This window comes from Psychrobacter sp. FME6 (assembly GCF_014861365.1).
GTDB lineage: Bacteria > Pseudomonadota > Gammaproteobacteria > Pseudomonadales > Moraxellaceae > Psychrobacter.
The window spans coordinates 1-52,159 of the sequence record NZ_RRYW01000012.1; the positions used below are offsets into that span (position 1 = coordinate 1).

General features: G+C 42.7%; 48 protein-coding genes and 1 tRNA gene. 30 read left to right on the top strand and 19 right to left on the bottom strand.

The window, feature by feature from the left end:
- The first annotated feature begins 43 nt into the window (after nucleotides 1-43).
- From EI162_RS03015 to EI162_RS03035, 5 genes are all read left to right on the top strand, one after another.
- Nucleotides 44-547, top strand: coding sequence for a restriction endonuclease subunit S (locus EI162_RS03015; RefSeq protein WP_192522955.1), 504 nt, complete (start codon nucleotides 44-46; stop codon nucleotides 545-547).
- A 17-nt stretch (nucleotides 548-564) separates the two neighbouring features.
- Nucleotides 565-3,672 (top strand): type I restriction endonuclease subunit R, encoded by a 3,108-nt coding sequence (locus EI162_RS03020; protein ID WP_192522956.1) that lies wholly within the window; start codon nucleotides 565-567, stop codon nucleotides 3,670-3,672.
- 78 nt (nucleotides 3,673-3,750) lie between these two features.
- A complete protein-coding gene (locus EI162_RS03025) occupies nucleotides 3,751-4,611 on the top strand; it encodes a hypothetical protein (protein ID WP_192522957.1) in 861 nt (286 codons plus the stop codon).
- Nucleotides 4,612-4,643: 32 nt separating this feature from the next.
- Nucleotides 4,644-5,513: a hypothetical protein gene (locus EI162_RS03030; protein WP_192522958.1), complete on the top strand. Its 870-nt coding sequence runs from the start codon at nucleotides 4,644-4,646 to the stop codon at nucleotides 5,511-5,513.
- 145 nt (nucleotides 5,514-5,658) lie between these two features.
- Nucleotides 5,659-7,305, top strand: coding sequence for an RNA-binding domain-containing protein (locus EI162_RS03035; RefSeq protein WP_192522959.1), 1,647 nt, complete (start codon nucleotides 5,659-5,661; stop codon nucleotides 7,303-7,305).
- A 144-nt stretch (nucleotides 7,306-7,449) separates the two neighbouring features.
- Here EI162_RS03035 and EI162_RS03040 read toward each other — a convergent pair whose 3' ends face one another.
- The 6 genes from EI162_RS03040 to EI162_RS03065 all read right to left on the bottom strand — a co-directional run bounded on the left by EI162_RS03040 (nucleotide 7,450) and on the right by EI162_RS03065 (nucleotide 12,470).
- Complete coding sequence (locus tag EI162_RS03040) at nucleotides 7,450-7,710, bottom strand: helix-turn-helix transcriptional regulator (RefSeq protein ID WP_225736897.1); 261 nt, start codon at nucleotides 7,708-7,710, stop codon at nucleotides 7,450-7,452.
- A 168-nt stretch (nucleotides 7,711-7,878) separates the two neighbouring features.
- Nucleotides 7,879-8,778 (bottom strand): hydrolase or metal-binding protein, encoded by a 900-nt coding sequence (locus EI162_RS03045; protein WP_075101653.1) that lies wholly within the window; start codon nucleotides 8,776-8,778, stop codon nucleotides 7,879-7,881.
- A 106-nt stretch (nucleotides 8,779-8,884) separates the two neighbouring features.
- The gene (locus tag EI162_RS03050; protein WP_413038368.1) at nucleotides 8,885-9,922 is read right to left on the bottom strand and encodes a YqaJ viral recombinase family protein; all 1,038 of its coding nucleotides are present in this window, start codon (nucleotides 9,920-9,922) and stop codon (nucleotides 8,885-8,887) included.
- Nucleotides 9,923-10,113: 191 nt separating this feature from the next.
- Nucleotides 10,114-11,106 carry a DUF932 domain-containing protein gene (locus EI162_RS03055; RefSeq protein ID WP_192522962.1) on the bottom strand — a complete coding sequence of 331 codons (993 nt, stop codon included), beginning with the start codon at nucleotides 11,104-11,106 and terminating at the stop codon, nucleotides 10,114-10,116.
- A gap of 35 nt (nucleotides 11,107-11,141) precedes the next feature.
- Nucleotides 11,142-11,432, bottom strand: a complete 291-nt coding sequence (locus EI162_RS03060; protein WP_192518649.1) for a hypothetical protein — start codon at nucleotides 11,430-11,432, stop codon at nucleotides 11,142-11,144.
- 117 nt (nucleotides 11,433-11,549) lie between these two features.
- The gene (locus EI162_RS03065) at nucleotides 11,550-12,470 is read right to left on the bottom strand and encodes an inovirus-type Gp2 protein (RefSeq protein ID WP_192518648.1); all 921 of its coding nucleotides are present in this window, start codon (nucleotides 12,468-12,470) and stop codon (nucleotides 11,550-11,552) included.
- Between the two features lie 747 nt (nucleotides 12,471-13,217).
- On the opposite strand from EI162_RS03065, the gene EI162_RS03070 reads away from it, so the two are divergent.
- Complete coding sequence (locus EI162_RS03070; protein ID WP_192522963.1) at nucleotides 13,218-14,315, top strand: hypothetical protein; 1,098 nt, start codon at nucleotides 13,218-13,220, stop codon at nucleotides 14,313-14,315.
- Nucleotides 14,316-14,357: 42 nt separating this feature from the next.
- On the opposite strand, the gene EI162_RS03075 is transcribed toward EI162_RS03070, so the two are convergent.
- Together EI162_RS03075 and EI162_RS03080 are read right to left on the bottom strand one after the other, a co-directional pair.
- Nucleotides 14,358-15,719 carry a tyrosine-type recombinase/integrase gene (locus EI162_RS03075; RefSeq protein ID WP_192522964.1) on the bottom strand — a complete coding sequence of 454 codons (1,362 nt, stop codon included), beginning with the start codon at nucleotides 15,717-15,719 and terminating at the stop codon, nucleotides 14,358-14,360.
- 283 nt (nucleotides 15,720-16,002) lie between these two features.
- Nucleotides 16,003-16,093: transfer RNA gene (locus tag EI162_RS03080), tRNA-Ser, on the bottom strand.
- Between the two features lie 233 nt (nucleotides 16,094-16,326).
- Between EI162_RS03080 and EI162_RS03085 the strand changes: the two genes are divergently transcribed.
- From EI162_RS03085 to EI162_RS03095, 3 genes are all read left to right on the top strand, one after another.
- A complete protein-coding gene (locus EI162_RS03085) occupies nucleotides 16,327-17,145 on the top strand; it encodes a DNA/RNA non-specific endonuclease (RefSeq protein ID WP_225735178.1) in 819 nt (272 codons plus the stop codon).
- Nucleotides 17,146-17,220: 75 nt separating this feature from the next.
- Complete coding sequence (locus EI162_RS03090) at nucleotides 17,221-17,484, top strand: hypothetical protein (RefSeq protein ID WP_192522966.1); 264 nt, start codon at nucleotides 17,221-17,223, stop codon at nucleotides 17,482-17,484.
- Nucleotides 17,485-17,735: 251 nt separating this feature from the next.
- A complete protein-coding gene (locus tag EI162_RS03095) occupies nucleotides 17,736-18,119 on the top strand; it encodes a DUF2147 domain-containing protein (RefSeq protein WP_192522967.1) in 384 nt (127 codons plus the stop codon).
- 246 nt (nucleotides 18,120-18,365) lie between these two features.
- Here EI162_RS03095 and EI162_RS03100 read toward each other — a convergent pair whose 3' ends face one another.
- The 3 genes from EI162_RS03100 to EI162_RS03110 form a co-directional block, all read right to left on the bottom strand.
- Entirely contained in the window at nucleotides 18,366-18,704 is a 339-nt protein-coding gene (locus EI162_RS03100; protein ID WP_192522968.1) for a P-II family nitrogen regulator, read from the bottom strand.
- A 451-nt stretch (nucleotides 18,705-19,155) separates the two neighbouring features.
- On the bottom strand, nucleotides 19,156-20,010 hold the full coding sequence (locus tag EI162_RS03105) for a universal stress protein (protein ID WP_192522969.1): 855 nt from the start codon (nucleotides 20,008-20,010) through the stop codon (nucleotides 19,156-19,158).
- 183 nt (nucleotides 20,011-20,193) lie between these two features.
- Nucleotides 20,194-21,693, bottom strand: a complete 1,500-nt coding sequence (locus EI162_RS03110; RefSeq protein ID WP_192522970.1) for a SulP family inorganic anion transporter — start codon at nucleotides 21,691-21,693, stop codon at nucleotides 20,194-20,196.
- A 736-nt stretch (nucleotides 21,694-22,429) separates the two neighbouring features.
- Here EI162_RS03110 and murD point away from each other — a divergent pair.
- Together murD and EI162_RS03120 are read left to right on the top strand one after the other, a co-directional pair.
- Complete coding sequence (gene murD, locus EI162_RS03115; RefSeq protein WP_192522971.1) at nucleotides 22,430-23,866, top strand: UDP-N-acetylmuramoyl-L-alanine--D-glutamate ligase; 1,437 nt, start codon at nucleotides 22,430-22,432, stop codon at nucleotides 23,864-23,866.
- 228 nt (nucleotides 23,867-24,094) lie between these two features.
- The gene (locus EI162_RS03120) at nucleotides 24,095-25,291 is read left to right on the top strand and encodes an FtsW/RodA/SpoVE family cell cycle protein (RefSeq protein WP_192522972.1); all 1,197 of its coding nucleotides are present in this window, start codon (nucleotides 24,095-24,097) and stop codon (nucleotides 25,289-25,291) included.
- Nucleotides 25,292-25,356: 65 nt separating this feature from the next.
- Here EI162_RS03120 and gluQRS read toward each other — a convergent pair whose 3' ends face one another.
- The 6 genes from gluQRS to EI162_RS03150 form a co-directional block, all read right to left on the bottom strand.
- Nucleotides 25,357-26,301 (bottom strand): tRNA glutamyl-Q(34) synthetase GluQRS, encoded by a 945-nt coding sequence (gene gluQRS, locus EI162_RS03125; protein WP_192522973.1) that lies wholly within the window; start codon nucleotides 26,299-26,301, stop codon nucleotides 25,357-25,359.
- Between the two features lie 307 nt (nucleotides 26,302-26,608).
- The gene (gene dksA, locus EI162_RS03130; protein WP_192522974.1) at nucleotides 26,609-27,046 is read right to left on the bottom strand and encodes an RNA polymerase-binding protein DksA; all 438 of its coding nucleotides are present in this window, start codon (nucleotides 27,044-27,046) and stop codon (nucleotides 26,609-26,611) included.
- Between the two features lie 508 nt (nucleotides 27,047-27,554).
- Nucleotides 27,555-28,412 (bottom strand): metallophosphoesterase, encoded by an 858-nt coding sequence (locus EI162_RS03135; protein ID WP_192522975.1) that lies wholly within the window; start codon nucleotides 28,410-28,412, stop codon nucleotides 27,555-27,557.
- 232 nt (nucleotides 28,413-28,644) lie between these two features.
- Complete coding sequence (locus EI162_RS03140; protein WP_192522976.1) at nucleotides 28,645-29,463, bottom strand: metal ABC transporter permease; 819 nt, start codon at nucleotides 29,461-29,463, stop codon at nucleotides 28,645-28,647.
- A 42-nt stretch (nucleotides 29,464-29,505) separates the two neighbouring features.
- A complete protein-coding gene (locus EI162_RS03145; protein ID WP_225735179.1) occupies nucleotides 29,506-30,309 on the bottom strand; it encodes a metal ABC transporter ATP-binding protein in 804 nt (267 codons plus the stop codon).
- A gap of 76 nt (nucleotides 30,310-30,385) precedes the next feature.
- Nucleotides 30,386-30,907 (bottom strand): transcriptional repressor, encoded by a 522-nt coding sequence (locus EI162_RS03150; RefSeq protein WP_192522977.1) that lies wholly within the window; start codon nucleotides 30,905-30,907, stop codon nucleotides 30,386-30,388.
- A 142-nt stretch (nucleotides 30,908-31,049) separates the two neighbouring features.
- Here EI162_RS03150 and EI162_RS03155 point away from each other — a divergent pair, with 142 nt between their 5' ends.
- From EI162_RS03155 to EI162_RS03215, 13 genes are all read left to right on the top strand, one after another.
- Entirely contained in the window at nucleotides 31,050-31,934 is an 885-nt protein-coding gene (locus tag EI162_RS03155; RefSeq protein WP_192522978.1) for a metal ABC transporter solute-binding protein, Zn/Mn family, read from the top strand.
- 246 nt (nucleotides 31,935-32,180) lie between these two features.
- Nucleotides 32,181-32,579, top strand: coding sequence for an ATP synthase subunit I (locus tag EI162_RS03160; RefSeq protein WP_192522979.1), 399 nt, complete (start codon nucleotides 32,181-32,183; stop codon nucleotides 32,577-32,579).
- A 690-nt stretch (nucleotides 32,580-33,269) separates the two neighbouring features.
- On the top strand, nucleotides 33,270-34,145 hold the full coding sequence (gene atpB / locus EI162_RS03165; RefSeq protein WP_192522980.1) for a F0F1 ATP synthase subunit A: 876 nt from the start codon (nucleotides 33,270-33,272) through the stop codon (nucleotides 34,143-34,145).
- 33 nt (nucleotides 34,146-34,178) lie between these two features.
- A complete protein-coding gene (gene atpE / locus EI162_RS03170; RefSeq protein WP_010197960.1) occupies nucleotides 34,179-34,427 on the top strand; it encodes a F0F1 ATP synthase subunit C in 249 nt (82 codons plus the stop codon).
- A gap of 117 nt (nucleotides 34,428-34,544) precedes the next feature.
- Nucleotides 34,545-35,015 (top strand): F0F1 ATP synthase subunit B, encoded by a 471-nt coding sequence (locus tag EI162_RS03175; protein ID WP_192522981.1) that lies wholly within the window; start codon nucleotides 34,545-34,547, stop codon nucleotides 35,013-35,015.
- 13 nt (nucleotides 35,016-35,028) lie between these two features.
- Nucleotides 35,029-35,652 (top strand): F0F1 ATP synthase subunit delta, encoded by a 624-nt coding sequence (locus EI162_RS03180; RefSeq protein ID WP_192522982.1) that lies wholly within the window; start codon nucleotides 35,029-35,031, stop codon nucleotides 35,650-35,652.
- Nucleotides 35,653-35,744: 92 nt separating this feature from the next.
- Nucleotides 35,745-37,289 carry a F0F1 ATP synthase subunit alpha gene (atpA, locus tag EI162_RS03185; RefSeq protein ID WP_192522983.1) on the top strand — a complete coding sequence of 515 codons (1,545 nt, stop codon included), beginning with the start codon at nucleotides 35,745-35,747 and terminating at the stop codon, nucleotides 37,287-37,289.
- Nucleotides 37,290-37,545: 256 nt separating this feature from the next.
- Entirely contained in the window at nucleotides 37,546-38,427 is an 882-nt protein-coding gene (gene atpG, locus EI162_RS03190) for a F0F1 ATP synthase subunit gamma (protein ID WP_192522984.1), read from the top strand.
- 50 nt (nucleotides 38,428-38,477) lie between these two features.
- Complete coding sequence (gene atpD / locus EI162_RS03195) at nucleotides 38,478-39,911, top strand: F0F1 ATP synthase subunit beta (RefSeq protein WP_192522985.1); 1,434 nt, start codon at nucleotides 38,478-38,480, stop codon at nucleotides 39,909-39,911.
- Between the two features lie 115 nt (nucleotides 39,912-40,026).
- Entirely contained in the window at nucleotides 40,027-40,443 is a 417-nt protein-coding gene (locus tag EI162_RS03200) for a F0F1 ATP synthase subunit epsilon (protein ID WP_192522986.1), read from the top strand.
- Between the two features lie 688 nt (nucleotides 40,444-41,131).
- The gene (locus EI162_RS03205) at nucleotides 41,132-41,848 is read left to right on the top strand and encodes a response regulator (RefSeq protein ID WP_192522987.1); all 717 of its coding nucleotides are present in this window, start codon (nucleotides 41,132-41,134) and stop codon (nucleotides 41,846-41,848) included.
- Between the two features lie 310 nt (nucleotides 41,849-42,158).
- Complete coding sequence (locus tag EI162_RS03210; RefSeq protein ID WP_192522988.1) at nucleotides 42,159-43,847, top strand: ATP-binding protein; 1,689 nt, start codon at nucleotides 42,159-42,161, stop codon at nucleotides 43,845-43,847.
- Nucleotides 43,848-43,956: 109 nt separating this feature from the next.
- Entirely contained in the window at nucleotides 43,957-44,136 is a 180-nt protein-coding gene (locus EI162_RS03215) for a hypothetical protein (protein ID WP_192522989.1), read from the top strand.
- 85 nt (nucleotides 44,137-44,221) lie between these two features.
- Here the strand turns inward: EI162_RS03215 and EI162_RS03220 are convergent, their stop codons facing one another.
- Nucleotides 44,222-45,706: an ATP-binding protein gene (locus EI162_RS03220; RefSeq protein WP_192522990.1), complete on the bottom strand. Its 1,485-nt coding sequence runs from the start codon at nucleotides 45,704-45,706 to the stop codon at nucleotides 44,222-44,224.
- A gap of 380 nt (nucleotides 45,707-46,086) precedes the next feature.
- Between EI162_RS03220 and rpsP the strand changes: the two genes are divergently transcribed.
- From rpsP to rplS, 4 genes are all read left to right on the top strand, one after another.
- Nucleotides 46,087-46,356 (top strand): 30S ribosomal protein S16, encoded by a 270-nt coding sequence (gene rpsP, locus EI162_RS03225; RefSeq protein WP_192522991.1) that lies wholly within the window; start codon nucleotides 46,087-46,089, stop codon nucleotides 46,354-46,356.
- Between the two features lie 179 nt (nucleotides 46,357-46,535).
- Nucleotides 46,536-47,069: a ribosome maturation factor RimM gene (gene rimM, locus EI162_RS03230; RefSeq protein WP_192522992.1), complete on the top strand. Its 534-nt coding sequence runs from the start codon at nucleotides 46,536-46,538 to the stop codon at nucleotides 47,067-47,069.
- Nucleotides 47,070-47,176: 107 nt separating this feature from the next.
- Entirely contained in the window at nucleotides 47,177-47,941 is a 765-nt protein-coding gene (gene trmD / locus EI162_RS03235) for a tRNA (guanosine(37)-N1)-methyltransferase TrmD (protein ID WP_192522993.1), read from the top strand.
- Nucleotides 47,942-48,146: 205 nt separating this feature from the next.
- The gene (gene rplS / locus EI162_RS03240; RefSeq protein ID WP_192522994.1) at nucleotides 48,147-48,539 is read left to right on the top strand and encodes a 50S ribosomal protein L19; all 393 of its coding nucleotides are present in this window, start codon (nucleotides 48,147-48,149) and stop codon (nucleotides 48,537-48,539) included.
- Between the two features lie 262 nt (nucleotides 48,540-48,801).
- On the opposite strand, the gene EI162_RS03245 is transcribed toward rplS, so the two are convergent.
- A complete protein-coding gene (locus EI162_RS03245; protein ID WP_192522995.1) occupies nucleotides 48,802-49,359 on the bottom strand; it encodes a DUF4442 domain-containing protein in 558 nt (185 codons plus the stop codon).
- 465 nt (nucleotides 49,360-49,824) lie between these two features.
- Between EI162_RS03245 and EI162_RS03250 the strand changes: the two genes are divergently transcribed.
- Nucleotides 49,825-51,351 carry a DUF3360 family protein gene (locus EI162_RS03250; RefSeq protein ID WP_192522996.1) on the top strand — a complete coding sequence of 509 codons (1,527 nt, stop codon included), beginning with the start codon at nucleotides 49,825-49,827 and terminating at the stop codon, nucleotides 51,349-51,351.
- A gap of 351 nt (nucleotides 51,352-51,702) precedes the next feature.
- The coding region (locus EI162_RS03255; RefSeq protein ID WP_192522997.1) for an IS30 family transposase at nucleotides 51,703-52,159 on the top strand (457 nt) is incomplete at its 3' end.

The following is a 52,159-nucleotide window of genomic DNA, read 5'->3' on the forward strand; positions in this document are numbered from 1 at the left end:
ACGTTACTTTAATCAAAACCTCTTATCAGGTGTCCTAAATTAGTTGACCACTACAGTTGGACACTCTGAATACTACGGAGGGAAAATTCCATTTATTCGTTCAGGAGAAGTTAGTAGTCATAAAACTGAGCTATTTATCACGGAAGAGGGATTGTTAAACTCTTCTGCTAAGCTAGTATCTAAAGGTGATGTTTTATATGCGTTGTATGGTGCTACGAGTGGCGAGGTTTCTATTAGCAAAATAAATGGGGCGATCAACCAAGCTATTCTAGCAATAATACCTTCTAAGGGCTACAACTCTGAGTTTATTGCTTACTGGTTAAGAATGAATAAGGGTAATATTGTAAACACTTATTTGCAAGGTGGACAAGGTAATTTGTCAGGAGGAATTATTAAAAGTTTATTGATAAAATTACCATCATTTAAAGAACAAACCGCCATCGGTCAATTCTTTAAACAACTTGACAACACGCTAAGCCTACAAGCCAAGCAGCTCAAAACCTTAGAGAATATTAAAAAAGCCTTATTGGCAAAAATGTTTGTATAACCCATTAAGGCTCGCCCATGACCTTTGCATCCGAAGCTAAATTTGAAGACGCGCTTATCCATATCTTGCAGCAAAAAGGCTGGGAAGATCAAGTTATCAACCGACCCACTGAGCAAGAGCTTATCGATAACTGGGCGCGTATCTTATTTGAAAACAATCGTGGTATCGACCGCCTCAATAACGTACCGCTGACGGATGGTGAGATGCAGCAGCTTATTGAGCAAATTAATACCTTAAAGACGCCTTTGAAGCTAAACGGCTTTATCAATGGTAAGACCGTGTCAATCACTCGTGATAACCCAGACGATACCTTGCACCTTGGCAAAGAGATCAGTCTAAAGATATATGATCGCCATGAGATTGCCGCAGGGCAGAGCCGCTATCAGATTGTTAAGCAGCCACAATTCCCAACCAAGTCACCTGTGCTTCGTGACCGCCGTGGTGATCTCATGCTACTGATTAATGGCATGCCTGTCTTTCACATTGAGTTGAAGCGTAGCGGTGTGCCCGTCAGTCAAGCGTGCATCCAAGTCGAAAAATATAGCGAGGCAGGTATCTTTACAGGGCTGTTTGCATTGGTGCAAATATTTGTCGCTATGAACCCTGAGCAGTCGGTTTATTTTGCCAATCCCGATGGCAACTTTAACGATGATTATTACTTTAGTTGGGCGAACTTCTACAATGAGCCGTACACCAGCTATAAAGAGATTGCCGCGTCCTTGCTGTCTATCCCTATGGCGCATCAGATGATCGGCTTTTATACCGTAGCGGACAAAGCCGATGGCGTGCTAAAGGTCATGCGCAGCTACCAGTATTATGCCGCCAATGCCATATCTGACAAGGTATCTACTACCAAATGGCAAGATGCCAATAGCCAGCTTGGCGGCTATATCTGGCATACCACAGGCTCAGGCAAGACCATGACCAGCTTTAAGTCCGCGCAATTGATAGCCAGCTCACAAGACGCCGATAAAGTGATTTTTTTGATGGATCGCATTGAGCTGGGTACGCAGTCATTCATACAGTATCAAAACTTCGCTGATAGCAAGGACGGCGTACAAGACACCGATGACACCCATGCTTTGATCGGTAAAATTAAAAGTAGCGACCCAAAAGATACCCTGATTGTCACCTCCATTCAAAAGATGAGTAATATCGAAGCCGACAGCAGCGGTATGAACGCTCATGATCTGAGTGTCATGCAAGACAAGCGTTTAGTATTTATCATCGATGAGGCGCATCGCTCAACCTTTGGCGATATGCTTAAAATCATTAAGCAAACTTTCCCAAATGCGATATTTTTTGGCTTTACGGGCACGCCCATTCACGATGAAAACCAGCGAAAAATGAACACTACCGCTGATATCTTTGGCGATGAGCTGCATCGTTATAGCATCGCTGATGGTATTCGTGACAAGAACGTCTTGGGCTTTGATTTGTACCGCGTAGCCACCTTTAAGGATAAAGAAGTGCGCCGCGCGGTAGCACTACAACAAGCCAAAGCCGATACTGAATCAGAAGCCTTAGCGGATGACGCTAAGAAAAAGAAGTATTATGAGTTTATCAATGATGTCGCCATGGCAGGGCATAAACAAGCTGATGGCACGTATGTAAAAGGCATTGAGGATTACCTGCCAAAAGAGCAGTATTTGACAGACGAGCACCAAAATATGGTGGTCGAAGATATCTTAGACAACTTCCCAACGCTGAGCCGAGGCGGTAAGTTTCATGCCATATTTGCTACCAGTAGTATCATTGAAGCCATCACTTACTATCGTTTGCTAAAAGCACAAATCAAGGCGCAAGACCTCAATCTAAAAATAAGCGCTTTATTTGATGCCAATGAAGGCAACGAGAAGACATCCGTTTTTAAAGAGCGCGGCATGGCTGAGATCATCACCGATTACAACAGCCAATATGACAAAGACTTTAAAATAGCCAGCCATAGCAAGTTTAAAAAAGATCTTGCCAATCGTCTGTCACATAAAGAGCCGTATCAGTTTATTGAGCGCACGCCAGATCAGCAGCTAGATATACTTATTGTTGTTGAGCAGATGCTAACAGGGTTCGATTCTAAGTGGGTTAATACCTTATATATCGATAAGCTCATACGTTACGAGAATATCATTCAAGCGTTCTCGCGTACCAACCGCTTATTTGGTCACGAAAAGCCCTTTGGTACGATTCGCTACTATCGTAAGCCCTATACCATGGAGCGCAATATCGCAGCAGCCATTAAGCTGTATTCTGGCGACAAGCCCATTGGACTGTTTGTTGATAAGCTTGAGAGTAACTTGGCTAAGATGAATCATGTTTTCGCTGAGATACAAGCAGTATTTAGCGCAGATGGGATAGCAAACTTTGAAGCGCTGCCTAGTGCTGAGGCAAGCCAAGCTAAATTTGCCAAGCTATTCAAACAGCTGAACGATCATTTAGAAGCAGCAGATATTCAAGGCTTCACGTGGGATAAGCTAAGCTATGATTTTGACGATACTAGCGTTACGCTGAGCTTTGATGAACAAACCTATCTGGTGCTAGCTATACGTTATAAAGAGCTGTTTCAAGGTGGCTCATCGGGCGGCTCAGGTGATGTGCCCTTTGATATCTCAGGGCATTTGACCCAGATCAATACTGACAGAATCGATACGGCGTATCTAAACGAGCGCTTTAATAAATATATCGAATCACTCGAATTAGGCGATGCCGAGCAAGCGCTAAATGAATTACACAAAGCCTTTCCGACGCTAAGTGTTGATGAGCAAAAATACGCTAATATATTCTTGAATGATGTACAGCGAGGTAAGGTCAAAGTCGAAGTAAATAGTACCTTTAAAGACTATATCGTTGACTATCAAGTAAAAGATCAGAACGATACTATTCAGCAATTTGCAGATAGCTTAGGGCTGGATGAGGCACAGCTGCGGACGCTTTTAGACAGCGCTGTGACTGAGGCGAATATCAATGAGTTTGGACGCTTTGATGAGCTAAAAAATACCGTGGATAAAGATAAGGCTAAAGCGTACTTTGAATCTGTAGAGGGCAGCAGTATCCCTATGTTTAAGGTTAATATAAAGATTGACGCCGTATTGAGAGCATTTGTTTTGAGTGAGGGCAGGCTAGAGTAGAAGATTTCTTGGTATGTAAAGAATGACAAATAAGTAAAATTAATTTCTAGATTAACAGTTTCATAGGCATAACTTAACATGAACAACATTGTCATCAAAACGATTCAGCCCTCCGATATACTAAGAGTTGACACCGCTGAAAAAAACGACATTGTAAGTGATGTTTTCACTGGCAATGTATTTCATGAGGATAAAGACATACCCGTTTATTTTAAAGCGTATGCTTATGATCATCCGCATGTCACTACAGGTGATCGAGGGATGCTTAATGAAATTATTGGCTACTTGATTTGTGATTTATATAAAGTACCGCAACCTGAACAAGCGTTTTTAGTATTGATGCCTAAAGACAGTCTTACGCATTTGTGGAGTCATCTTAGCGATCGCCTCAAAAAAAGCTATGAGACTAACGACGTGATTCCTATGTTTGCTACGCAGCGTATGTATGCCAAAGCATTATCGCTTAGATACAATCATAGCAGACAAGCTGTAGAGCGTGAGCTTATTAAATGGACACATTTCAAAGAAGCACTAATTTGTGATGAGGTCATGGCAAATACAGATCGCCTACCTCGTAACATTCTAACCGCCAACGCAAAAGATTTTTGGTTAATTGACAATGGCAAACTTGCTATAGAAGACGGCACTAACTGGCAGTCAACAGATCTCATTGAGAATAATAATTATAGTAATTATTTGGCTGATCTAGTGATTAGGGACATACAGGCTGATAGCAAAAAAGGCAATCTCATTATACAAACAGCATTAAAGAAATTTAAAGCCATTAGGCAGATCACAGCTGAATGTGAGTTTTGGATAGAGGTATTAGCAAGTAATCAAGATCGTGAAATATGGCAGAAATTCTTAGCATTTTTGCAAAGTAGAGATCATAATATCACTCATATTTTAAGTGAACGCTATGGGATGCTGTCATTATGAATTGGACAAGCTTACTACAACCTAAAGATGCGATGGCTTCTTTTATCAAAGGTCATTTTTTTGTCATCAAATTCACACCTGATATTGTAGCCAAAGAAGTATTTAACCTAGGTGTTGGTTTTATAGAAGATGGTAATGAAAAAATTCGGTTTAAGCTGGCTCACTCAAGCTTGAAAGGCTTTGCTTGTATCTACGGTAAAAATGCCGTTCAAGGTCTAAGACTGTTATTACAGTCTATCTCAACAGCATTAAATACAGTAGGATATTCTTATCCACCCTCTTCACAGCTGACCTATACGACATTAATGCCTACTAAGGGCTTATCTATAGAAGCGATTCTAGACTCGTTATATCGTGATTATGTGCATATGGATCACTTTCAAGAAAAGAAAAAACCGACAGTGCCTGTTCTTAACACAGTAGAGCTACGTAAGGGATTAAAGCAAAGCTTAAAGAGTATTAATAAAACTGAGTATTATCAGGAAGAAGAAATCCTACTAGAAAGTAACATTGACAATAGTGAGATTGCTTTAGACCTACCTATTTGGCGACCACAGCAAAAAAACAGTCTTTTTGAAAACGATTGTCTATTTGCAACTGTAGTGTCAGCTGATTATCTAGAAAAAAACGCCCTAAGTTTTAATTTAGATTATTTGGGTTGTAGTAATATACAAAAAGCATGTCTGTTAACAGGCCAAGAAGCTAAAGCTGGGCTATTTATATATCGTCCAGCGCCCAATGAGCGTATTACGCAAGATGTTATAGATGACATCGATAGCCATATAGAAAAATCGTTATACGCTTTAAAGCATCTAAGACAAAAAGAAGGCTATAACATTGAAATGGATGTTTTATATAGCGAAGAAGAAGTTTACAACAAGGTAGCTGATTTTGTAACTTAGCTATAATTTATATAAATAAGCATTATCAAAGCGATACAATAAAGGGCAGATCATTTAAATGGGTGATCTGTTTTTTTTGCTAATAAGTTCGCTTTACCTCTATACTAGCCCTAATGATCAATTCAAAATTGAAACTTATACTGTTATGCTGAACCACTACCAAAGCCTTGTCCTAAGCCTCACTCAGCAGCCAACCGAGCAAGAATGGCTTGAGTTTAAGCATAACTTTCATAGCCCTGATGAGATTGGCAAGCGAATATCTGCGCTTGCTAATGGTGCGTGTTTGGCTGGCAAGAAGTTTGGTTATTTGGTGTTTGGCGTAGAGGACGGCACGCACAACATCGTTGGCACAAGCTTTAGCCCGAGGACAAAAAAAGCCAAAGGCAACGAAGATTTAGAGCATTGGCTGATAAGCCGTATAAGCCCTAAGATTCACTTTACCATTCATGAGCTACAGATCGATGGTAAAGCGGTGATACTTTTTGAGATTCCAGCAGCCATCGATACACCAATTAGCTTTTTGCATGAGCCTTATATTCGCATTGGTAGCGTCACAAAACCGCTAAAGCACTATCCAGATCAAAGCCGTAAGCTATGGCAGAATCAAGCCGATGACTGGAGTGCTGAGATTTGCCACGAGGCAGCGCTTGAAGATCTTGACCCTCAAGCAATCGCCGTTGCCAGACAAGTCTTTGCTGATAAAAACAAGCGTTTGGCTGAAGACGTCAAAGAGTGGGACGACATCACTTTTTTAAATAAAGCCAAAATTACTATTCACGGTCAAATCACCCACACGGCGATTATCTTATTAGGTCGTTATGAATCCACAAGTTTTTTAAGCCCAGCCCAAGCGCATATCACATGGATTTTAAAGGGGATTGATGGCATTGAAAAAGATTATGAGCATTTTGAACCACCGTTTTTGTTAGTCTTAGATGAGGTGTATAACAAGATCCGTAATCTCAATTATCGCTACATGGCGTCAGGTACGCTGTTTCCTGAAGAGGTGCAGCAGTACGATCCTTATATCATTCGTGAAGCGTTAAGCAACGCCATTGGTCATCAAGACTATCGCTTAGGCGGACGTATCATAGTAGTTGAAAAAGAAGACTCAACACTATTGTTCCAAAACAGCGGCGCATTTATCCCTAAGACTATTGAGAATGTCTTGCTACAAGATGCGCCTGAAGCGAGTTATCGCAATCCGTTTTTGGTCAATGCAATGGTCAGTCTAAATATGATGGACACCATCGGTAGCGGCATCAAAAAAATGTATCAGATTCAGTCCAAGCGCTTTTTTCCTCTGCCAGATTATGACTTAACCCGTGAAAGGGTAGGCGTGAAGTTTACAGGTAAAGTGCTTGATCAAGAGTACGCCAAGCAGTTAGCAACCGTCGATAATCTCACACTGCATGACATTATAGCGCTTGATAAAGTGCAAAAAGGGCAAGTGATCACTGAAAATGAAGCAGATGCGTTACGTAAAAAATCCTTAATAGAAGGGCGCAAAAACAGCTATATTATCGCCGCTGATGTCGCTAAGCATACTGAGCAGCAAGCGGAGTATATGTTACTCAAAGGGCTTAATGAAAAGTATTATGAAGCAGCTGTCCTAGATTTGTTGCAGCAATTTGGAGAGGCGAGTCGTTCAGACTTTGATAAGCTTTTGTATAATAAACTGCCTGAAGTTTTAACAGATGAGCAAAAGTTTCATAAAATAAAAAATTTACTCCAAAAAATGAAGAAAAAAAAGCTCATTTATTTTGAAGATAAGGTTTGGAAGTTGGTCTAAGATTAGACGAACTTAGACGAACTTAGACGAACTTAGACGAACTTAGACGAACTTAGACGAACTTAGACGAACTTAGACGAACTTAGACGAACTTAGACGAACAAAAAAATAAGCCGCATTAAGCGACTTATTTTTGGGTAGTGCTCAATGGAAACGAGCAGCTATCTTACCTTCAATCCACTGAGCTATTTCACTTTCAACCCATGCCACACGCCCTTTAGATAGCTTAACCTGAATAGGGAAGGTGGGGTCATAACGGTTCGATCTTTTATCGAGCATATCGTAAATCGTTGTGCTGCTAAGTCCTGTGTAGTGTACGACCTGTTTTAGCGGCAGCATTCGCGGTATCTGTGGCATGCTTAGTATTGATGTGTTTTGCTGAGTATTTGCGTTTAAATTTTCCATGATTATCTCCTTGTAAGTGAACGAGAGCATCACCTCTCATATACTTACCGAGTCCCATATTTTTTTATGGCCTCCCATGCAGTCCGAGCGTTAGCCTTTGATGCAGGTAATAAAAAAAGGAGCTGATCTGATCAACTCCTTTCTATGCCATTATTTATCTGTCACGAGTTAGCTCACCGCTGTCACGCTTTGACGTAAGCCTTGCGCGATACTGCGGGTGTTTGGCTGCATAGTTTTCTCTACCTTGCTAGGCATTTGATTGCTATCATCTTGCGGATAAAACTCTTCCACCACATCAGACATCTCATCGCCATCAACTTCAAAGCACGAATTGGCATAACCAAGCGTGGCAGCTTGCTCTAACGCTGTTTGATCAAAGCCGTTTTCGCTAAGCTCACTATCAATTGCCTTAGCTTGCTGTACCGCGTCTTTGAGTGTTACCCCATCTCTTAGCGTTAAATCCACAAAGTAAATGGGTGTGCGATAGCTTTGGGTGGTGCTTTTACCTCGTAAGGTTAATTGCAGGGGCAAGCAGGACAGCTTATTACCTGATACTGCGGCGAAGTAGCTTAAGCGTGCCGCAAGGGTGCGAATACTATTAAAGCCTGTAGTACGAAAGATAAACGTACCCAGCTCATCGTCCTCAGACAGATTGACGTACAGACGACCGTAAGGTTTACAAGCACCACCTTGTGCTAATGGGCAACGATCAGGTGATGGGCAAGGCAGTTGCTCCATGCCGTTATTGGTACGCCGCTGACAGTGTTCGCCATCTCCCACGCATAACGGACGACCCGTTTGCCGATCGAATAGCGTGTACTGAGCGCGCAAATTAAGATCAGGATCATTGAACAGCATGCGTACGGGTATTTGTCTGAGCTTACCTTCACTACGTGCGCGGAGCTTTTCATCAAGCGGATGATTGACCCAGCCGTCTTTATTTTGCACTTGGCTGGTAATGGTGAATTGATCGTCTTTGGCAGGTAGGCGTTTGCCATCCTTTTGGATAACGCGTCCAATGCTGATACGACCGAGTACGGGCGGGGTAATCGTTAGACCTTTAATCATGATGATATTCCTTATTTGTTTAATAATTTGAATAAATCGACATAAAAAAGCCCACCTGTGATAGGTGGGCTTTATGCGTTTGGTTAATGAGACTAGCTGTCTTGGTTTAATTATCGTTTAAGATGACGAAGCGACGACTGTCTTGACGGGTTTTACTAAATTTATCCATCAGCTCAGGATGGGCTTTAGTGACGGCTTTACTGTCTAAGCTCACACTATCCTTAGAGCGCTTCCATGAGATTGCGCCTTTGTCAAAGACCGCTACTTCATTGTCTTTGATTAAGCTTTGCAGTTGATGTTTGATCTGGTCATGCTGCTTTTGTAGCTCACTCAGTGAGTCACGGTGACTCAGTAACTTAGTGAATAGCTTATTAGCCCCAGCGTCTTCGCTGAAATCGATTTTACTGGCAGGCTCAGGCTTAGGGTAAAGCTGCTTTAAGGCGCGCGCCGCTGACTCAGAATGATCGGGCGTTGGCGGTGTATCCGTTTCTACGTATTGCCAGAACAGACGCTCATGCCACAGAATGCTATTGATCAGTTGCTCATCGCGCTCAACCTTGTAGATCTTCGCTTCGTGTCCGCAGAGTAGGACACAAATATGCGCGGCTTGTTTGCCTGTGACTGCCAGTTGATGCTGTACTTGGCAAGTGACGTATAACGGTACGCCATGCTTCCACAGCTTAGCCCCATGTTCCCCAGCGGTTTTGCATTCCAGTATCTGTACCTCATCGCTACCAGTGATGGCGTAATCCAAGTTCGCTAACATAAAATGCTGCTCAGGATCAGGGTGCTGCAAGATGGCGTTGACGCGACGAACCTTATTGCCAGTCTGTTCTTGATAGTATTTCGCCACCATAGGCTCTAAGGTGTTGCCCCAATACAGCGGTGAGTACCCTTCGATGCTCTCATCAATGTTTGAGGTCATACGCCCTGTTTTAATCATCCACAGCTCCAGCATTGATAAATACGGATGAATACCACACGCAGCAGCAGCGTCACTACTACCAATGCCTTGCTTGCGAATCTCAAGCCATTTGTCATGGCTGAGATTTTTGGTGCTGACCAGACGTTTTGCTGTGGCTTTGACAGTTTTGTCTTTCTGAACGATGTTTTTCTCGGTTGGCTGAATTGTCTTAGCATTAATTTTAGCAGTCGGTTTTGTGTGTCTAGCTTGCAATGCTTTACGCTTACGACGTCTCGTTGGAGCGGTGTTGTTTAAAGCGATGGTTTCCATGATAGATTCCTTATAAATAGATTAGTGAATGTGATCGGTTGAATAATCGGCATAAAAAAACCACGCTCTAGGGCGTGGTTATTGCTGGTGTCATAAAACAACTAAGCGATTAAGGCTCGCGCATCCTGTAGACCTTTTTCCTTCAGCTTAGCCCCAGCACCGAACCATGCTGAGTTAAGCCGATTGTCGGTGTTCATCGCTCGGCGCTCATGATCGACGTATTCAGTGATACTACAGAGCAAGCCATAAGCAGTGTCTTTAGCCGCATCGAGATCAGCACCGCGTCCTTGACCATTAAACATCTGCATCACCTTATTCATTGCGCGAGCATTGGGAACCGCATCTTTTTCTTTCTTCGCGCTGTTAAATAAAATGATGTCATTGTCCTGATCGTTAAACACACGGCTAAGATAGTTAGCCGCTTCCGCTTGGGTAACACGGCGCTCAGACAATTGTTTCATCTCGTAGATGTGCTCATCCCACTGTTTAACCGATACGCCCAATTGCTGTTTGACCTTGTCAGCATCAAAGGAGGTGGAGTGCGGGACTTTCACCACGCCACCACTACCATCAGCAAGGCTTACCGCAAGCGTGTTATTACACACCACACGGATATTGGTAAACTGCGCTGTAGTCGCAAGCGTGCCATCACAAGCAGTTGCCAGCAGTAAGTAGCCATTACTGACATCACCGCCCCTAAGACTGGCTGACTGGCCTGTACGTGCCAATGCCCATAGCTTACGACCACCCTTTAACACACCTGCGGTTTCAAGCTCAAAGTGTGAGTGTTCCGTGAGCTCACGATAAAACTCAAGTATCTCCTCAGGCTGTACTTCCTGATAGCGCTGACTGACCACTGATAACGGATCAAGCGTGTCGGAGCGGTACAAGACCTTTTGATCAGCGAATGGCAAGATAAGGTTATGCCCTCGATCGTTCTCAGCCATGTAGCTGACGTCCGACGATTCGATACGCCAATCCATTCCTGCCTCACGTGCCCAAACCTCTAACGGCTGCTTGGGAGATAGCTCATTCCCTAAGCCGTGCCAAGGGGTTTCGCCAACGTATGCCATGCTTTCTACTAAATGTGCCATGATAATTTTCCTTTTGTATTATGATTAAATTGAGTTTAAGTGAATGAGTGAAAGGTGGTGAAGACATGCGAGCAGTCATCACAGCGATATTGTTTATTGACCAGTATTGGCAGCGCTTGATGAGACTGAGTGATCTCAATAAGCGCTGCTACCGTTGTTCCTGCAACCACACCTATAGCAGGATGTACTTTAAGTGCTTTGCAAAGACTAACACCAAGGCTGACTAATACCGCAGGGGATAACAGCTGATCAATAAGATTGATTTGACTACCATCAGTCATCTCGTAGACCAAAGATGACTCACAGCTAGGACACAGGGTTTTCATATATACTCCTAAATTTTGCGCATAAAAAAGGCCTGCTAAAAAGCAGACCTTGATGAAGGAATAAGGTACACACAAACAGGCTGTACTCAATCTCATGGTAATAGTATATATTTGAGATTATTTTGATATGGGCGGTAGTCCTCGACGTCTGGATGTGCGGTATCGACCGTGTGCAAAGGTGTTCATGTTTGGGAGCCATACTTTTAATTTTTGGTCATACTTGCTTGGTTGCGTCAGGTAACACGACGTTCTAAGAGCGTTGTTAACTTCCTGTTCGTTATCCTGATGAATCATGCCGATACCTAATTTACCGTTTCGCTCATACCCCTGCTTAGTCTTTTTATTGTGGTAGTTATAGCACTCGCCTAGACCACCAGTAATGACCTTCCACTTTTCACCAACCTCTTTTGCGATATACCAATCATTTTGTCTCTTATTACCGTCATATATCAGCAACAAATGACAATGTAATCCGCCCTCGATGCCACCATGCTCTAAAGCCCAAGCGTAGCCCTGCAAATCTTCAAAGCACGTTTCCTCATTACCGATAAGATCTCGGAATTTGCTCATGTGATGATAAAAATCTTCAATGCTAACAAGGTGGCTTGTTTCTTTGGCGTACTTTAGGTCGATACGTACAAAGAGCAGTCTTTTGTAATGATGAATCAGATGGCGTACATATTTTTCGAGTGTCCTCTTATTTTTAGACTCCTGATAACTAAACACACTACGTTCACGCTTAATATCTTTTTTATAGTATGACAGTGTTTTAATAAGACGCTGTGTTTTATCGTAATCCCAAATGACATCTTCTGGATATTGATCACCAACGATATATTGCGTACTGCGAAAGAAAGCTTCAATGGGCACCGAGTAAATCAATCCATTGTCACCCTCATAGTAATACATGAACGGATGATACAAATCGTTCAGCTCATCTATTATCAGGTCAAATCTCAATTCATTAGAAATGATATCGATTACCAGTTGGTGAACTTTAGTTAATAAGTTACTTTGATTGAGGTTAATGTTTTGCATGGTATTTCTCCTATGTGGTTTGTCTTGCACATAGTAGAGCTACATCATATTTTTTTATTCTGTCTACTGGTGGTTTAGTGAGGAGATAGTCAGTGTGGTAACGCTGCGCTATATAATAATATCAATAACCGGTTAGTGGCACTTACCAATACTGCGGAGATATCGGTAATACATTATCCTCAATTGTAGGGATCTTGGTTCATATTGATGTTTTTTGAGTAAATGGAGTTAGCTGATAGAGAAAAGTTAATACACTGTTTGGTGAATAGCAGCATTAATTTGATGCGAGGGTCTAGGTGAGTTGATCATGATTTATGTCTCCAGTATAGGTTCATATACATGAGGAGAGTCATAATATTTTAGGGCGCTATTATTAAGGGTTAATTCATAGTCGTTTATCAATAAACATGATTGTTATTCGTATCACATACTCATAGTGGTCAGCTGATAAAAAACAATAATATATAATAAGCTGTTAAGGAGGCTCATTTTAATGTCCATAACCTAGGGGGTATGAAAACTAAAAATACCGCTAGACTTGGTTATACTAAGAGGATAGAGTTACGGTTTTGGGTAATAGAACTATATTAATAAGCTTACATTGCATAAATTAGCTCTATGGGCTTATTTATCAACTGCTGACGTAATCTGTTGCTATAAAAATACTAGAAAATAGCCAGTGATAAACTACAAATTTTTGTTAAATTTACTAAGATATATCTATAAGTTTATAAGGAAAAAACTATAATGAATCGACGCATAGATACCTTTTATGAAGTGCTAGATGTTTCTTTACCAGTGTTCGATGACTATGATCGAAGCAATTTTGATGACGCCTCGATTCGCTACGCAAACTCTAAGACTTTAAGGTTTGTAACAGATGAGTTTATTCAAGCATGTAGAAGAGATCGCACAAATATAGAAAGGTTTTTTGAAGCTTTAAGACAGATGAATACTGAAGATGCTAGAGCATTGTTGTACAGCAAAAACCTGATGGATGGCCGTGGTGTCGATAATATAGGTCTTGACGATGATGACTATAAAAATAGTTTAGTGTCATACTTCCAAGATCATCCTGAACCCTTAATTGAATTTAACCATATAATCGAATACAAGATAAATAACCTTTTGCCCGAGTCATATTTAGACTGGTTCAAGGACAATTTGCGTCATTCACTGTTTTTAGCTTATCTGCTGAGAGATTATATTCAGTATAATGCTTACAAAGGTAGAGACGAGCTGATTAATGCAGTAGCAGATATCTTACGCTATGACACTCATGAATTTATAAGTTTATGGAGAAACAACATACCGAAATATGAGCGCCGAATTTCACCATTTGGTGATTTTCAAGCGAAACATATAGTCTGTGTGAAGGCTAGATACTTTAAAAACTGCTTAGATATCACGAAAGATGCTAAATGGATAGACGCTACCAATACGGAGCAGATAGAGTGGATATACGAATATCTACGTGCCAAAAACCCTCAACAAATTATTCTGGATAGGGTCTTTATTCCAAAGAATATTGAAGAGAAATACGAGCTTATTCTTGCAAGTCTGGATGTTTTGTCCAATGTTGAAAATGCTGATATAGGGACTAAAAAGAACAAAGGCTTCTCTGAACGAAGCTACACGCTATATAGCATGAAAAAAGCATGGGACGGACAAAAGCATTATAGTAAAAAGAAGCAGGTAGAGAATGGTAGCATTAAGATATATAAGAAAAATCAAGATAAGTTAAAAGCGATAATGAAGCAGAAGGGTTCTACTGCAAATCAGGTTATCAATGATTCGATAGAGCAGATGTATGAGCGTCTCATTGTAGAAAAGACAGATGCTTAGAGGGTTACTCTAAGGCAACCCTCAATTTAAGTTAGCGCTAGCTTATCTATCGGATAGCAAGGATTGTAAGTCTTTGCTAGTAACTCCCTTATCTTTCAAAGCCTGTATCAGAGTTTCGCTATCTACTTCTAACAGTGATGCTTGTTTATTCTCGCTTATTGACTGCTCAATCTGCTGCCGCGCTGTTTGAAAGTCTACAACTTCGCCTTTGTCTCTTAGTAAGTCTAAAAAGTCAGCCCAAACCTGCATGATCTTACGGCGCTCTTCTAAATGCTGAGCATGGTTATAAACCGCGCGTATGTTACTTTTTTTGTCATGTGCCATCTGTTTTTCAATCGCGTCGCCCATGTAGCCAAGCTCGTTAAGATTGGTTGAGGCGATGTGACGAAAGCCGTGACCTGTCTGCTTACCAGCATAGCCTAGAATATCTAGCGCGTTATTAATAAACTCCTCACTATACGGCTGATGCATACCCGTATGATAGAACACATATTCATATTGTCCTGTGATGGGTTTCATCTCCTCTAGTACTGCTAGCATCTGATCTGACAACGGTACAACGTGCTTACGTGCAATTTTAAGGTTATCGATATCAACACGCCATAAACGGTTGGCAAAGTCGATATGCGCCCATTTCATCATACGTAGTTCAATGGTGCGGCAAAATGAGTACGCTAAAAACTTCATACCTAAGCGGGTTTGGTCATGACCATGATAATTCTCAATAGCTTGGAGTAGGGCAGGCAGCTCATGGATATCTACATGCTTCATGTGCTGACTTTTGGCTTTAGGATAGAGTGCTTTTAGATCATCGATTGGATTTTGCTCAATGATGCGTTCGCGTTTGGCACGTCTTAAGACATTAGCCACCAGATCGATAGTGCGTCTGGTTACCTCGCGTGGCGGCTCACCGTCTTTGTTCACACGCTTTTCGATCTCATCTGCCATTGATCGACAATCCTCAAAGCTTACATCTTTTAGTGCAATGCCTTCAAAGTGGGGCAACACGTCTTTATGCATACGGTTATAGTCTTGCTGATAGGTACGTGGCTTGACGTTACGCTGACGTTCAGCGAGCCAGTCTAACGCATAATCATTGAATTTTTGTGCATGAACATTATTGAGCCTATCTTGACGCTTTTTATTTTTTGGATCGATACCATCTGCTAGTAGCGCTTTAATCTCAGTATTGGCTTGTCTGGCTTCAGCGAGTGACATGATGGGGTAAGTGCCAAGTGTGAGGCGTGTCTGCTTACCATCAAAGCGATAAGCGCTTATCCATGTTTTTGTGCTTGTGCTACGGACTAAAAGCTGTAGCCCATACTGATCACTATATTTGTCAGGACGTGAAGGCGTACATTTTTCACTTGGTTTGAGCTTGCGGATTTTGCTATCGCTTAACATGTTGGTCTACTCCCTATGCTTCCAAGCCTTGTAATTCAAGCGTTACAAATATAACGTTGGTCTAAAGCTGAATTATAAAGCCTAAATGTTGGTCTTTTTGAGGTCTAATGAAATCATAGACCAACAGATAGACCAACACAAGCCACGGGATAGGTGGGTTATATTCGGATAGATTGGGAAAACACTAGACATAAAAAAAACGCTAGACGCGTTATTTATAAAGGGTTACAGAGGTATATGGGAGTGTTTAGGACAAGGTGGGAAAAGGAGTGTTTTATAAGATTGGCGGTGAAGGAGGGATTCGAACCCTCGATACGCTATGAACGTATACACACTTTCCAGGCGTGCGGTTTCAGCCACTCACCCACTTCACCGTTTAGACAGCGCGTTTTTGGACGACACTGATTTTTGACTGGCTAAGTATAGCGGATACCATTTAAAAAGTCACCACTTGCGCCCTATCTTTCTTGATTGTTAGATGCCTGCTAGGATAGCATGCACGTAATAATAAGCATAAATGGTAGAAAGTTGAATGATAAGTATTGGCAAGCCTAAATATAGGCTTACAAATAACATAATAATGACAGTGTTTACGGCTATACTCAGTATGAGCTCAGCGTACGCCGACGATTTTACCCAGTGTAGCCAGTCCTTTTATGGTGGTATCTATCCCGAATTTACTAATCCTAAACTGAGTAAAGATACCCAGTCATTATGTTTTGATGGTTTTGCTGTCATGTATTCTGGTGTATCGCGTACGCCGCTGTGGTCAGCCGAATATTTGGACCGCAAGCGCTTGCAGCAAGCCAAAAAAATCGATCGTGAAGACAGCTTTCATGAAGAGAGTCGTTTACCGAAGTCCATGCGCGCTAAACTGTCTGATTATTCAGGCTCTGGTTATGATCGCGGTCATCTATCCCCTAATGGTGATATGGCCAATCGTAGCCAACAGTATGATAGTTTTAGTCTGGCTAATATTGCCCCGCAATCTCCACGTAATAATCGCTATATTTGGCGTAATATTGAGTCTGCCACTCGCTATTTGACCCAGCAGTATGGTGAAGTTTATACCATCACAGGAGTGGCATTTACTGGCAAAAAAACCAAACAGCTTGCTGACCGCGTACTGGTGCCCAGTCATTTTTTTAAAGCGGTTTATATCCCAGCGACCAATCAAGCGGGAGTGTACTATGCACCGAATGATGAATCAGAGCGTATAGAAGTCATTAGTATCGATGCGTTGACTACTGAGATTGGTATCGATGTCTTACCCGTACTAGACCCTCAGACCAAAGCGCAAGCGTTTGATTTACCATTGAAGGCGGGTGAACGTTCAGACATACCAGATGAGCCCGTAGAAGAGCCCACTTGGATATTGTTTGTGTTGGCAATACTAGAATGGGTGCTCACACAACTGCAGGCGTGAAACGTCTGTATGTGATCAAAAACGGATGATATTGAAAAATAACGTAAGATACGATTTATAAAAAGGATATTATAAATGATTGAACCATTTGCTAATGACCACCAAAGTATGCAGATTGGAGAGCTGGTTATCGAGAACCAAAAAGATAAAATCATCATTTATGGAGATATTGATCTGACGTTGGATTCGTCTGGATATCAGCAAGCTGAGCAGTTACACGAGCTAACAACCAAAATTATGCAAGCTTTTGAGACTAACGAGCCTTATAACAACAATGATATTAAGTCAAAGAAAAAGGATGACCAGACAGGCAAAGAAATAGACAACCCTTTCCTGTAACTCTTTGATATGGTTTTGTTTTTATAGAAATAATAAAGTATAAAAAAATTACTAGGCAAAATCTAAAAATTGCTTATAATGGGTCAAGACATCGCTTATACCGTTCAAATCTTTGGACAAAAGCCTATGAGTAGACACGGTCATTAAATATAACCGTCAAGCTTTAAAAAAGATTCTAGCAAAGGATAAGCATAGAATATTAGAAACATAACGTTTCGAGTAACCACTGTATAAATGAAGGGAGTCAATTTATGAAATTACTTACAAAAACTGCTTTAGCTGCGGCTGGTATCAGTATGGCCACTATGGCATTTGCTGCTGATCCATTAGCCAATACTACCTGGCAGACCTATGACGATGGCAAGCCAAAAGGCACGGTCAAAATCACTGAGTCAAATGGTGTGTTGACAGGTAAACTCATCGCAACTAACTCAGCCAAAGGTAAGAAACACGTCGGTATGACCATTATCTCTGGTCTGAAAGCTGATGGCGGTGGTAAATATAGCGGTGGTACGATTACTGACCCTGAAAAAGGCAAGGACTACCGTATGACTGCACAACTAAGTGGCAGTACGTTAAATTTAAAAGGTTATATTGGTCCATTCTCACGTAGTCAGCAGTGGAAAAAGAAATAAGTCCATCGCTTATTTTTACTATCAAGTTTAATCTTGAGCCATAAAAAATCCCACATTACCGTAAGGTTTTATGGGGTTTTTTATGGCTCTAACTTTAATTTATGGTTCTAGTTTTGGTATAAGCTCAACATGTTTATATTACAAGCTCGAGATGAGATTCCATAATGCATATTAATTCCCCTTGAATTGATGCAATCAGTTATCAGTATGCTCTATCAGTCTGTACTTATTATTCGTTCTCAGGCTTTAAATAGCGTCAGGACCTGTCTCGCCCGTACGTATACGAACGACTTGTTCAAGATTGGTCACAAATATCTTACCATCGCCGATTTTGCCAGTGCTTGCAATACGAGTGATGGCTTCGATAGCAGGCTCGACCATTTCATCGACGACCGCCACTTCGACTTTTACCTTGGGTAAAAAATCCACTACGTATTCTGCACCGCGGTAGAGCTCAGTGTGGCCTTTTTGGCGACCGAAACCTTTAACTTCGGTGACAGTGACACCTTTGACACCGATGTCAGAAAGCGCTTCACGTACATCATCGAGCTTAAATGGTTTTAAGATCGCAGTGATTAGCTTCATAAAAAATTCCTTATTTGTGTGATGCCATAAGTTGATGGATAGAAGTGTTGTGCCTTATTGTATCGCGGCTATGTTTACCAGCGGCTATGCTTACCACGAGTTATTCAAAGATTGGGCTAAACCTACTCAAGGGGAAGGCAGGATTAACCGTATTTGCTCAAAATAATTATGGTAATGGTAAAAAATTGCTCATAGTGTAACAATAAAACCCGTTGCTATAAGCGTAAAGAATAGTAATCAACCTTTAGCGTTAAACCAACGAAAACTTTATTATAACCAACTTTCTAGGTGCTTGGGGAGGCTATCCTGCCATTTCATGTACTGATTTGATAAATTGACAGGGTGATTTGGTGAAATATTATGGCGTGAGAAGCAGAGACTGATATTAGAGTAAAGCCTCTGCTTTTAATAGGATAGGTGTGGTTGTTGTCTTATATGGATGAATCTAGGTCTAAGCTTTAGGGAAGAGTAGGTATGGTGTTTTGGTGCTGCCTAGTAGCTTTTTGGTGTCGCTACCTTGGAGTAATTCACGCAGACGGGATTGACCAAATGCCCCTGTCATTAGTAGGCCAATATCATTCTCGTTTTGATAGTAATTTAAAGCCGCGGTAACATCACGGCAATCTAGCAAAGCCTTTTTAGATTTGATGCCGGCTTGTTTGAGGCGTGCATAAGCTTCGCGTAGCGCGTCGCAATTCTCTGAGTTTTCTTTTCCGACCATGACAATATGCACGGTTAAAGCCCGAATAAGCGGCGTTTTGCACAGCCAATTGAGCAATTTATGAGATGTTGGGCTATTGTCAAAGGCGAATAATGCGGTAGTAGGGAGCAAAAATGGGGCATGAGTCACCAAAATGGGGCAGTGACTGACACGAATTAACTGGCTCAATGTCGATTTACAGGTAACATGATGTCCGATAACGATTAATTGTGCTTTGTCATCGACATAATCGATACTCTCATTGAGGTGTTCATGACGGTGCAATGTATAGGTTTTGAGTTTGGGGTGCTGCTGCGCGCAATAAGTGGTTGCTTGGTGTAAGAGAAGCTTACCCTGGGCTTTTAGTTCACTATTACTCGAATGTTCTTTTGCAGTGAATTGATCTAATAAAGTGTTTTCATCATCAATATTGAGACAGCATGAGTAATCAACGGCAGCTTTTTGTTGTAAGCTTGGCACTGAATGTAGTAGCCCGATCGGCACTTGTAGGCGGATTGAAGCCCACATGGTTGCATCTAAAACGGCTTGCACGTGATCAGGACAGTCTAAGCAAGCAATCACGCTATCTGGCTTCAAATTACTCATAAGGGCACCACATCATTTCAATACCAAAAATACAGCTACATTGGTAAAAAGGGTGGGGAGGCAATGCTCACGCCTCATCCTCTTTACCAATGCAGCTGTCTATTCAATTGTTTGTTTAACTGTTTATTTATGAGACATTGATGATTAACACGATAGTGTAGGATGTAGACGCAGACTTTTTGCTCAATCCAGCAAACCAATATCGCGGCGATCATGAACAGAGAAGCGATCAATCAGCGTACGACTGGCATTATTTAGTCCAACTACTTTGACATCAATGCCCTCGCGTTGCAAGCGCATAACCAGCTTATCCAAGGTGTCAACGGCACTAATGTCCCAAAAATGGGCTTGGCTGACATCAATCTGGATGCTATCCAAGGCTTCTTTGGTGTCGAAGCTATGTAAAAACTGTGTCGTAGACGCAAAGAAAACCTGTCCTTGTACATAATAATAGCGGGTGTTGCTACTGTCGTCGTATTCACTAAATATGGTTAAGAATTGACCGATTTTATTGGCAAATGCCAATGCAGATAGCAGCACACCTACGCCGACACCGTAGGCTAAATTGTGGGTAAAGACCGTGGTCAATACCGTCGCTAGCATGACAATATTAAAGGACATCGGGTGTGTTTTGAACTCGCGAATAGACTGCCAGTTAAAGGTACCGATAGAGACCATAATCATCACCGCGACCAGCGCTGCCATTGGGATTTGGCTGACCCATTCACTCAAAAACACCACCATAATGAGCAAGACGATACCTGCTATCAAAGTAGATAGGCGCGTACGTCCGCCAGATTTGACGTTAATCATTGACTGACCAATCATCGCACAACCTGCCATACCGCCAAAGAAACCTGAGACCACGTTAGCAATCCCTTGACCGCGACACTCACGGTTTTTATCACTGGGGGTATCTGTTAACTCGTCAACGATCGTCGCCGTCATCATAGATTCTAACAAACCAACGATAGCCAACGCGATAGAATAAGGGGCTATGATTAGTAAGGTGTTTAGGTTCAATGGAATGTCAGGCAACAAAAACATCGGCAGGGAGTCTGGTAAGTCACCCATGCTACCGACGTTACGAATATCAAGGTTCATATACATCGCGACCGCGGTTAATCCCACGATACAAATAAGCGGCGATGGAATCACCCGACCAATTTTAGGAATGAGCGGGAACAGGTAAATTATCGCCAAGCCCGCTGCTGTCATGATATAAACGGTCATACCGACGCGCTCAGTCATTGGGTTAAGCTCTGGTAATTGGGCGGCAAAGATCAATATCGCTAGCGCATTGACAAAGCCAATGACCACAGAGCGGGAAACAAAACGCATCAAATTCCCGAGCTTTAAGATGCCCATTACTACCTGAATAGCGCCGCACAATAAGGTGGCAGCCAATAAATACTGCAAACCATGCTCGGCGACCAAATCGACCATCACCAGTGCCATCGCCCCTGTTGCCGCCGAAATCATGCCTGGACGACCACCGACGAAACTAATCACTACCGCGATACAAAATGAGGCATACAAGCCGACTTTTGGATCAACGCCAGCGATAATAGAGAAGGCAATGGCCTCAGGGATTAGCGCCAGTGCAACGACTAGGCCTGATAAAACGTCACCGCGAACATTGGAAAACCACTCGTCACGTAAGTTATCAATAAAAGATGTCATAAGTAAACTGCATAGGGTTAGAGGCAAAAAAAGTAATCATTACTCATTCATAAAATGATCGCGTCGCTATAAGAATAGCTATTCATCTTTCTTTTACGGCAACAGGCGCTGTGTCATGTTGCGGCATTGAATTATCGAGGCATTGTCATAAAAGGTACGGTCATAAGAAACACGGTTATAAAAGGTACTGTCATAAAAAACATCGTAATAAATATGTCTACTGATTTACTTGCTGGTATCACTAATACGCTCATCAATAATCGATACGATGATAAATTTAGTGAGTTTACCTAAAATTATTTGGAATTGGGTAGTTAAGGTAGGCTATTCAAAAACAACACCTACAATAACGAATAGAGTCAGCAATGACTTGCTGCGGTAGAAGATAATAAATCATCTGTCAAATAAAAGTAGCCGTTCGACATGATCCGTCCATGCATGATTCGTCCACAATAGCCATTTTGCCAAAGAGAAGTGACAACAGCGCGCTAACTGTGACAACATGCTAAACTAAAACGGCCAGAGTAAGTCTCTGGTCACTGACAGATTAGGGCAGCTATTATAGCACTAGCCACTTAATATAAAAACAGGCGCATAATAGCATAACGCCGTAAAAAACCAGTACCGAAATCTGAACGATACCGTTATGATGTTTCTCATCTTGATGGTATCGTTTGGCTTTTTTATAGGCTAGATTTTTTGATGCCATTTTGCACATCTAATAGAAGGAATAGATATGACCACCAACACTGCAACAGATGCCTTACTTCATAAAGGCAGTGGTCTACAAGTCGTGGTTGGTTTGGGGCAATCTGGGTTATCTGTCGCTCGCTATCTGGTGGCGCAAGGTTATCAAGTAGCGGTCACTGATGCTCAGGCAGTACCTAGACTAGCGGATCAGTTACCTGATGAGATTGATATCCGCCGGTTTGGTACGATTGACGCAGCGCTATTGCAGCAAGCCACACGGATTATTATTAGCCCTGGTATTTCTCTGGCGACCGAAGCCGTTGCAGCCGCACGTCAAGCCAATGTCCCAGTGGTCAGTGATATTCAGCTATTTTGTGATGCCTGTACGGTACCGATCGTAGCGATTACCGGCTCTAATGCTAAGAGCACTGTGACCACGTTGGTTGGGCAAATGGCGATAGATGCTGGGGTCAATGTCGGTGTCGGTGGCAATATTGGTGTACCAGCGCTAACATTACTGGATAATACCGATATGGAGTTGGCGGTACTTGAGCTGTCCAGCTTTCAATTAGAAACCGTGACCGATTTAAACGCACAAGTCGCCACGGTGCTTAATATGTCGCCTGACCATTTAGACCGTCATGGCGATATGCTCGGCTACCATCAAGCCAAGCACCGTATTTTTCAGGGTGCAAAATCTGTGGTTATTAACCGTGAAGACGCATTGACGCGCCCACTGGTGGCTGATAATTTACCCAGAGTGAGTACGGGCATTCATGCCCCTGACGAGAATCAATATGGTCTCATCACTGACTCTGAAGGCGATATTTATCTTGCACGCGGTACAGAAAAACTACTGTCGGCAGATAAACTGTTGATTAAAGGCCGTCATAATCTGCTCAATGCGCAAGCAGCGTTAGCGTTAGGCGAGCTGGCAGGATTGGCAGTTGATAGCATGCTAGATACCTTGCAACAATTTACTGGACTTGAGCATCGTTGCCAATATGTGGCAAATGTGGCTGATATTGATTATTTTAATGATTCAAAAGGCACCAATATTGGCTCGACGATGGCCGCTATCGAAGGGCTGGGTGCAGTCTATGCGCCAAAAGACGGCAAGCTATTATTGATTTTGGGTGGGCAAGGCAAAGGTCAAGAATTTGGCGAGCTGACCCCTTTTATCAATCAGTACGTTAGTCAACTACTGCTTATCGGTGAAGATAGTCAGCAAATTGAGCAGCACCTGCGTACAGCCAACTTAAGTGATGACGTAGCGCTACACCAATGCCAGTCTTTGGAAAATGCCTTTGACACCATTCAACAAGTAACTGTAAGTAGCCTATCACAAGTGCAAGCGGTGCTATTATCACCAGCCTGTGCCAGTTTCGATCAATATAGCGGTTATGCGGCTCGCGGTGAGCATTTTAATCAACTGGTTGACCAACTAAATCTGGCGCGTGCCGATAGTATGACTACTGGTTAAAGGCTGCAAAAAATTTACTCCAGTAGCACTTATATCGGTTTTAAAGTGAATCAACTATAAATGATTGTTTTGCTTATAAATTGCTGCTACTGTCGATGATGACCAGTCAGATTGAGGACACGCCCTAGCTATCTGATACGACAGCTATCTGGTGCGATCTACTTTATTTTTTAAACGGTGGCGTTTGATAGACGCCGTGTTTTTTCGTTCGTTAGTGTATATAAAATTATGGCGATCTCTTCTTTTTTTCGTTCTTCTTCTCAATCAAAGCCAGCCTCTGGCTCAGATGGTATCCTTTCTATGCCGTCAGCACGCGCCATCTTAATATCGAGTGTCGGCTGTATGCTGGTGCTTAGTTTATTGATGGTGGCTTCTGCTTCTATTCCTTTTGCACTCAGTCGCGGAATGACAGAGCTGCATTTTTTCAAAAACCAACTGCTGTATATGACGATAGGTTTGATTATCGCTGCGGTTCCTTATTATAGCGTGTCTTTACGGTTGCTATATAAAACCGAAACCCAGTTTATTTTGCTGGGTATTACGGGCATGCTATTAGTGGCGACCTTGTTCAGTACGCCTATCAATGGCTCCAAACGTTGGCTAACGATAGGCGGTTTTAATTTTCAGGTAGCAGAGTTAGCGAAACTGGTCATGATTGTGTTTGTCTCTGACTTTGTGGTGCGTCGCTCTTTTGAGGTCCGTAATGGTTTGGATGGTTTTTTGCGGATTATGTTAGTGGTCGCGCTCATCACCATACTGTTATTATCGCAGCCAGACTTTGGTTCTTTTGTGGTGATACTTGGTACGCTCTTTGCGATTTTTTATATTGCGGGTGCCCCTTACAAGCATTTCTTAGCGCTAGGTGCTGCTGCTATTGGCGGTGCTGTGTTGATGGTTACGACAGCAGAGTATCGGTTAGTCCGAGTGATGTCGTTTATGGATCCGTTTGATGATGTACAAGATACGGATTATCAGCTGGCGCGCAGTTTGATTGCTTTTGGTCGTGGGCAATTTACAGGTGTTGGCTATGGCGAAAGTGTACAAAAACTGTCGCATCTGCCCGAGGCTCATACCGACTTTTTATTGGCCATCACTGGTGAAGAGCTAGGCTTTGTTGGGGTTAGCATGGTGCTGTTGCTCGAGGCGCTGATTATCGGCAGTGCGATGCGTATCAGTTATAACGCGCTCAAGCGTCGGCAGATGCGCATGAGTTATACCGCTTTTGGTATCGGTGTGGTGTTTATTGCGCAGACAATTATTAATGCGGCGATGAATATGGGCGCAATTCCGACCAAAGGTTTAACCATGCCGTTTTTCAGTTACGGTGGCTCATCGATGCTGATTAGTTTAGTGATGGTCGCGCTATTACTGAAGATTTACAAAGAAAGCCCTGAAATCGAAAAAAGCCAGTGCCGTTATTATTAGTATCGTTAGAATAGTTTAAAACGCGTCGCTATTGGTGGCGCTTTTTATTGCTTGTTTTTCGTCTTTTATCCATTGGGTATATTTAACTGCTGTTTGCCCTGTAGTGGCGTATTGTCCCATTGGGCAACGGCCTGTCTTAGCATATTGCTAGGTGTATCTCTATCGACCGTTGGTTGCTGTAAGAGCTGTAAAGCGTCAGTGATAAGCTGACTTGGGTTACGAGTATCGATGGGTTGAGCCAGATTTTGCTTGGAGAGCTTTTGCCCATCAGAATGACATATCAGTGGCAAGTGAGACCAATGATCGATAGCAGGCAAACCAGCGGCCTGCATGATACTGATTTGTGCCGTGGTCATGGGTAAAATATCCAAACCGCGCATAATATGTGTGATTTGTTGTAGACCATCATCGAGGCTGGCTGCCAATATATAATTGATCATGCCATCTTGGCGGCGCACCACCATATCGCCTAATGTTTGCTGCGGATTATCCCACTGCATACCTTGGATACCATCGTTGAAACCAATCCTATAATCTGGCAGTTGGATACGTAACTTATGTTGTTGTCTATCAAGGTCAGCGCCGACACAGCGGCGCGGATAACGCGTCCTATTTGGTTGTAGCGAACTGACAGCATCGTGATGCTTGCTTGGTTCCTTTTGTGCCCAATATTGCTCCAAATCTTTACGTGAGCATTGGCAGCCATAAGTCAGCGATTGCAGAGAGGAAGACAAGTAATCATTATAAATATCAATGCGTTCAGACTGATAAATAACATCGCCATCCCAGTATAATCCAAGCGCTTCCAAATCAATTAAAATTTGTTCAGTAAACTGTCGGTCACAGCGTTCGGTATCAGTATCTTCGATACGTAATAGCCATTTACCACCCAATGATTTTATATGGCAATAGCTGGCAATCGCTGTCGTTAGTGAGCCAAGGTGTAACTCACCAGTCGGTGAGGGGGCAAAACGACCGATAGGCTGTGATGATGAGGTTTGAGTTAACATAGAAGTTTGGATGGACTTTAAAATTGATGGTTATCGGTAAATGGGATAGAAGGTAGGATAATAAAAATTAGCGTAAAAAGATATTTATTAAATGCGGCTGTTTTGTTAGCAGGATGAGTTCTAAAGATATAGCTGATTGTGTCAGCCATGCTTTTTTTAAGATGCGAAGTTTTGAATTGGTTATCAGTTGCCAATCTCAAAGCCAGTAATGACAAAGCTATTAAGCCAAAACACAACGAGCGACCATATTAATATGGTCGCTCGTGCTTGTACTTATATTTTTATACCTACATTAACAGTAGGTTGCTTAAGCGCCTTGGTTCTGGCGTTCTTTAATTTCAGATAAAGTCTTACAGTCGATACATTGCGTCGCTGTTGGGCGTGCCTCTAAACGACGCAGACCAATCTCTACCCCGCAAGTTTCACAAAAACCATAGTCTTCGTTTTCGATTTCTGACATAGATTTGTCGATTTTGCGAATCAGCTTACGCTCACGGTCACGTGTACGCAGCGCCAAGGCAAACTCTTCTTCTTGGGTAGCACGGTCATTGATGTCTGGCATGGCACTTGACTCATCTTGGATATAAGTCTTGGTGCGATCCGCTTCACCAATCAGTTGGTTTTTCCAGTCCAATAAAATAGATTTAAAGTGCTCTAACTGTGCATCAGACATATACTCTTCGTCTTTGCCCGGCACATAAGGAGTAAACTTAACTTCACTCGGATTCGTAGTCACGGTGCTCATATGGGTATCCTACTTTTTCAAATTGATTCAATAAAACGACGTATCAAAAGACAAGACGTTATTAATTTACCAAACGCTATAATTTGTCCCTTTATAAAACGTTTTACCACTTGGTAACACAAGTAACACAGCTGATCTAATAGTACGGTTATCTCAAAATGCTCATAGCAACATATCAATGTTCAGGTATATGGTTATGTCTATTTTTATTTAAACTGCTTTATTTAAATAACAGGGTTTAAATAGTGCTGCATATTACTGACTGTAGAAACTTAGCTTGTGGTCGATCTAGCCATCCTAGCTACTATAGTTTTGCTTATTATTAAATATCAGGTGGTCTTCGTTTTATTTTATAAGTTGTAACATTGTTTTTAATAATAATGAAGCTATTTTTTATAATGACCACATTTCTACTTTGTCAGCTATCTTATGGTTCAATCAAGCAGTATCAGCTAAAAGCCTAAAAAATAAGGGCTGTCAGCGTTAATGGTGCCAATAAATCTGGGCATCAAGTATCCAGTCTTTCAACCCAGCTTGCAACCTTTCCATTGTTGGCTAATTGCAACCAACGATACCCTGGCAATGCGTTTGTGTCGTAGGAAAAATCATCTTCGAAGGGTTTGAACTGATAGCAGGTAGACGGTGTACTATAAACGCTAACCCCCTGACGATGACGCACTTGCTCTTGGTGGGTATGACCACTAATAATGACTTTTAATTGCTCGAATTTTGCCATATGCTGCCAAAAACTCTCGCTATTGTCTGCCATATGGGTATCAATCCAGTCAGAATCTATAGGAATGACGTGGTGGTGCACGGCAATTAATGTAGGCTTATCACAAGCGCTGAGGGTCTCGCATAGCCAATCGATGGCGGCGGGGGTAATTTCACCTTCTACTTTGCCAGCCATAGATGAATCTAATAACAAAACCTGCCAGTGATCACTTTCAATAACATGTTGGCTCAGTAAACGTGAATCGGTCGGCCGTGCGATGAGCTCGCGCTGAAAAAAGGGTAAGTCACTACCCCTTTCATCAGTGACGTCATGGTTGCCAGCGATACAAGCAAAAGGAATGCCCGTTGCTTGTAATACCTTAAAAATATGGTCATAGATAGCAGGAATTACCTCACTAACCAAATCCCCAGTCACGACAATCAAATCACAGCGGATATCGCCACTCAATGCTTGCTGTAGCACGGACTCAAAACGGTGCTGACAAACCGTTACCTCGCCATTTTTAGTACTGTCCTCATCATTATCATCGGCAGTGGAGACCACAGGCGTTGATAAATGCAAGTCAGTGATTTGTAGTATATTCAATTGTGCATCTGGCGTGCTGATTTTATTCACAGGATAGCTTGGCATTGGGTCAGTCCCTTATCGAATCAAAATAAGTATTATCGCTAGAATAAATATAAATACATTGAACGAGTTATAGTCATTGGTTTCTCATTGCTATTACCAAGCTGTTATTACCAATAGGCATATTAGGGCAATTTTATAACATAACGTCAATGAAAGCTCTAGCTATATTGATAAAATAAAGTTGGATAAAACAGTAAATAACCGCCTTTATATTACGCATACTACGAAGCGATTAGCGACGTGCTGACCAAAACCTTGTGGTCATTAGCTTTGAGACAGCAAGCGCCATAAAGAATAAAATTGCTAATATCAAGACGATAGAGAGACCCGTCTGAATATCCAACCAAATGCTACCCCAAACGCCTAAAGTGACGCCAAGCTGCGCGATTACTAGCGATATAATGACCATTTGTTTTGGTGATGCTGAATATAAGCGTGCCGTCAGTGCTGGTAAAACCAATAAACCACTGATTAATAAACTACCAACCGCCTGTAGAGCAATCGCACAAAACCCTGCTAGTACGCCCATAAAAAATAGCCGCTGGCGTGTGGGGTTGATACCCTGAATACGTGCCAATGCTTCGTGGGTGGCAAGCTTAATTTGCGCTGGCCATATATAGGTAAGCAGACCCAATCCAACCATGACGCTACCAGCGAGTAACGGTAAGTCTGCCCAGTCAAGCTCCAGCAAATTACCAAATAAAAACCCCAGTACGTTTGCTTGCTGGTCAGTTAGCTGGGTCAAAGCCAATAAGCCTAGACATAGCAATGACACCGCAACCACTGCCAGTACCGCATCGACGGGCAGACGCTCATCATCAATGAGCACCAGCCCCAGCACCACCATGACACTGACTAATGCAATGCCTATACCCATTGGCAACTGCCACCAGACTGCCAAGGCCACGCCAAGTAAGGTTCCATGAGCTAATGCGTCAGCAAAAAATGCCATGCGTCGCCACAATACCAAACAACCTAAAGGCGCTGATAATAAGGCTAAAATACTGCCAGCAATCCAAGCAGGGGCAATGATGGCTAACCAAGCGCTCATAATAAGTATCCGTAATAGTTTTTATAAAGGTTTAAGGCTTTATTATAATTCGAGTTCGCTTGGCGCGTGATGCTCACAGGCGTGCGGTTGGTGTACATAAGGCTGCTCATAATGATGGCCAAACAGCTTTTGAAATTCGCTGCTAATAGCAAGCTCGCTGGGCTGACCTTCACAGCAGATATGCTTGTTGAGACAAATCACCCGTCGACTGCCTTTCATCACCCAATGTAAATCATGCGATACCACCAGCATGGCACAGCGTAAAAACTCTGGTAATTCATCGATAAATTGATACAGCCAAACCTCGGTATCAGGGTCCAGCCCTTGCATCGGTTCATCTAAAATTAATAAATTGGGCTTCTCTAATAATGCGCGTGCCAGCAATACCCGCTGCGTTTCACCACCCGAAAGGTGCAGCATTTGCCGCGATAGCAGATGGGTCAATGATAAATTATCAAAGATAAACTGCCGCTGCTCAGCCGTTAAGCGTTTTTTGTCTGCTTGTGCTAGTAAATCGCGGACACGTAATGGCAGTATTGGTGGTACAGCAAACCGCTGCGGCACATAGCCAAGCTGTAATTTCTGGTGGGGTGTAATCTGTCCATCAGTCGGCTCAATTAAGCCCAAAATAAGTTTGACCAACGTTGACTTGCCCGCGCCATTAGGCCCGATAAGGCTGACCGTTTCGTTAATAGCAATGTCGATATTAATATTTGACAGCAAGCGTTGCTGGTTAATATCAAAGCTAACGTTATTTAAGCTCAGCAGTTTGCTAACACTATTAATGCTATTGCCAGTAATAACAGAAGCGCTCGGTTGATTAAACGGTAAGGTAGACAGGCTCATAATATGACAACGAGTGGGTTAGTAAAGGATATACATAAAATTTGATGATAAACACTTATCATCAAGGGTCGTTATTTTACTGGCACATTTGGCAACGACCGCTCAGCTCAATGACACTGCGTTCAACGATAAAACCAATATCTTGCTCAGCAAAGCCCATCATCTCTTGTACGGGCAAGCTGCTACATTCTTGTACGCGCTGACACTGCTCACAGATTAAAAACGCTGCCGTATGCTGCGCCCTTGGGTGACAGCAAGGTACATACGCATTGATAGAGGTCAGTTGATGTACCAAACCTTCGCTTAATAAAAACTCTAAACTGCGATAGACCGTCGGCGGTGCAACATTCTTTGTGCTATCAATCTTATTATCGCTGTCTGATAGACGCATGTGCTGTAATTGGGTGATTAAATCATAAGCACCCACTGGTTTATTGGCTTGCAATACCAGCGTATAAATCTGCTGACGTAAGGGGGTAAAGCGCACACCGCGTAGACGACACTGCTCTTTTGCGGCGATTAGGCGCTCAGACACATCCTGAGGCGTAAAATCTTGCACGTCGTGCACATGCTCACAATTAGGTGAGGTAGTCGACATAGCACAAGCTCCTAAAAATGGAATGGCATTTTAAGTATAGTAATTTATATTGTTATAGTATAACATACTAAAACCAAAATCAGATAAACGGTCTTAATTTATCTACGTATATTTCTATCATCCATACATTAAAGAACCGACTATGAACTCAGTCTTTAACGACTCTTTACGCTCACGCATTATACTACAGCGACTGCTCATTACTGGAATAGTAATGCTCGGCACTTTGGCAGTTAATGCCCAAGCCGCCACAGTCAGCGTGAGTAACTATCCTTTGTTTTTGTTAAGTCAGGCAGTCACTGAGGGTGCGCCGCCTGCCAAGCAATTATTGCAGGCAGGGGAGGTCGGTCACCATGGTAGTATCAGTCCTGGCGATATCAAAGCCATTCAGGACAGTAAGTTTGTGGTCTGGTTTGGTGAGCCACTAGAAAAAAACTTGGCAGCGAGCTTAAATACCGCGCCCAATGCTATTGCATTGTTTGAGTTTGATGCTTTTCATCGTCATCCTTTGCGCGATATAAAAGGTAAACCTATTGCTGACACCTTAGACCCGCATATTTGGCTCGATCCTGATAATGCCAAAGCCATGACTCGCGCTCTTGCGGTGATTCATAGTCATGCCAATCCGCAATATAAAAAGCTGTACCATGCCAATGCCCAAAAATTTGCTCAACGACTGGATAAAGCCGTAGCAGCAACCAATAAAAATGCTACTCAAAAAGTGCGACCATATTGGGCTTATCACGATGCTTATCAATATATCGAAAGCAGCTTACAGCTAACGTTCATCGGTAGCTTAAGTACTGACCATCATTTAGCGCCAAGAGCGAGCCAATTACGCTGGCTCAATGAGCAGCGCCCGGACAAGAAAATGTGCCTTGTGTCGCCAAGCCAACCTGCTAAAGGATTGTTAGCCAAACTACAACCTGTACAGACCACCGTTCAGGCAGAAGATATGAGTAATAGCAAAGACTTTGTCAGCGGCTGGCAGGCGATGGCGCAGCAGATATATCAATGCATATCATAAAGCGCTTATACAGAAGCTTTTGATAGAGTATTGATTAGAGCATCATTTGCAGATAGTAAGAATAGATGACTGGTAAAAGGTATATTTTTCTTGCTTAACGGTCGGTCGGTCCTTATAATGAGTGGCGTTTTATTTTGGTTAAAAGGTAACCCCTATAGAGTGGGCCGTTCACGGATAAAAGTAACAGCGTCGCGACTGTGTTAGATTGCTACCTTACCCCAATCCTGTAAGGCGATAGGACTACCGATGACCAAGCCTGCCAAACGCACACAAAAAGATAAGATTGGCATTTATATCAAGCGCCAAGCATGGATACTATTTATCCTTATTATTATTGCTTGGATATTAGATACTATTTGGTTACATAGTGCGCTGGTAGTAGCAAAAAGCGCCGCTATTGGTGCGCTACTTAGTTTTGCCACTCAAGTGGTATTTGCTTTTTTTATTTTTTGGTATACCGGATATCGCGCGCGCTTATATATTGTTAGCCAGCTATATCGGGGTCAAATGGCCAAATGGCTGTTGACCGTGTTTGGTTTCGCACTAATTTTTATTACCGTACAACCCCTATCCGCGCCTGCGCTGTTTATCGGTTTTATGGTAATGCAAATTAGTCACAGTTGGATGTTGTGGCATATACGTTAGTATTGATAAATGATTTTTATTTATATAGAGGTGATTTGTATATATAAATAGCCAAATTATAACCGACACTAGCAAGTCACCCCGCTGTCCAGCTTCTCTATGACTAGTTGTATAACGTCGAAGCATGAAAATTTGTCTGATGACATTACTAATGAGCGTTTGAAACGCATATAATACCCAATAATGTGGGTGCAATAGCGTTAATTTGGCTATTGATAGCGTCACTAATTAAATTCTTACAATTTAATTAATGACGCAAAAGCCTTTTAGCAAACGCGACTCACAGCTAACTTACTCATACAGCGGATAAAAAAGTCACAATTGACTTTACACGAATACAACGCTGCATTAATATAGGCGGCTAAATATCTTGGTTACGAGCGCTGCATTAAGCGTTTATCGTGATTAGAAGAGTTGAATAAACAATATATGATAATTTTCTGTACATATTAAAGGGCTACTACTGAATAATGATGAGCCCTTTTTTGGTAGCTAAAATTTATTATCAGCTATTAAATTTAGCATAAGTAACAGAACTATGGGTTGGATGTTATTGCTTATAGAGGCGCTTTAGCGTCGTTTGTTTATCTGCATTTAAATGCTGCAGGTTCAAGCGCTAAAGACCTCATCAGATGACAACCGTATTTTTGGGTAGTTGAGTAAATCGTTGACTAATAAGAAGCTTATATTATGGCAGGCGAGCAAACAACCACAGACTATATCTCTCATCACTTAACGAACTGGACGTACGGCTATCTGCCGGGCGAAGGTTGGAAAGTTGCCTATACTGCCGAAGAAGCAGGATTAATGGGTTTTAAAGCTATCCACCTTGATTCTATGCTTTGGTCAATTGGTCTCGGCATTGTTTTCTGCGCTATCTTTTGGATGGTCGCTAGAAAGGTCACTTCAGGCGTGCCGGGTAAAACTCAGGCCGCGGTTGAGATGATCGTTGAGTTCGTTGATAACAACGTGCGTGACTCTTATAGTGGCACCTCAAAGCTGATTGCGCCTTTAGCATTAACCATCTTCGTTTGGATTTTCTTGATGAACTTGATGGATTTGCTGCCGGTAGACTTTATCCCAGCGCTTGCCGGACAAATCGGCGCAGCAATGGGGGCGGGTGGAGGTGATCCACATCATGTGTTCTTTAAGATTGTTCCAACCACTGATCCTAATATCACGCTCGGCATGTCATTCTCTGTCTTTGCGCTGATACTATTTTATAGTATCAAAGAAAAAGGGTTGGGCGGCTTTGTTGGCGAGCTAACACTGCATCCGTTCAGTGCTAAGAATCCTATCGTACAAATTATTTTAATACCCATCAACTTTATCTTAGAGTTTGTTACTTTAATAGCCAAGCCTATCTCATTAGGTCTGCGTCTATTCGGTAACATGTATGCTGGTGAGTTGATTTTCATACTGATTGCCCTAATGCCATTTTGGATTCAGTGGGCGTTATCAGTACCGTGGGCTATTTTCCACATCTTAATTATTACCCTCCAAGCGTTCGTATTTATGATGCTGACGATAGTTTATATGTCACTTGCATCATCAACTGAACATTAATTAGACATTCAATAGGTAAATGAGGATACATCCATGGATCCAGTATTAGGTGGTTACACAGTTATCGCAGTAGCACTACTTATCGGTTTAGGTGCACTAGGTACAGGTATTGGTTTTGCTATTCTAGGTGGTAAATTCCTAGAAGGTGTTGCACGTCAGCCAGAACTTGGCTCACAATTGCAAACTCGTATGTTCATCGTAGCAGGTCTTCTTGATGCTATTCCGATGATCGGTGTTGGTATTGCTATGCTATTGTTGTTCGCTAACCCTCTAGCAGGTTAATCCGAAAGCTCAGTTGTAAATGTTTGGTACTCAAGGATTTACTAGCAAATATAGTCAAGATTTGACTGCCAAACATGATCAATGAAACTGATTTTTCATTAACAAAGAGGTGATCACGTGAATATCAATTTTACCCTCGTCGGTCAAGCCATTGCTTTTGCAATCTTTGTGATGTTCTGCATGAAGTTTGTGTGGCCACCACTTATCGGTGCCATCAATGAGCGTCAGCGTAAAATTGCTGAAGGCTTGAATGCCGCAGAAAAAGCAAAAGCAGATTTGGCAACCGCGGAGCAAGATGTCCAGCAGGAGCTTGATCTTGCAAAGACCAAAGCTGCTGCTCTAATCGAGCAAGCGAACAAGAGTGCCAACCAGCTTGTCGAAGATGCCAAAACGCAGGCCCAAGCGGAAGGCGAGCGCATTCGTCAACAAGCGCAAGCGTCTATCGACCAAGAAATCAATCAAGCGCGTGAGTCATTACGTGCCCAAGTTGCTGAGCTGGCTGTACTTGGTGCAGAAAAGATTTTGCAAGACAAAGTCGATGTGCAAAAACATGCCAGTATGTTAGACCAACTGGCGGCGAAGCTGTAATTGTGAGGATATAATGGCTGACTTATCAACCTTAGCACGACCGTACGCTAAAGCCGCGTTTGACTATGCCAACGAAAACGGGGCAGTAAATGAGTGGGAGAACTTCTTATTTATTGCTGCTAGCGTTGTCAATGACAAGTCGTTCAGTACTTGGCTAGACAATCCAGCTGTTTCTGCTGAGCATAAGTCAGCTGCTTTGATCGATCTTTATGATACACAAGTAGCTAGCGCTAATGATTCTGCTTTTAAGCAGTTATTAGGTGAGGCTAGAGGGGTTCGCCCTGATAGCGACGCCAGCTATCCAAAAGTATCAGTAGCACTTAGTAACTTCGTTAAACAGTTATCAGAACAAGAGCGTCTGGCGCTGCTTCCTGAAGTTTATGAGCATTATCGCCGTCACAAGGCAATAAGCTTAAAGCAGCTTGACGCATATGTGACCACGGCCTATCCATTGACCGATGCCCAGCGTGATATGCTGCAAACACGTCTCGCTACCTCGCTAAATGCTAGCGTGGTGATTCACGAGTCGGTTGATGCAAGTTTATTGGCAGGCGCTACGATCAAAGTCGGTGACAAAATCATTGATGATTCGATGCGCGGCAAGTTACAACAGTTAAAAACACAGCTAACTGCCTAATGCCAATCATCAACGCAGCTCAATAGAGCGTGCATGATATAAGAGCATTTAAGTCAGTGGGCGGGTTATCATAAATTAAAGGAAACAAGGCAATGCAACAATTGAATCCAGCGGAAATCAGTAACCTGATTAAGCAGCGTATTCAAGACCTTGATGCGGGTGCAACTGCAAAGAATGAAGGCACGATTGTCAAAGTATCTGACGGTATCGTGCAGATTCATGGTCTTGAAGATGCCATGTACGGCGAAATGATTGAGTTTGAAGGCGAAATCTACGGAATGGCGCTTAACTTAGAGCGTGATTCTGTCGGCGCGGTAGTACTTGGTGATTACCTAAAGCTGCAAGAAGGTCAAAAAGCCTATTGTACTGGTCGTATCCTTGAAGTACCAGTAGGTCCTGAGCTGCTAGGCCGTGTTGTTGACGCCTTGGGAAATCCTATTGATGGCAAAGGTCCTATCAATGCCAAAATGACCGACAAAGTCGAAAAAATCGCCCCAGGCGTTATCGACCGTCAATCAGTAGATCAGCCAGTAATGACCGGTTATAAAGCCGTTGATACCATGATTCCAATCGGTCGTGGTCAGCGTGAGCTTATCATTGGTGACCGTCAGACGGGTAAAACCGCGATGGCTATCGATGCGATCATCGCCCAGAAATCATCTGGCATTAAGTGTGTATATGTAGCAATTGGTCAGAAACGTTCTACCATCGCTAACGTGGTACGCAAACTTGAGCAAACTGGCGCACTTGAATACACCACAGTTGTGGTTGCTTCAGCGTCAGAGCCAGCAGCACTACAGTATATCGCACCGTACTCAGGTTGTACGATGGGTGAATACTTCCGTGACCGCGGCGAAGATGCACTGATTGTATTTGATGACTTGTCAAAACAAGCCGTTGCTTATCGTCAAATTTCACTACTATTACGTCGTCCACCAGGCCGTGAAGCGTATCCAGGGGATGTATTCTACTTACACTCACGTTTACTTGAGCGTGCATCACGTGTAAACGCTGAATATGTAGAAAAATTCACCAATGGTGAAGTAGTTGGTAAAACTGGTTCATTAACCGCGCTACCAATCATTGAGACCCAAGCCGGTGACGTATCAGCATTCGTACCGACCAACGTGATTTCAATCACTGATGGTCAGATTTTCTTAGAGTCAAGCTTATTTAACTCAGGTATCCGTCCAGCAGTCAACGCTGGTATCTCGGTATCGCGTGTTGGTGGTGCAGCTCAGACTAAGATCATTAAGAAACTCTCTGGTGGTATTCGTACTGCTCTAGCTCAGTATCGTGAATTGGCGGCATTCGCTCAGTTTGCCTCAGACCTTGATGATGCGACTCGCGAACAGCTTGACCATGGTGAGCGTGTGACTGAACTGATGAAACAGAAACAGTATCAGCCGATGTCTATCGCTGAACAGTCTGCGGTTATCTATGCGTCAAACGAAGGGTTCTTATCAGATGTTCCTGTTAATAAAATAGGTTCTTTTGAAGAAGCTTACTTACGCTATATGCATGATGAGCAAAGCGAGCTGATGAAAGAAATTGATGACACTGCAAAATATAATGATGATATTGCAGGTCGTTTAAAGTCAGCAGTCGAGACCTTTAAACAAAATCACAGTTACTAATTTACTAACGATTAAGTTAGTAAATACTCAGTTAACGGGTTAAGCCTGATTGGTTATGGCTGTTGTTTATAGCTAATAAAGTGGCGCGCTGTCTAATAAGTTTTTTATTTAGATAGCAGCGCCACTATTCTAACCGTTGACGGCATTACATCGCGTCATGCACAAGATATAAAGTATTATTTTTTAGATTAATGTTATATATTAAATAATTGTCGCATGCGCCAATGCTTTTTAACCCTCTTATATTGGAATCATTATGGCAAGCTTAAAAGAGATACGTGCCAAAGTCACCAGTATTAAAAGCACCCAAAAAATTACTCGTGCGATGCAAATGGTAGCGGCAAGTAAAATGCGCCGTGCCCAAGAGCGCATGGAAGTGGGTCGCCCGTATGCTGATAGTATGCGCCGGGTTATTTCACATTTGGTGCATGCCTCATCAGACTACAAACATCCGTATATGGTCTCGCGTCCAGTCAACAAAGTTGGCTATATTGTTATTAGCTCTGATCGCGGTTTGGCGGGTGGTTTGAATATTAACTTATTCAAAGCATTGATGAAAAATATCCAGCAATATCAAGACCAGTCTGTACAAGCCGAGTTTGCGGTTATTGGTGCTAAAGGCGTCAGTTTCTTCAAAAACTTTGGTGGCAAAGTCACCTCAGCGGTAACCGATTATGGCGACAAACCAACGTTTGAGCAATTAAACGCCCCCGTTCAGGCCATGCTTGAAGACTATAGCAACGGTAATTTAGACCGTATCTATGTGGTATATAACCAGTTCGTTAATGCCATGACTCAAAAGCCAACCGTCAATCAACTGGTACCTTTACCAGAGGAAGCGCTTAGCGAAGAAGAGAGCGGCATACAGACAGAACTTAGCTGGGATTATATCTACGAGCCTGATATCAAGACGTTGATTGATGAGTTGCTTGGTCGTTATATTGAGTCGATTGTCTATCAAGCGGTAATGGAAAACATCGCCTCTGAGCAGTCCTCACGTATGGTTGCCATGAAAGCGGCGACAGATAATGCTGGTGACCTAATTAACGATTTACAGTTGGTTTATAACAAGCTGCGTCAAGCGGCGATTACCCGAGAAATATCGGAAATCGTTGGCGGTGCTGCTGCTGTTTCATAGTTGAAACCCTTTATAAAACACACTATATACAGAATTTCCAGGAGAACGCAATGAGTAGCGGTCGTATTGTACAGATTATTGGCGCGGTTCTTGACGTTGAGTTCAACCGTAACGAAGTCCCTCAAATTTATGATGCTTTAGAAGTAGACGGTACTGCAACCACCCTAGAAGTACAGCAACAACTAGGCGATGGTATCGTGCGTACTATTGCGATGGGCTCGACCGAAGGCCTAAAGCGTAACCTTCCAGTGACTAATACTGGTGGCCCAATTTCTGTGCCAGTAGGCGTTGGTACACTTGGTCGTATCATGGATGTTCTTGGTCGTCCTATCGATGAAGAAGGTCCAGTAGTCGCAGACGAAAAATGGTCTATTCACCGTGAAGCGCCAAGCTATGCGGAACAGTCTAACAGCACTGAATTGCTAGAAACTGGTATTAAAGTTATTGATCTACTTTGCCCGTTTGCAAAAGGTGGTAAAGTTGGTCTGTTTGGTGGTGCTGGTGTTGGTAAAACCGTTAATATCATGGAGTTAATTAACAACATCGCCCTGAAACACGAAGGCTTGTCTGTGTTTGCGGGTGTTGGTGAGCGTACGCGTGAAGGCAATGATTTCTATCACGAAATGCAAGACGCTGGTGTTGTTGATACTGATGACTTTACTAAGTCTAAAGTGGCGATGATTTATGGTCAGATGAATGAGCCACCGGGTAACCGTCTACGTGTTGCTCTGTCTGGTTTGACCATGGCTGAGTACTTCCGTGATACCAAAGATCCTGCTACTGGCAAAGGTCGTGACGTTTTGTTCTTCGTTGATAATATCTATCGTTATACGCTTGCCGGTACTGAAGTATCAGCATTGCTAGGCCGTATGCCATCAGCGGTTGGTTATCAGCCAACACTTGCTGAAGAAATGGGTCAGCTACAAGAGCGTATTACCTCAACGCAATCAGGTTCGATTACCTCAATACAAGCGGTATATGTACCTGCGGATGACTTGACCGATCCATCACCTGCAACGACGTTTGCTCACTTGGATGCAACCGTGGTACTGAACCGTGATATTGCCTCACAAGGTATTTATCCTGCGGTTGATCCACTTGACTCAACGTCACGTCAGCTAGACCCACAAGTCATTAGCGAAGAGCATTATAGTGTTGCTCGCGGCGTGCAAGAAGTATTGCAGAGCTATAAAGAGCTTAAAGACATTATCGCTATTTTGGGTATGGATGAGCTATCGGAAGAAGATAAACTAACCGTTTATCGTGCGCGTAAAATTCAGCGCTTCTTATCACAGCCGTTCCACGTTGCTGAAATCTTTACTGGCGCGCCTGGTAAATATGTCGCACTACGCGATACCATTGCTGGCTTTAAAGCAATCATCGCTGGTGAGTACGATGATCTACCAGAGCAAGCATTCTATATGGCTGGCGGCATCGATGAAGTAGTCGCTAACGCTGAAAAAATGAAGTCTTCTGCAGCGTAAGTTGTATTAGTATTCGCTAACGGGTAGGTATAATATAAACCTTATATCTACTCCTCAGTAACGCATCGCAGTTTTTACTGTTTTTTGATTGCGCTTTGATGGTAAGGAATTAAGTATGGCAACGTTACAATGTCGCGTCGTAAGTGCTCGTGAAGAGTTGTATTCAGGCGAAATTAGCATGTTAATAGCTACTGGTACCGAAGGCGAGATTGGTGTATTGCCAGGTCATACACCGCTTATTACCTTGCTAAAACCAGGCGCAATGCGAGTGCAAATGCCAAACGGCGAAGAAGAAGTCATTTATGTATCAGGCGGTGTATTAGAAGTACAACCAAAAATGGTGACAGTATTGGCTGATACTGCCATGCGCGCGCACAATCTTGACGAAAGTAAAATCGTTGAAGCACGCAAAAAAGCCGAGCAAATGTTGGTCAACCAATCTGATACCGTGCAAACGAATGCGGCTTTGGCCTCATTGGCAGAGTCAGTGGGACAGCTACAAACTATTCGTAAGTACCAAAACCGCGCTTAATTTATTATATATAACGTCAGGCAGTACTCTTACTCCAGCGTTGTTTATAATTATAAAAGACAGTCCATCATGGGCTGTTTTTTTATATCTGCTATTTAATACTATAGTCAGTGAGAAGTAATATCGCTACATCACGTACTGCAAGTACCGTTTTTTCTTGCTTGCTGTGCCTACGCAGACGGAGGCTGCAAAAAACTATACCCGCAGTATCGTAGCGTTTTTAAAGTATTTTAACTATATATTGCTTTTATGGTGAATAATACCGTAAGCAATTAATATTAGGTGATTGCCACAATGCCACTAGCGACAATGCCGATATATGGTTATATTAGATATGTTACTATCGGAAATATCGAATGATAATTAAACTTAATGTTGCTATATAAGCGACTAAAAAGGGTTGTTTTTGCCCATTAAGATAGTGGACGAAAAACAGTTTTTATTATCACCCTGCTATTTGCTTAAAAAGCATAATTTTTGGACGTAAACTAAAGTTTTAATGGGTGTAGTTTATAGGTTTTGTTAACGACTATAAGCTATAGTATAGGAAGCCGTAGGTTTAATAGTATACTGTGCTACCAAGTTTGTAACAGCTATACAAACCACAATTGTGCCACTTTATGGTGCTATTAATTTTACCGCTCTTACTTTTACTGCTTTTAAATGAGATGTATTAGAGGATATAACAATGACAACGAATGAAGAAGACAATACTCCGCGAATCTTAATTGTTGAGGATGATGAGCGTTTGGCCATGTTGACTCAAGATTACTTAGTCAAAAATGGTTTAGAAGTCGCCATTGAAACGGATGGCAATCGTGCTATTCGCCGTATCGTCAATGAACAACCAGATATGGTCGTACTGGATGTCATGCTTCCTGGTAGCGATGGTCTTACGGTTTGCCGTGAAGTTCGCCCGCATTACCAAAACCCTATTTTGATGCTGACGGCGCGCACAGAAGATATGGATCAGGTATTAGGTCTTGAAATGGGTGCTGATGATTATGTCGCCAAGCCTGCTCAGCCGCGTGTATTGCTTGCACGTATCCGTGCGTTATTACGCCGCTCAGAAAATGCGCCATCAGAAGATGTGCCACAGCGCTTAGAATTTGGCGAATTGGTCATCGATAATGGTGGTCGTTCAGTTAACCTAGGTGAGGAGCTAGTCGACTTTACCAGTGCTGAATATGATTTGTTGTGGTTACTGGCGTCTAACGCTGGTCGTATCTTATCGCGTGAAGACATCTTTGAGCGTCTACGTGGTATCGAATATGATGGTCAAGATCGCTCGATTGACGTGCGTATCTCACGTATTCGTCCTAAAATTGGTGATGACCCAGAGAATCCAAAACGTATTAAAACTGTACGTAGCAAAGGCTATCTCTTTGTCAAAGAAGGCAATTAATCCCAGAATTTTAATAGAATCTTGAGCATTTATCATTATTTAATCAAAAACCAGCAAATATGCTGGTTTTTTTGTGGCAAAGTTTTAATTTTTGAACTTAAATGTAGTGTTATGTGGTTTAATTAAGCAATTATTATGGCTCTGATTAAATAGCTATGATGTGGGTGCGCTTTTGATGCACCGTACCTCAGCTAAAATATATAAGTCAGGGTTCATCCATACTCAATAATGTTCGATATCACTTATAATGCAGCGCTTATATACTGAATGATATCAGCAGTTTTTATTCATTAAGTTGGTCACGGCACGTATGTCATTAGTCTCTTCTTTAAAACACAGTATCTTTGTTCGTATTTATGCGGGACTACTCATAGTCTGCTTATGCGTGGCGTTATTTGCCCAACTATTGATGGAAACGATCAATAAAGAACGCGTGCAATCTTACCGTGAAAGCATGGCAACAGGCGCTTTTCACATAGTGAGTGAAGGTCTGGCTCACCAAGAAACGGCATCGCAGCGTGAATATTGGTTATCGGATGCTAGTAGTTTATTTGGCACGACTTTTAGTGTTTTACCGATTGATAAGGTGGATTTTAATGCCAGCGAATTGCGTCGTTTTGAGGGTGGTAAAACTGTCGTCCGTTATGTCAGCCAACCTATTTATGCCGATGTTTACTATCGGTTACCAGACAATAAAAATGTCTTAACCGCACGTATCTCACAAGTTACCGAGCAGCAAGTGCGGGCCATCGCTGTGTTTTTGTTAGATGATCTCTCTTATCATGTCACCTTATCTGATAAGCGTAGCCGTTTGGCTGAGTTAGAAGACAAGTTTACCTTTCCGTTAGAGTTCAAAGCCGTCAATACACTTGATTTAGATTCAGATCAAATGGCACGCTTACGCCGTGATGAAGTCGTCATCTCATTGCAAGATACCAATAGTAGCAAAAGCAATTCGGCTATCAGGGTAGTGGTGCCATCTGAGATTAATGACATGGCAATTTTGATTGGTCCAGTGCCGTTATTTAACTACTTCCCCCTTAATCTGATTATTAGTATGATTCTTATCAGTATGTTCTTGATCAGCTTAGGGGTTTATGCGCTGATTTTTCCACTTGAGCGTAAATTGCAGTTGATCCAAGTTGGTGTCAATGAAGTTAGTAAAGGCAACCTTGATAGTAAAGTACAGGTCATTGGCCAAGATGAGATTGCTCGGTTATCAGCGACATTTAATGCGATGACTTCGCATATCAAGCGCTTGATTGAGTCGCAGCGCGAATTGACACGCGCGGTATCACACGAATTGCGTACGCCCGTTGCGCGTATTCGTTTTGCCGTAGATATGCTGGCTGATACCGATGATGAAGATTCTCGCTTTATGCAGCGCGACTATATCGACGAAGATATTGAATCGCTTAATGGTTTGATTGATGAAATTCTAACCTATGCAAAACTTGAAGAAGGCTCGCCAAAGCTTGATCTTGAGCCAGTCAACTTAAAAGAGTTGATCGAGCAAATCGTCCGCGAAACCAAGGCGCTGGGTAAAGATATTGATATCGTCGGTAAATTACCGAGTGCTAAAGTTACCGCTATCGCCGATCGGCGCTATTTACATCGTGTGATCCAAAACCTTGCCGGTAATGCGTTACGCTACGCTGAAACCACCATCATCATTAGTGGCGGCGTTAAAAAAGGCAATGCTTTTGTCAGCGTGGAAGACGATGGTCATGGTATTCCAGAGGAAGATCGTGAAAAAGTGTTTATTCCGTTCTCACGCTTAGATGACAGTCGTACACGAGCATCTGGCGGCTATGGTTTAGGTTTGTCTATCGTGTCGCGGATTGCTTTTTGGTTTAATGGTAGTATGAAGGTGGACGAGAGCCGAACGCTTGGTGGTGCTAGATTTGTCATGACTTGGCCCATCAAGCCTCTGACACAAATTCTTGCTGCTGATGAATTGACCCAAGAAAAAAGCGAGCGCGATTTTGACGGTAAATAACTCAATGGTATAAACATACCGCTATGTTTTAGAATTGTTCATTTTCAGAGCATGTCATTAATTAGCGCATTTATACATTTAGTGGTCTTAAAATATAGGAGAGCAAGGGATGCCGTATTTATTTGGTGGTTTGGTGGTTTTGAATGCGATAACGTTGGGCTATTATTTATTTTTGCAGCAGCCATCGACGACGCAAACCTTAAAGGCCGCAAAAGACGACATTACTCAACCATTAACGTTTGCTAATAGTGCTAAGTATATCCCGCCTATTATTGGGAATAGAGAATAGGATCTGTTGCACATTCAATATTAGGACACGCCCTAGAACGACTGGTAGCTAGAGCCATTCGACACCCCTTGAGCGATTTTTCATATTATTCAGGCTTATCCAGTCCAGTATCGTTAGAATCAGAGATATCTTCTGTTTGGGCTGCCACGGTTTTATCTCCAGCAACTTTGGAAAGTAGGGGAATACGCACGCATACTTGTAGACCACCGTCAGGATGATTGATGGCCTCGACCGTACCATGATGCAACCGTGCGATACGATCGACAATCGCTAGACCTAAGCCGCTGCCTTGGGTGGTACGCGCTGTCTCGCCACGTTCAAAGGGCTGCATAATACGCTCTAAGTGGTCATCTGCCACGCCATCACCACAGTCCCGTACGCATATCATTAATTGTTCTTGTGCTTCTTTGTTGACCACGCTTTCACTAATCACATCGCTATCTTCCTCCTCAACAGTTTCTATAAATGTCGGCACCACAGTTGCTGACAGATAAATAGGCGGCTTGCCGTAACGCTTGGCATTATTGACCAGATTGATAACAAGGCGTTTAATAGACATGGGACGGACAGGCACGACCTTGTCACACTCTGATTGGTAAATGAACGCCATCGGTGCAAACTGCACCATAATTTCATTAAAGATGGTGTCTAAATTGGTGAGACTGACTGGCTCATCAGAACCGTCTTTCATAAATGAAATAAACTGCTCCAGAATGGCATCCATATCCTCAATATCGTAAATAAGCCCTTCACGAAAAAAGTCATCTGGCAGCATCTCAGCCGTCAAACGCATGCGAGTTAGCGGTGTGCGCAAATCGTGTGAGATACCCGCAAGCATAATCGTACGTTCTTTTTGTGCTTGATTTAAAGTGGTGAATAGGCGATTGAATGCCATATTTACCTGGCGTATCTCAGTGGGTCCTTTTTGTGTTGGTAATGTAGTGGCGTGACCGAGGCGAATATAATTGGTCGCTGCGCGCTGTAAATAACGCAATGGGCGATTTAATTGTCGAGCCAATAAAATGATGGTCAATAGCGTTAGAATGGGTAATCCAATTAAAAACAATATCAATAGAGTCGGACTGTACTGGGAATAATAAACCACTGGTTCGCGAATCCAAAAGCTGTCATCACGACTATCCTGTACCCAAAGCTGTGGGGTCGGTTTAAACTTAAAATATACCTCAACCGGTCGCCCCAACTGCGCGCCGATTTCACGCTGCAACACATCAGTAAAAACACCGACAAAGGCTTTGTCTGAAACCTCTGGAAAATCACTCGGATTATCTACTACTACCACATGAGAGTGCTGGTAAATCCACTGACGCACCTCAGGATGATCTTGCCAATCTTTATTGACGCTATTCATTAGCCGTAACTCACTGGTCAAATAACGCGCATGACTCTTCAGCTCTGGTAAATACAGGCTACGCCAAAAAAATAAAATCGATAAGCTAACACTGATGATGACAATAAAAGCCACCATCAAGGTTGTAAGCCAAGTATTGGAATAAGAGCGTGGTAGCCAACCTTTACGACGTGATTTTGGCTTGGGGTTTGGAGTGGTCATATAAATCCAAGGTGTTGAAGGTTAGATTTTATTAGGTCTAGAGCGTGTTGAACATATTTGCTTAAAGCATTAATTTATCCTACAGAGTAGCATAATCAAAGGCTGACACTGTGGGCTTTGATTAAATAAGTTGTCCATGATGAACTCTTAAATGCATATTAAATCAGACTTCGTTAGCCGTATATTTTAGTAAGGTAGTCAGATGAAAAGACCAAATTATGGGTTAAAGATAAGCGCTCATTATCAAATATGTTTTACATCGACTGGCATTTAAGCTATTGTTAATAAATAATTAAATAAGCACAGTTTATGTTTTCAATAAAATAAGACTGTGATATAATTATGCCCTTTTTGGTATACCTGCGAAAGAGAGAATTCACATGGTTGTTATTCGTTTAGCACGGGGCGGTGCCAAGAAACGCCCATTTTATCAAGTAGTTGTTGCTGATCAACGCCGCGCGCGTGACGGTCGCTACATTGAAAACATCGGCTTTTTTAACCCACTCGCTAAAGAGTCTGAAGAAGCAGTACGCCTAAACATAGAAGCGTACAATGCGTGGATCGAAAAAGGTGCACAACCTTCAGATCGCGTTGCTTCATTAGTAAAAGCTTACAACAAGTCTGCTGCTCAAACTGAAGCCACTGCTTAAGTTTTTGTTGCTGGATACTGATAGCATTTTTTGCGCCAATCAGTAGGCTTTAGAACACATAGCGTAACTGGTCTGACCAGGGTGCGCCATTAACTGTTTATCGCATTTTGAATGCGTTTATCGCTTTTCATTGAAATGTATTTATCATTGCTGTTTTAATCATTGCTAGGTTAGCCGTTATGTCCTCTGTTCCAAACGCTAGTAGCCTTATGAAAATCGGTCAGCTTAAGAAGCCTTATGGCATTAAAGGTTGGCTTTGGGTTTTTAGTGATACAGATGATCGTACGGCAATATTTGGCATGCAGCCGTGGTGGATGAAAACGGCCACTGGTATGAAACCTTTGACTGTTAAGGCTTGGCGTGAGCAAGGAACAGGAATTGTGGCTCAGTTTGAGCAAGTTCCTGATCGTAATGTTGCTGAGACCATGAACGGGGTTACCGTTTGGGTTGAGCAAGACGTCTTACCTGAAACAGCTGAAGATGAGTATTATTGGTCGGATTTGGTCAGCTTACGCGTGATAAATGAGCAGACTGAATATCTAGGCACTATCACTGAAATGTTTGAGACCGGTGCCCATGACATCATGCGCGTAACGGCAAACTCAGACAGTTTGGACAATGAAGAGCGCCTGATTCCATGGCACAAGCAAACCGTGATTGAAGTCGATATGACTGAAAAAACAGTGCTTGTGGCATGGCCAAGTGATTATTAATAAAGCCTTTCATTTAGTGATACGGCCTTTAGTCCTATCGCTAAGCGCGTTTGATAATTACCCCGATTTATTCAGCCATTATTAGCCACTGTGCAAGTAGACATCAGATGTATTTTTCTGTCATTAGTATTTTTCCTGAGATGTTTGCGACGATCCGTGAGTTTGGTATCACGGGACGGGCAGTCACTCAGAAACAAGTGACGATTGAATGCATTAATCCACGTGATTATACCACTGATAACTATCGCCGTATTGATGAGCGCCCGTATGGTGGCGGTCCTGGGATGGTGATGATGGCCGAGCCATTATCAAAAGCTATCGAGGATGCGCGCCTGCGAGCCAGTCAGCATGGCTGCCGTGTCGACAGTGAGCATTGTCCGGTGATTTATATGTCGCCACAAGGGCAAACACTCAGCGAAAGTAGCGTAGTCAATATGGCTGAGTATGACGGCATGATTTTATTATGTGGTCGTTACGAAGGCATTGACGAGCGCTTATTGTCGCAATATGTTGATATGGAAGTGTCACTGGGTGATTATGTATTGACTGGTGGCGAGCTACCAGCCATGGTGCTGATGGATAGTGTAATACGTCGTCTGCCTGATATTATGGGTGATGACAAGTCAGCTGAGCAAGACTCGTTCGTCGATGGTTTGCTTGATTGTCCACATTATACTAAGCCGCATGAGTTTGCGGGTATGGCAGTACCTGAAGTACTACTCTCAGGTCACCATGCCAATATCGCTAAGTGGCGCTTTAGCCAGCAAGTCAGTCGCACGCAAACGCGTCGTCCAGACCTATGGCAAGCGTTTACCCCAACGGTAGAGCAAGCAAAATGGTTAAAAGCATTGGCAAAAGCAGATAAAAAGTAGAGGGTTAATACCTGACTTTATCTTCATTAAGCGAGATAAACAGTTAAGAAATAAAATTTTGAGCAACAATAAAACGAGTCATCGCATTATGGCCGTTGGTTATAACCCATTTACGTTGTGTCTCACTATAAAGAGATATGATTAATTATTACAAACAGGTGATATGCGTTAAGCCTCTATTATCTAATGTGAGGAGATAACTCTCATGAGCAACAAGCATCCATTGGTTCAGGTCATCGAAAACGCTCAATTACTTGAGCGCCCAAGCTTTGCACCCGGCGATACCGTTGTGGTACAAGTAAAAGTACGTGAAGGTGAGCGTGAGCGTTTACAGGCTTTTGAAGGCGTTGTAATTGCTAAGCGTAACCGCGGTATAAACTCAGCGTTTACCGTACGTAAAATCTCAAGTGGCGTTGGTGTTGAGCGCGCATTCCAACTGCATTCACCAATTATCGATAGCATTCAGGTGAAACGCCGCGGTGCAGTTCGTCGTGCGAAACTATACTACTTACGTGAGCGCTCTGGTAAATCAGCACGTATCCGCGAAAAGTTGGTTGCTCGTGCTCCTAAAGCTGCTCAGGCAAAAACTGACGCTTAGACTGTATCGAGTATCTGACTTTAAGCATTGTGCTTAAAATTGCTACCATGGTTAAGTTGTTTATTGTGCAGCTTAGCGATGAAGCAATAATAGATACAAGCCCTTATTCATAGGTTTATTTATAAATAAGCGGGCCATACCAAAAAGACAAAACCCCAATCTATGCGAAGGCTAGGTTGGGGTTTTTGTATCTGTAGCGATAAGTCCAAGATCTAAGTCTATAAAATCTAAGTCTATAAAATCTAAGTCTAAAAGATTAAATCTAAGCATCGACATTATCGATACGGTTAGTTTGATCCTTAGATTTACTGTACTTACGCAGTCGAATATAGAGCGTTTTGGTGACGGTGGCGATGGTTTTTTGCTGATCATCAACGATATCCACTTGGTATTCACGAAATACCGGTTCACCTTCTTTTGCCAGCTTCTGAATAGTAGTGACTTCATTATTAGGGATTTTCATTCGTGCAGTGACTTTGCTATTACCGGGCGCAACAAACTCGATATGCGAGCTTTTGTCCCAGACCACGTAACTGCTGCCCAATTGGTGCATGAGCATCAACATATAAAACGGGTCAACCATCGAATATAAGCTACCACCAAACTGCGTACCGACGATGTTTTTGTTCATAGGGTTCAGCCCCATGCTGACCACGCATAGACCTTGATCAAGGTTGATATAATCAATTTTTATACCAGCACCGATATATGGCGCATAGGTATTGATACGTAGTTTAAGTAAATGCGGTGTCAACAACGGCATAATACTTTGTTTGGCCCTGCGTTTTAGCGTCTCAAAATTGCTGGGTAGTACACTCATAAATTTGTCCTATTACTTTTTTAGACTTTTTTAATGATAGCGATTAAGTTTTTTGGTTGGTTAAGGCTAAATATCATAAGTAAAAAACATCAAGTGCGCTAGACTTAAAGCGTAACCAGCGCTGATGTAACGAAAGTCTGAATATGGGTTACTGCTATTAATCACAGCTCCCAAGTTTACTGGGTTACCGCTAATGACTCGTCTATTAAGGGTAAACATTACTGCCACCTATTTTGCGGTCAGTTTATTGAAAAAAGCGTGAATTCAGTTTCGATAAATTATAAATGCAAACTTTAAGTTATTGATTATAACAATACGTATAGTATCTTTACATGGTTATATGCTCGCATTCCAAGGATTCATGGCATACAATAGCCTGAAATTTGTGGTGACGCTTTATTTTATAAGGCGCCAAATCACGTTATTGTTAGTCAACCGAAGCCTCAGCCGACACAAGGAAATGTGATGAGTAATACTCAGATCCCTTCTTCAGGGTCTAATCAGCAACCATCAAATCCAGCCACTGACGACAGCGAGCAATTGGGTAGTTATCTCGATTTACATAAGCCAAGCTCAAGCTTTGATAGTCGTGACGCCTATCTAAATCATGAACTACAAATCATGAAACCAAAGCGCTGGCGTGCCAATTTACCTTTCCGTGATTATCGTTTTGAGTATGAAGATGCGATTCCAGCGATGGCAGCGACCATTGGTAAAGTCGTGATGGTGGGCGCCATCGCTGCTACCTTTGCAGGGCCGCTTGGTTTGGGTGATGCCTTTGTCCTAGAAAACGTTCGTTATGAGCTGTTAATCGTGGCGTTTTTTGCCATCTTATTTTCAGGCTTTTTACTCCCTACTGCCAACCTTGCTGGTACTCATGGACCTTTAATCCCGTTGATTCCTATTGTGGTGGCCGCTGGTGGTCACCCGATGGCGTTTGGCTTACTGATTGGTGCCTTTGGTTTATTACTAGCGATTAGTAAAGGGGGCAGTCTGCTGGCAAACTTGACCAGTAAAGGCGTGTGCGGTGGTTTACTGCTGTATCTGGGCTTTATTGGTACCACATCGCAGGTGAAAAACCTGTTTGCTTGGGCAGAAGGCATCGGTATGACCCATATCGCCTTTGTGGTTATTTTACTCACTATCGTACTGTATGCGGTGTTGGAAAACTTCCAAAAGCGTTGGTTGGCCGTTCCGCTCAGCTGTTTATTAGGTGGTGGCGTCGCTTTTGCCATGGGTGCGCCATTTTCGTTTGAAACCGCGCCAGGTCTACCGAACATGAATCCGATGTATTGGTGGGGTGAAAACACCGGTTGGATGCTAGGGTTGCCCACTGTTGAGAGCTTTATCGTGGTGTTACCATTTGCCGTCTTGGCCGTTGCCATGTGGTCGCCAGACTTTTTGGGTCATCAGGTCTTCCAAAAAATCAGCTATCCGCAACGCACTGAAAAGGTTTTGATGGATATTGATGATACGATGACTAGTGCCTCGATTCGTCAGGTAGCAGGCTCGGTACTCGGTGGCGCAAACTTTGCTTCTTCGTGGGGCACTTACATTGTGCCAGCAGCGATTGCCAAGCGTCCGATCCCAGCCGGTGCAGTTTTAACCGGTATTTTCTGTATTATTGCTGGCGTTTGGGGTTATCCCATGGACTTAGCGATTTGGGAGCCGGTCATGTGCGTGGCGCTCATTGTTGGGGTCTTTATTCCATTGCTTGAAGCAGGGATGGAGATGACACGTGAAGGCAAAACCACCCAATCCGCTGCCATTGTCGTCTTTGCTTCAGCGTTGGTTAATCCAGCCTTTGGTTGGTCAATTACCCTTGTGCTCGATAATTTAGGTTTAATTGGTTCTAAAGAACGTAGTGCCAATTTGACCAAAATGAGTCGCTGGATTATTCCCGTGATTACTTTTGTAGTCTTAACAGGCGTGATGGCCCTTGTCGGTATGTTGCCAGGTATTCCAGCATTAATGTCGAATTTCCGTCATTAGTCTTGCATGGATTTACTACTGAAAAAAACCAGCCTCGTGCTGGTTTTTTTGCGCCTGTTGTTCAACGCGCGGTTGCTCAATCAATGGCTGGCTTGCAAAATGGCTTTAGTCGCCCCATTAATATAGTCAGTGAGAAGTAATATCGCTACATCACGTACTGCAGGTACCGTTTTTTCTTGTTTGCTGTGCCTACGCAGACAGAGGCTGCAAAAAAACTATACCCGCAGTATCGTAGCGTTTTTAAAGTCTTAGATTAACACATGAAGTGCAATATCAAATGCGAGGTGAAAAAAAGACCTAGATGCGCTAGCATCAAAGTTTTTATCCACCGACCAAAGTGAGATTGCAACCATGAACTATACACATCTAAGCCTAGGTGAACGATACCAGATTTATGCCCTTAAAGGGGCAAAACATAGTATTAAATTTATAGCGAGGGCGTTAAACAGAAGTCCCAGCACCATATCAAGAGAGCTTAGGCGTAATAAAGGCCTGCGCGGTTACCGAGCAAAGAATGCTAATAACAAGGCTTGTGACAGACGGTCAAACAATGCGCCCAGCATCATCGCTGACGTATGGGATTGGGTCACAGATAAGCTAAAAGACAGCTGGAGTCCTGAACAAATAGCCGGCGTTCATGGTGGTATTAGTCACATGAGCATCTATCGCTATATCTGGAGGGACAAGAGGCAAGGCGGCACATTGTGGCAGTGTCTTCGCCGCAAAGGAAAACCTTATCGTAAGCGCCTAACGGCTGAGACCCGAGGCCGTATCAACGACAGAGTCTCGATTCATGAGCGCCCTTGTA

Excerpts from the sequence above, each read along its gene's own strand:
- EI162_RS03020 (WP_192522956.1), top strand. The coding sequence starts at position 565 with ATGACCTTTGCATCCGAAGCTAAATTTGAAGACGCGCTTATCCATATC.
- EI162_RS03025 (WP_192522957.1), top strand. The coding sequence starts at position 3,751 with ATGAACAACATTGTCATCAAAACGATTCAGCCCTCCGATATACTAAGA.
- EI162_RS03030 (WP_192522958.1), top strand. The coding sequence starts at position 4,644 with ATGGCTTCTTTTATCAAAGGTCATTTTTTTGTCATCAAATTCACACCT.
- EI162_RS03035 (WP_192522959.1), top strand. The coding sequence starts at position 5,659 with ATGCTGAACCACTACCAAAGCCTTGTCCTAAGCCTCACTCAGCAGCCA.
- EI162_RS03040 (WP_225736897.1), bottom strand. The coding sequence starts at position 7,710 with ATGGAAAATTTAAACGCAAATACTCAGCAAAACACATCAATACTAAGC.
- EI162_RS03045 (WP_075101653.1), bottom strand. The coding sequence starts at position 8,778 with ATGATTAAAGGTCTAACGATTACCCCGCCCGTACTCGGTCGTATCAGC.
- EI162_RS03055 (WP_192522962.1), bottom strand. The coding sequence starts at position 11,106 with ATGGCACATTTAGTAGAAAGCATGGCATACGTTGGCGAAACCCCTTGG.
- EI162_RS03060 (WP_192518649.1), bottom strand. The coding sequence starts at position 11,432 with ATGAAAACCCTGTGTCCTAGCTGTGAGTCATCTTTGGTCTACGAGATG.
- EI162_RS03065 (WP_192518648.1), bottom strand. The coding sequence starts at position 12,470 with ATGCAAAACATTAACCTCAATCAAAGTAACTTATTAACTAAAGTTCAC.
- EI162_RS03070 (WP_192522963.1), top strand. The coding sequence starts at position 13,218 with ATGAATCGACGCATAGATACCTTTTATGAAGTGCTAGATGTTTCTTTA.
- EI162_RS03075 (WP_192522964.1), bottom strand. The coding sequence starts at position 15,719 with ATGTTAAGCGATAGCAAAATCCGCAAGCTCAAACCAAGTGAAAAATGT.
- EI162_RS03085 (WP_225735178.1), top strand. The coding sequence starts at position 16,327 with ATGAGCTCAGCGTACGCCGACGATTTTACCCAGTGTAGCCAGTCCTTT.
- EI162_RS03090 (WP_192522966.1), top strand. The coding sequence starts at position 17,221 with ATGATTGAACCATTTGCTAATGACCACCAAAGTATGCAGATTGGAGAG.
- EI162_RS03095 (WP_192522967.1), top strand. The coding sequence starts at position 17,736 with ATGAAATTACTTACAAAAACTGCTTTAGCTGCGGCTGGTATCAGTATG.
- EI162_RS03100 (WP_192522968.1), bottom strand. The coding sequence starts at position 18,704 with ATGAAGCTAATCACTGCGATCTTAAAACCATTTAAGCTCGATGATGTA.
- EI162_RS03105 (WP_192522969.1), bottom strand. The coding sequence starts at position 20,010 with ATGAGTAATTTGAAGCCAGATAGCGTGATTGCTTGCTTAGACTGTCCT.
- EI162_RS03110 (WP_192522970.1), bottom strand. The coding sequence starts at position 21,693 with ATGACATCTTTTATTGATAACTTACGTGACGAGTGGTTTTCCAATGTT.
- murD (WP_192522971.1), top strand. The coding sequence starts at position 22,430 with ATGACCACCAACACTGCAACAGATGCCTTACTTCATAAAGGCAGTGGT.
- EI162_RS03120 (WP_192522972.1), top strand. The coding sequence starts at position 24,095 with ATGGCGATCTCTTCTTTTTTTCGTTCTTCTTCTCAATCAAAGCCAGCC.
- gluQRS (WP_192522973.1), bottom strand. The coding sequence starts at position 26,301 with ATGTTAACTCAAACCTCATCATCACAGCCTATCGGTCGTTTTGCCCCC.
- dksA (WP_192522974.1), bottom strand. The coding sequence starts at position 27,046 with ATGAGCACCGTGACTACGAATCCGAGTGAAGTTAAGTTTACTCCTTAT.
- EI162_RS03135 (WP_192522975.1), bottom strand. The coding sequence starts at position 28,412 with ATGCCAAGCTATCCTGTGAATAAAATCAGCACGCCAGATGCACAATTG.
- EI162_RS03140 (WP_192522976.1), bottom strand. The coding sequence starts at position 29,463 with ATGAGCGCTTGGTTAGCCATCATTGCCCCTGCTTGGATTGCTGGCAGT.
- EI162_RS03145 (WP_225735179.1), bottom strand. The coding sequence starts at position 30,309 with ATGAGCCTGTCTACCTTACCGTTTAATCAACCGAGCGCTTCTGTTATT.
- EI162_RS03150 (WP_192522977.1), bottom strand. The coding sequence starts at position 30,907 with ATGTCGACTACCTCACCTAATTGTGAGCATGTGCACGACGTGCAAGAT.
- EI162_RS03155 (WP_192522978.1), top strand. The coding sequence starts at position 31,050 with ATGAACTCAGTCTTTAACGACTCTTTACGCTCACGCATTATACTACAG.
- EI162_RS03160 (WP_192522979.1), top strand. The coding sequence starts at position 32,181 with ATGACCAAGCCTGCCAAACGCACACAAAAAGATAAGATTGGCATTTAT.
- atpB (WP_192522980.1), top strand. The coding sequence starts at position 33,270 with ATGGCAGGCGAGCAAACAACCACAGACTATATCTCTCATCACTTAACG.
- atpE (WP_010197960.1), top strand. The coding sequence starts at position 34,179 with ATGGATCCAGTATTAGGTGGTTACACAGTTATCGCAGTAGCACTACTT.
- EI162_RS03180 (WP_192522982.1), top strand. The coding sequence starts at position 35,029 with ATGGCTGACTTATCAACCTTAGCACGACCGTACGCTAAAGCCGCGTTT.
- atpA (WP_192522983.1), top strand. The coding sequence starts at position 35,745 with ATGCAACAATTGAATCCAGCGGAAATCAGTAACCTGATTAAGCAGCGT.
- atpG (WP_192522984.1), top strand. The coding sequence starts at position 37,546 with ATGGCAAGCTTAAAAGAGATACGTGCCAAAGTCACCAGTATTAAAAGC.
- atpD (WP_192522985.1), top strand. The coding sequence starts at position 38,478 with ATGAGTAGCGGTCGTATTGTACAGATTATTGGCGCGGTTCTTGACGTT.
- EI162_RS03200 (WP_192522986.1), top strand. The coding sequence starts at position 40,027 with ATGGCAACGTTACAATGTCGCGTCGTAAGTGCTCGTGAAGAGTTGTAT.
- EI162_RS03205 (WP_192522987.1), top strand. The coding sequence starts at position 41,132 with ATGACAACGAATGAAGAAGACAATACTCCGCGAATCTTAATTGTTGAG.
- EI162_RS03210 (WP_192522988.1), top strand. The coding sequence starts at position 42,159 with ATGTCATTAGTCTCTTCTTTAAAACACAGTATCTTTGTTCGTATTTAT.
- EI162_RS03215 (WP_192522989.1), top strand. The coding sequence starts at position 43,957 with ATGCCGTATTTATTTGGTGGTTTGGTGGTTTTGAATGCGATAACGTTG.
- EI162_RS03220 (WP_192522990.1), bottom strand. The coding sequence starts at position 45,706 with ATGACCACTCCAAACCCCAAGCCAAAATCACGTCGTAAAGGTTGGCTA.
- rpsP (WP_192522991.1), top strand. The coding sequence starts at position 46,087 with ATGGTTGTTATTCGTTTAGCACGGGGCGGTGCCAAGAAACGCCCATTT.
- rimM (WP_192522992.1), top strand. The coding sequence starts at position 46,536 with ATGTCCTCTGTTCCAAACGCTAGTAGCCTTATGAAAATCGGTCAGCTT.
- trmD (WP_192522993.1), top strand. The coding sequence starts at position 47,177 with ATGTATTTTTCTGTCATTAGTATTTTTCCTGAGATGTTTGCGACGATC.
- rplS (WP_192522994.1), top strand. The coding sequence starts at position 48,147 with ATGAGCAACAAGCATCCATTGGTTCAGGTCATCGAAAACGCTCAATTA.
- EI162_RS03245 (WP_192522995.1), bottom strand. The coding sequence starts at position 49,359 with ATGAGTGTACTACCCAGCAATTTTGAGACGCTAAAACGCAGGGCCAAA.
- EI162_RS03250 (WP_192522996.1), top strand. The coding sequence starts at position 49,825 with ATGAGTAATACTCAGATCCCTTCTTCAGGGTCTAATCAGCAACCATCA.